The sequence below is a fragment of the Thiohalobacter sp. genome, from assembly GCF_027000115.1.
In the GTDB taxonomy this organism is placed as follows: domain Bacteria; phylum Pseudomonadota; class Gammaproteobacteria; order Thiohalobacterales; family Thiohalobacteraceae; genus JALTON01.
In genome coordinates this window covers 51,231-106,223 of sequence record NZ_JALTON010000049.1, presented here as the reverse complement: position 1 = coordinate 106,223, position 54,993 = coordinate 51,231, and the positions used below count along the sequence as shown (strand labels likewise).

At 64.2% G+C, this 54,993-nt stretch carries 61 protein-coding genes and 3 tRNA genes (1 of these 64 cut by a window edge); 2 read left to right on the top strand and 62 right to left on the bottom strand.

The features are described 5' to 3' along the window. The 14 genes from MVF76_RS09430 to mraZ all read right to left on the bottom strand — a co-directional run. Positions 1-82, bottom strand: the 5' end (the start) of a protein-coding gene (locus MVF76_RS09430) for a D-alanine--D-alanine ligase (protein ID WP_297528555.1). It extends 857 nt beyond the left edge of the window; 82 of the gene's 939 nt are visible here — the first part of the coding sequence; its start codon is at positions 80-82; its stop codon lies off the left edge, out of view. Next, complete coding sequence (gene murB / locus MVF76_RS09425; protein WP_317622956.1) at positions 79-978, bottom strand: UDP-N-acetylmuramate dehydrogenase; 900 nt, start codon at positions 976-978, stop codon at positions 79-81. Before murB ends, MVF76_RS09430 begins: the two co-directional genes overlap by 4 nt. After that, entirely contained in the window at positions 975-1,136 is a 162-nt protein-coding gene (locus MVF76_RS09420) for a hypothetical protein (RefSeq protein ID WP_297528554.1), read from the bottom strand. The genes murB and MVF76_RS09420 overlap by 4 nt, the downstream gene beginning before the upstream one ends. 2 nt (positions 1,137-1,138) lie before the next feature. Further along, positions 1,139-2,584 (bottom strand): UDP-N-acetylmuramate--L-alanine ligase, encoded by a 1,446-nt coding sequence (gene murC, locus MVF76_RS09415; protein ID WP_297528553.1) that lies wholly within the window; start codon positions 2,582-2,584, stop codon positions 1,139-1,141. Continuing rightward, positions 2,581-3,669, bottom strand: a complete 1,089-nt coding sequence (gene murG, locus MVF76_RS09410; protein ID WP_297528552.1) for an undecaprenyldiphospho-muramoylpentapeptide beta-N-acetylglucosaminyltransferase — start codon at positions 3,667-3,669, stop codon at positions 2,581-2,583. Before murG ends, murC begins: the two co-directional genes overlap by 4 nt. Further along, on the bottom strand, positions 3,666-4,883 hold the full coding sequence (gene ftsW, locus MVF76_RS09405; RefSeq protein WP_297528551.1) for a putative lipid II flippase FtsW: 1,218 nt from the start codon (positions 4,881-4,883) through the stop codon (positions 3,666-3,668). The genes murG and ftsW overlap by 4 nt, the downstream gene beginning before the upstream one ends. Beyond that, positions 4,880-6,235 carry a UDP-N-acetylmuramoyl-L-alanine--D-glutamate ligase gene (murD, locus tag MVF76_RS09400; RefSeq protein ID WP_297528550.1) on the bottom strand — a complete coding sequence of 452 codons (1,356 nt, stop codon included), beginning with the start codon at positions 6,233-6,235 and terminating at the stop codon, positions 4,880-4,882. The genes ftsW and murD overlap by 4 nt, the downstream gene beginning before the upstream one ends. 109 nt (positions 6,236-6,344) lie before the next feature. Beyond that, positions 6,345-7,427 carry a phospho-N-acetylmuramoyl-pentapeptide-transferase gene (gene mraY, locus MVF76_RS09395; RefSeq protein WP_297528549.1) on the bottom strand — a complete coding sequence of 361 codons (1,083 nt, stop codon included), beginning with the start codon at positions 7,425-7,427 and terminating at the stop codon, positions 6,345-6,347. Continuing rightward, positions 7,427-8,773: a UDP-N-acetylmuramoyl-tripeptide--D-alanyl-D-alanine ligase gene (locus MVF76_RS09390; protein WP_297528548.1), complete on the bottom strand. Its 1,347-nt coding sequence runs from the start codon at positions 8,771-8,773 to the stop codon at positions 7,427-7,429. Before MVF76_RS09390 ends, mraY begins: the two co-directional genes overlap by 1 nt. Next, the gene (locus MVF76_RS09385) at positions 8,760-10,295 is read right to left on the bottom strand and encodes a UDP-N-acetylmuramoyl-L-alanyl-D-glutamate--2,6-diaminopimelate ligase (RefSeq protein ID WP_297528547.1); all 1,536 of its coding nucleotides are present in this window, start codon (positions 10,293-10,295) and stop codon (positions 8,760-8,762) included. Before MVF76_RS09385 ends, MVF76_RS09390 begins: the two co-directional genes overlap by 14 nt. Then, positions 10,292-12,010, bottom strand: coding sequence for a peptidoglycan D,D-transpeptidase FtsI family protein (locus MVF76_RS09380; protein WP_297528546.1), 1,719 nt, complete (start codon positions 12,008-12,010; stop codon positions 10,292-10,294). Before MVF76_RS09380 ends, MVF76_RS09385 begins: the two co-directional genes overlap by 4 nt. Next, positions 12,007-12,267 carry a cell division protein FtsL gene (gene ftsL, locus MVF76_RS09375; protein ID WP_297528545.1) on the bottom strand — a complete coding sequence of 87 codons (261 nt, stop codon included), beginning with the start codon at positions 12,265-12,267 and terminating at the stop codon, positions 12,007-12,009. Before ftsL ends, MVF76_RS09380 begins: the two co-directional genes overlap by 4 nt. Further along, a complete protein-coding gene (rsmH, locus tag MVF76_RS09370; RefSeq protein WP_297528544.1) occupies positions 12,264-13,199 on the bottom strand; it encodes a 16S rRNA (cytosine(1402)-N(4))-methyltransferase RsmH in 936 nt (311 codons plus the stop codon). The genes ftsL and rsmH overlap by 4 nt, the downstream gene beginning before the upstream one ends. A gap of 3 nt (positions 13,200-13,202) precedes the next feature. After that, positions 13,203-13,655, bottom strand: a complete 453-nt coding sequence (mraZ, locus tag MVF76_RS09365; RefSeq protein ID WP_297528543.1) for a division/cell wall cluster transcriptional repressor MraZ — start codon at positions 13,653-13,655, stop codon at positions 13,203-13,205. Positions 13,656-14,004: 349 nt separating this feature from the next. Here mraZ and MVF76_RS09360 point away from each other — a divergent pair, with 349 nt between their 5' ends. Beyond that, on the top strand, positions 14,005-14,214 hold the full coding sequence (locus MVF76_RS09360) for a hypothetical protein (protein ID WP_297528542.1): 210 nt from the start codon (positions 14,005-14,007) through the stop codon (positions 14,212-14,214). 5 nt (positions 14,215-14,219) lie between these two features. Here the strand turns inward: MVF76_RS09360 and ssb are convergent, their stop codons facing one another. Both ssb and MVF76_RS09350 read right to left on the bottom strand, forming a co-directional pair. Beyond that, a complete protein-coding gene (gene ssb, locus MVF76_RS09355) occupies positions 14,220-14,675 on the bottom strand; it encodes a single-stranded DNA-binding protein (RefSeq protein ID WP_297528541.1) in 456 nt (151 codons plus the stop codon). Positions 14,676-14,761: 86 nt separating this feature from the next. Continuing rightward, a complete protein-coding gene (locus tag MVF76_RS09350) occupies positions 14,762-16,156 on the bottom strand; it encodes an MFS transporter (RefSeq protein ID WP_297528540.1) in 1,395 nt (464 codons plus the stop codon). 75 nt (positions 16,157-16,231) lie between these two features. On the opposite strand from MVF76_RS09350, the gene uvrA reads away from it, so the two are divergent. Beyond that, positions 16,232-19,078, top strand: coding sequence for an excinuclease ABC subunit UvrA (gene uvrA / locus MVF76_RS09345; RefSeq protein WP_297528539.1), 2,847 nt, complete (start codon positions 16,232-16,234; stop codon positions 19,076-19,078). 42 nt (positions 19,079-19,120) lie between these two features. Here uvrA and MVF76_RS09340 read toward each other — a convergent pair whose 3' ends face one another. From MVF76_RS09340 to MVF76_RS09115, 46 genes are all read right to left on the bottom strand, one after another. Further along, positions 19,121-19,900, bottom strand: coding sequence for an SAM hydrolase/SAM-dependent halogenase family protein (locus tag MVF76_RS09340; protein ID WP_297528538.1), 780 nt, complete (start codon positions 19,898-19,900; stop codon positions 19,121-19,123). Positions 19,901-19,923: 23 nt separating this feature from the next. After that, the gene (gene rplQ, locus MVF76_RS09335; RefSeq protein ID WP_297528537.1) at positions 19,924-20,310 is read right to left on the bottom strand and encodes a 50S ribosomal protein L17; all 387 of its coding nucleotides are present in this window, start codon (positions 20,308-20,310) and stop codon (positions 19,924-19,926) included. 47 nt (positions 20,311-20,357) lie between these two features. Beyond that, positions 20,358-21,350 (bottom strand): DNA-directed RNA polymerase subunit alpha, encoded by a 993-nt coding sequence (locus MVF76_RS09330; protein ID WP_297528536.1) that lies wholly within the window; start codon positions 21,348-21,350, stop codon positions 20,358-20,360. Positions 21,351-21,374: 24 nt separating this feature from the next. Continuing rightward, positions 21,375-22,001: a 30S ribosomal protein S4 gene (gene rpsD, locus MVF76_RS09325; protein ID WP_297528535.1), complete on the bottom strand. Its 627-nt coding sequence runs from the start codon at positions 21,999-22,001 to the stop codon at positions 21,375-21,377. A gap of 12 nt (positions 22,002-22,013) precedes the next feature. Then, positions 22,014-22,406 carry a 30S ribosomal protein S11 gene (gene rpsK / locus MVF76_RS09320; RefSeq protein ID WP_297528534.1) on the bottom strand — a complete coding sequence of 131 codons (393 nt, stop codon included), beginning with the start codon at positions 22,404-22,406 and terminating at the stop codon, positions 22,014-22,016. Positions 22,407-22,455: 49 nt separating this feature from the next. Beyond that, the gene (gene rpsM / locus MVF76_RS09315) at positions 22,456-22,812 is read right to left on the bottom strand and encodes a 30S ribosomal protein S13 (protein ID WP_297528533.1); all 357 of its coding nucleotides are present in this window, start codon (positions 22,810-22,812) and stop codon (positions 22,456-22,458) included. A gap of 119 nt (positions 22,813-22,931) precedes the next feature. Beyond that, the gene (gene rpmJ / locus MVF76_RS09310) at positions 22,932-23,045 is read right to left on the bottom strand and encodes a 50S ribosomal protein L36 (protein WP_297528532.1); all 114 of its coding nucleotides are present in this window, start codon (positions 23,043-23,045) and stop codon (positions 22,932-22,934) included. Between the two features lie 69 nt (positions 23,046-23,114). Further along, a complete protein-coding gene (secY, locus tag MVF76_RS09305) occupies positions 23,115-24,473 on the bottom strand; it encodes a preprotein translocase subunit SecY (RefSeq protein ID WP_411293554.1) in 1,359 nt (452 codons plus the stop codon). Then, on the bottom strand, positions 24,474-24,908 hold the full coding sequence (gene rplO / locus MVF76_RS09300) for a 50S ribosomal protein L15 (protein ID WP_297528531.1): 435 nt from the start codon (positions 24,906-24,908) through the stop codon (positions 24,474-24,476). Between the two features lie 2 nt (positions 24,909-24,910). Continuing rightward, positions 24,911-25,096, bottom strand: a complete 186-nt coding sequence (gene rpmD, locus MVF76_RS09295) for a 50S ribosomal protein L30 (RefSeq protein WP_297528530.1) — start codon at positions 25,094-25,096, stop codon at positions 24,911-24,913. Between the two features lie 5 nt (positions 25,097-25,101). Next, positions 25,102-25,608 carry a 30S ribosomal protein S5 gene (gene rpsE, locus MVF76_RS09290; protein WP_297528529.1) on the bottom strand — a complete coding sequence of 169 codons (507 nt, stop codon included), beginning with the start codon at positions 25,606-25,608 and terminating at the stop codon, positions 25,102-25,104. A 9-nt stretch (positions 25,609-25,617) separates the two neighbouring features. Continuing rightward, a complete protein-coding gene (gene rplR, locus MVF76_RS09285; protein ID WP_297528573.1) occupies positions 25,618-25,971 on the bottom strand; it encodes a 50S ribosomal protein L18 in 354 nt (117 codons plus the stop codon). 64 nt (positions 25,972-26,035) lie between these two features. Then, positions 26,036-26,569, bottom strand: coding sequence for a 50S ribosomal protein L6 (rplF, locus tag MVF76_RS09280; RefSeq protein WP_297528528.1), 534 nt, complete (start codon positions 26,567-26,569; stop codon positions 26,036-26,038). Between the two features lie 15 nt (positions 26,570-26,584). Next, the gene (gene rpsH / locus MVF76_RS09275; protein ID WP_297528527.1) at positions 26,585-26,980 is read right to left on the bottom strand and encodes a 30S ribosomal protein S8; all 396 of its coding nucleotides are present in this window, start codon (positions 26,978-26,980) and stop codon (positions 26,585-26,587) included. Between the two features lie 63 nt (positions 26,981-27,043). Then, positions 27,044-27,349, bottom strand: coding sequence for a 30S ribosomal protein S14 (gene rpsN, locus MVF76_RS09270; protein WP_297528526.1), 306 nt, complete (start codon positions 27,347-27,349; stop codon positions 27,044-27,046). A gap of 19 nt (positions 27,350-27,368) precedes the next feature. Further along, positions 27,369-27,908 (bottom strand): 50S ribosomal protein L5, encoded by a 540-nt coding sequence (rplE, locus tag MVF76_RS09265; protein WP_297528525.1) that lies wholly within the window; start codon positions 27,906-27,908, stop codon positions 27,369-27,371. A gap of 16 nt (positions 27,909-27,924) precedes the next feature. Next, positions 27,925-28,242, bottom strand: a complete 318-nt coding sequence (gene rplX, locus MVF76_RS09260) for a 50S ribosomal protein L24 (RefSeq protein ID WP_297528524.1) — start codon at positions 28,240-28,242, stop codon at positions 27,925-27,927. A gap of 26 nt (positions 28,243-28,268) precedes the next feature. Next, positions 28,269-28,637, bottom strand: a complete 369-nt coding sequence (rplN, locus tag MVF76_RS09255) for a 50S ribosomal protein L14 (protein ID WP_297528523.1) — start codon at positions 28,635-28,637, stop codon at positions 28,269-28,271. Positions 28,638-28,675: 38 nt separating this feature from the next. Beyond that, positions 28,676-28,939: a 30S ribosomal protein S17 gene (rpsQ, locus tag MVF76_RS09250; protein ID WP_297528522.1), complete on the bottom strand. Its 264-nt coding sequence runs from the start codon at positions 28,937-28,939 to the stop codon at positions 28,676-28,678. Beyond that, entirely contained in the window at positions 28,936-29,139 is a 204-nt protein-coding gene (gene rpmC, locus MVF76_RS09245) for a 50S ribosomal protein L29 (RefSeq protein ID WP_297528521.1), read from the bottom strand. The genes rpsQ and rpmC overlap by 4 nt, the downstream gene beginning before the upstream one ends. Next, entirely contained in the window at positions 29,139-29,552 is a 414-nt protein-coding gene (gene rplP / locus MVF76_RS09240) for a 50S ribosomal protein L16 (protein ID WP_297528520.1), read from the bottom strand. Before rplP ends, rpmC begins: the two co-directional genes overlap by 1 nt. A 17-nt stretch (positions 29,553-29,569) precedes the next feature. Continuing rightward, positions 29,570-30,250, bottom strand: a complete 681-nt coding sequence (gene rpsC / locus MVF76_RS09235; protein WP_297528519.1) for a 30S ribosomal protein S3 — start codon at positions 30,248-30,250, stop codon at positions 29,570-29,572. A gap of 47 nt (positions 30,251-30,297) precedes the next feature. Next, a complete protein-coding gene (rplV, locus tag MVF76_RS09230; protein WP_297528518.1) occupies positions 30,298-30,627 on the bottom strand; it encodes a 50S ribosomal protein L22 in 330 nt (109 codons plus the stop codon). A 14-nt stretch (positions 30,628-30,641) separates the two neighbouring features. Continuing rightward, complete coding sequence (gene rpsS / locus MVF76_RS09225) at positions 30,642-30,914, bottom strand: 30S ribosomal protein S19 (RefSeq protein WP_297528517.1); 273 nt, start codon at positions 30,912-30,914, stop codon at positions 30,642-30,644. A 16-nt stretch (positions 30,915-30,930) separates the two neighbouring features. Then, positions 30,931-31,758 carry a 50S ribosomal protein L2 gene (rplB, locus tag MVF76_RS09220; RefSeq protein ID WP_297528516.1) on the bottom strand — a complete coding sequence of 276 codons (828 nt, stop codon included), beginning with the start codon at positions 31,756-31,758 and terminating at the stop codon, positions 30,931-30,933. A gap of 39 nt (positions 31,759-31,797) precedes the next feature. Next, complete coding sequence (gene rplW, locus MVF76_RS09215) at positions 31,798-32,094, bottom strand: 50S ribosomal protein L23 (RefSeq protein ID WP_297528515.1); 297 nt, start codon at positions 32,092-32,094, stop codon at positions 31,798-31,800. After that, complete coding sequence (gene rplD, locus MVF76_RS09210; protein WP_297528572.1) at positions 32,091-32,693, bottom strand: 50S ribosomal protein L4; 603 nt, start codon at positions 32,691-32,693, stop codon at positions 32,091-32,093. The genes rplW and rplD overlap by 4 nt, the downstream gene beginning before the upstream one ends. A gap of 10 nt (positions 32,694-32,703) precedes the next feature. Next, positions 32,704-33,342 (bottom strand): 50S ribosomal protein L3, encoded by a 639-nt coding sequence (rplC, locus tag MVF76_RS09205; RefSeq protein WP_297528514.1) that lies wholly within the window; start codon positions 33,340-33,342, stop codon positions 32,704-32,706. 68 nt (positions 33,343-33,410) lie between these two features. Continuing rightward, positions 33,411-33,722: a 30S ribosomal protein S10 gene (gene rpsJ, locus MVF76_RS09200; RefSeq protein ID WP_297528513.1), complete on the bottom strand. Its 312-nt coding sequence runs from the start codon at positions 33,720-33,722 to the stop codon at positions 33,411-33,413. A gap of 165 nt (positions 33,723-33,887) precedes the next feature. After that, positions 33,888-35,081 carry an elongation factor Tu gene (gene tuf / locus MVF76_RS09195; protein WP_297528501.1) on the bottom strand — a complete coding sequence of 398 codons (1,194 nt, stop codon included), beginning with the start codon at positions 35,079-35,081 and terminating at the stop codon, positions 33,888-33,890. 39 nt (positions 35,082-35,120) lie between these two features. Then, positions 35,121-37,223, bottom strand: a complete 2,103-nt coding sequence (fusA, locus tag MVF76_RS09190; protein WP_297528512.1) for an elongation factor G — start codon at positions 37,221-37,223, stop codon at positions 35,121-35,123. Between the two features lie 31 nt (positions 37,224-37,254). Next, a complete protein-coding gene (rpsG, locus tag MVF76_RS09185) occupies positions 37,255-37,725 on the bottom strand; it encodes a 30S ribosomal protein S7 (protein WP_297528511.1) in 471 nt (156 codons plus the stop codon). Positions 37,726-37,764: 39 nt separating this feature from the next. Beyond that, positions 37,765-38,139, bottom strand: a complete 375-nt coding sequence (gene rpsL / locus MVF76_RS09180) for a 30S ribosomal protein S12 (protein WP_297528510.1) — start codon at positions 38,137-38,139, stop codon at positions 37,765-37,767. A 164-nt stretch (positions 38,140-38,303) separates the two neighbouring features. Next, entirely contained in the window at positions 38,304-42,527 is a 4,224-nt protein-coding gene (gene rpoC, locus MVF76_RS09175; RefSeq protein WP_297528509.1) for a DNA-directed RNA polymerase subunit beta', read from the bottom strand. 56 nt (positions 42,528-42,583) lie between these two features. Next, positions 42,584-46,738 carry a DNA-directed RNA polymerase subunit beta gene (gene rpoB / locus MVF76_RS09170; RefSeq protein ID WP_297528508.1) on the bottom strand — a complete coding sequence of 1,385 codons (4,155 nt, stop codon included), beginning with the start codon at positions 46,736-46,738 and terminating at the stop codon, positions 42,584-42,586. Between the two features lie 177 nt (positions 46,739-46,915). Then, positions 46,916-47,299, bottom strand: a complete 384-nt coding sequence (rplL, locus tag MVF76_RS09165) for a 50S ribosomal protein L7/L12 (RefSeq protein ID WP_297528507.1) — start codon at positions 47,297-47,299, stop codon at positions 46,916-46,918. Between the two features lie 66 nt (positions 47,300-47,365). Next, the gene (gene rplJ / locus MVF76_RS09160; RefSeq protein ID WP_297528506.1) at positions 47,366-47,896 is read right to left on the bottom strand and encodes a 50S ribosomal protein L10; all 531 of its coding nucleotides are present in this window, start codon (positions 47,894-47,896) and stop codon (positions 47,366-47,368) included. 236 nt (positions 47,897-48,132) lie between these two features. Next, positions 48,133-48,825 (bottom strand): 50S ribosomal protein L1, encoded by a 693-nt coding sequence (gene rplA / locus MVF76_RS09155; RefSeq protein WP_297528505.1) that lies wholly within the window; start codon positions 48,823-48,825, stop codon positions 48,133-48,135. A 3-nt stretch (positions 48,826-48,828) separates the two neighbouring features. Beyond that, complete coding sequence (gene rplK / locus MVF76_RS09150; protein WP_297528504.1) at positions 48,829-49,260, bottom strand: 50S ribosomal protein L11; 432 nt, start codon at positions 49,258-49,260, stop codon at positions 48,829-48,831. Positions 49,261-49,430: 170 nt separating this feature from the next. Further along, positions 49,431-49,964, bottom strand: coding sequence for a transcription termination/antitermination protein NusG (gene nusG, locus MVF76_RS09145; RefSeq protein ID WP_297528503.1), 534 nt, complete (start codon positions 49,962-49,964; stop codon positions 49,431-49,433). 4 nt (positions 49,965-49,968) lie between these two features. Further along, positions 49,969-50,346: a preprotein translocase subunit SecE gene (secE, locus tag MVF76_RS09140; RefSeq protein ID WP_297528502.1), complete on the bottom strand. Its 378-nt coding sequence runs from the start codon at positions 50,344-50,346 to the stop codon at positions 49,969-49,971. A 104-nt stretch (positions 50,347-50,450) separates the two neighbouring features. Beyond that, positions 50,451-50,526 (bottom strand) — tRNA-Trp (locus tag MVF76_RS09135). Between the two features lie 123 nt (positions 50,527-50,649). Further along, positions 50,650-51,843 (bottom strand): elongation factor Tu, encoded by a 1,194-nt coding sequence (tuf, locus tag MVF76_RS09130; RefSeq protein ID WP_297528501.1) that lies wholly within the window; start codon positions 51,841-51,843, stop codon positions 50,650-50,652. 95 nt (positions 51,844-51,938) lie between these two features. Next, a tRNA-Thr gene (locus MVF76_RS09125) sits at positions 51,939-52,014 on the bottom strand. A 220-nt stretch (positions 52,015-52,234) separates the two neighbouring features. Next, positions 52,235-53,902, bottom strand: coding sequence for a group II intron reverse transcriptase/maturase (ltrA, locus tag MVF76_RS09120; RefSeq protein ID WP_297528500.1), 1,668 nt, complete (start codon positions 53,900-53,902; stop codon positions 52,235-52,237). A 14-nt stretch (positions 53,903-53,916) separates the two neighbouring features. Beyond that, positions 53,917-53,990 (bottom strand) — tRNA-Gly (locus MVF76_RS09115). Positions 53,991-54,993 lie beyond the last annotated feature (1,003 nt).

Below are 54,993 nucleotides of genomic sequence, written 5' to 3'. Positions count from 1 at the left end.
GCGAAATGGCGCGCTCGGCGGAACGCCCGCCGGCGAGCACCGCCACCCGCCCGAAGGCCGCGGCATCGGGCCGCGCATTCATGCCGGCTCTCCCACGATCCGCACCTCGGGCTCGAGCTGCACCCCCTGCTCGCGCGCCACCGTTTCCCGCACCCGCGCGATCAGCCGTTCGATGTCCGCGGCCGTCGCGGTGCCGGTGTTGATGATGAAATTGGCATGCTTTTCGGAAACGCAGGCCCCACCCTCGCATGCCCCCTTCAGGCCACAGGCCTCGATCAGCCGCGCGGCGTGATCGCCCGGCGGATTGCGGAACACCGAGCCGCAGCTCGGCTCGCTCGTGGGCTGGGTCGCGCCACGCCGTTCCAGCAGTTCGCGGATGCGCGCCTGGCCTGCGGCCACGTCGCCGGGCTCGAACTCGAGATGCGCGGCCACGAACCACTCGTCCACCGGCCCCTTCACCTGGCGATAACCGATCTCGAAGTCCTCCGGTGCGCGGTTGTGCAGCTCGCCGTGGCGGTCGAGGGTCTCCACCGCCCGCACATGGCTCCAGGTCTCGCCGCCGAAGGCGCCCGCGTTCATGGCCAGCGCGCCGCCAAGGGTGCCCGGGATGCCGGCCAGGAACTCGCCGCCGACCAGGCCATGGCGGGCAGCGAAGCGCGCCACCTTGTTGCAGGCCACACCGGCCTCGGCACGAATGCAGCGGTCATCCAGCAACGACAGTCGGTCGAGCCCCCCGAAGGGCGCGACGACCACGCCGTCGATGCCGCCGTCACGCACCAGCAGGTTGCTGCCCAGCCCCACCCAGTACAGCGGCTCGGCCGGATCCAGGCCGCGCAGGAACTGCGCCAGATCGGCAAGGTCCGCCGGGCGGTACCAGAGACGCGCCGGCCCGCCGACCCGCCAGCTGGTGTGGCGCGCCATGGACTCGTTGCGGCGCAGTTCGCCGCGCAGCCGGCTGTCGTCCTGCATGGCCATCATGCCCTGGGCTTCCCCCCGCTTCGGCGCAGGCCGCGCACGCATACCTGATGCGCCCACTTGCCACCGCGCCCCGGCTTGCTGCGCAGCCGCAGCCAGCGGCCGCACAGCGACTCGCCACAACCCATGTGCAGACGCAGTCTGGAACGTACCTGGTCCATGCTCACACCTCCCGGGCACCGGCCGCCGACGGCCAGGCCTCTTCCAGCCGGCCCGGCACGGTGCCGATGTCACCGGCACCCAGGGTCAGCAGCAGATCACCCCCTGCCAGCACGCCCTCGAGCACGCCCGGCAGTTCCGAAACCGTTTCCACGAAAACCGGATCGACCTGTCCGCGCGCGCGGATGGCACGACAGAGTGCGCGGCCGTCGGCACCGGCAATGGGCGCCTCGCCGGCCGGATAGACCTCGCACAACAGCAGCACGTCGACCTCGGACAGCACTTGCACGAAGTCCTCGAACAGGTCGCGGGTCCGGGTATAGCGATGGGGCTGGAAGGCCACCACCAGACGCCGGTTCGGCCAGCCCTTGCGGATGGCATCCAGGGTCGCGGCGATCTCGCGCGGATGGTGTCCGTAGTCGTCGACCAGCAGCACGGGACCGGCCGGGGCGCGCCGTTCACCATGCGACTGGAAGCGGCGACCGATGCCGGCGAAGCCCTCCAGCGCACGCTGGATGGCCGCGACCTCGACACCCAGTTCCAGCGCGATGGCGATGGCCGCAAGGGCGTTGAGGACGTTGTGGCGGCCGGGCATGTTGAGCGTGACGGGGAACCGGGTCTCGCCGGTCGCCACCGTGAAGTGCACTTGCGCCCCGCGCTGTTCCAGATCGAGGCCACGCACGTCGGCATCGGCGGCCTCGATGCCATAGGTACGCACCGGACGGGTGACCTCGGGCAGAATCTCGCGCACCCCCGGATCGTCCAGGCACAGCACGGCCAGGCCGTAGAAGGGCAGGTGATGGAGGAACTCGACGAAGGTCCGGCGCAACCGGCCGTAGTCGCCTTCGTAGGTTTCGAGATGATCGGCATCGATGTTGGTCACCACGGCGACCATGGGCTGCAGGTAGAGGAAGGAGGCATCACTCTCGTCGGCCTCGGCAACCAGGAAGCGACCGCTGCCGAGCCGGGCATGGCTGGCCGAGCTGTTGAGCCGGCCGCCGATGACATAGGTGGGATCGAGCCCGCCTTCGGCCAGCAGGCTGGCCACCAGGCTGGTGGTGGTGGTCTTGCCGTGGGTTCCGGCGACGGCGATGCCGAAGCGGAAGCGCATGAGTTCGGCCAGCATCTCGGCGCGCGGTACCACCGGGATGCGTGCCGCGCGGGCAGCGACCCGTTCCGGATTGTCGGCCGGCACGGCGGTGGAGATCACCACCACGTCGGCACCTTCGACATGCGCAGCGTCATGGCCCCGGAACACCTGCACGCCCAGGCCGGCCAGCCGGCGGGTCACGGCGTTGTCGCGCAGGTCCGAGCCCTGAACCTGGTAGCCGAGGTTGTGCAACACCTCGGCGATGCCGCCCATGCCGGCGCCGCCGATGCCGACGAAATGCACGCGCCGCACCCGGCCCATGCCCTCGACCGGCGCTGTCCTTCCCGCCTGCGCCATCATGCGGCACCTCCTGCGGCCTGCAGGCAGAGTTCGGCGACTTCCCGCGCCGCATCGGGACGCGCCCGGCCGCGCGCCGCACGCGCCATGTCGAGCAGGCAGGCACGATCCCGTGCGAAACCCTGCAGCCGTTCGGCCAGCGCTTCCGGCGTCAGCCGGGTTTGCGGCATGAGCAGGGCGGCACCGGCCTCGCTGAGATAGCGGGCGTTCGCGGTCTGGTGGTCGTCCACCGCATGCGGATAGGGCACCAGGATGCTGGCGCAGCCGGCCGCGGCCAGTTCGGCCACGGTGAGCGCACCGGCGCGGCACACCACCAGGTCCGCCCAGGCGTAGGCCTCGGCCATGTCCGCGATGAAGGGAATCACCTCGGCATCCACGCCTGCCGCGGCATAGTGCCCGCGCGCCGCCTCGACATGGCGTTCGCCGCACTGGTGGCGCACCTCGGGCCGCAACGCCGCCGGCAGCAAGGCCACGGCCCGCGGCAGAATCTCGTTCAGCGCCTGCGCGCCCAGGCTGCCGCCCACCACCAGCAGGCGCAGCGGGCCCTGGCGGTCGGCCAGGCGCTCTTCCGGCGGGGCAATGGCGGCGATCTCGGCGCGCACCGGATTGCCCGTGTGACGCGGCCGGAAGCGTGCCGGCAGCGCGCCCGGGAAGGCCGCCATCACACAGCGCGCCAGCGGCGCCAGCAGACGGTTGGTCAGGCCGGCGACGGCATTCTGTTCGTGGATGAGCAGCGGGCGACGGGTCAGCCAGGCAGCCACCCCACCCGGTCCGGTGACGAAGCCGCCCATGCCCAGCACCGCGCGCGGCCGCACCCGCAGCATGATCCACAGCGACTGCAGCAGGGCGAGCGCCAGCATGAAGGGTGCCGCCAGCCGCCGCGCCAGGCCCTTGCCGCGCAACCCCGATACCCGCACCCAGGCCACCGGATAGCCGGCCTCGGGCACCACGCGTGCCTCCAGGCCGCGCCGCGTCCCCAGCCAGGTCACGGGCACGCCGGCCCGGCCCAGCTCCGCGGCCACCGCCAGTGCCGGGAACACATGCCCGCCGGTGCCCCCGGCCATGATCAGGATCGGGCGCGGGCTCATGCGCGCCTCCCCGCCCGCCGCCGTACCGCGGGCCGTCGCTCGCGCTGGCCGACGTTGTGCACGGTACAGCGCGTCTCGTAGTCGATGCGCGCCAGCAGCGCCAGCACCAGGCACATGACCACCAGACTGCTGCCGCCGTAGCTGAACAGCGGCAGGGTTAGCCCCTTGGTCGGCAGCAGCCCCATGTTGACGCCGATGTTGATGAAGCTCTGCAGGCCCAGCCAGGTCCCCAGCCCGTAGGCCAGATAGCCGGAGAAGGCCTCGTTGGCGGCCAGGGCCACCCGCGCGATGGCAAAGGCCCGCCACACCACCAGGCCATACAGGGCGACCAGCACCAGCACGCCGGCCAGACCCAGTTCCTCGGCCAGCACCGCGAACACGAAGTCGGTGTGCGCCTCCGGCAGGTAGAACAGCTTCTGCACACTGCCACCCAGGCCGACACCGAACCACTCGCCGCGACCGATCGCGATCAGCGACTGGGTGAGCTGGAAGCCGCTGTCGAAGGGATCGGCCCAGGGATTGAGGAAGGCGGTCAGCCGTGCCATGCGATAGGGCGAGGAGATGGCCAGCAGGGCCATGGCACCGCCGGCCAGCGCCAGCAGGGCCAGGAACTGCCACCAGCGCACCCCGGCCATGAACATCATCACCAGCGCGGTGGCCAGCAGTACCACCGTGGCGCCGAAGTCGGGCTCGGCCAGCAGCAGCACACAGGCCGCGGCGAACACCACCATGGGCTTGATGAAACCGCTCAGTTGCTCGCGCACTTCTTCCGAGCGACGGACCAGATAGCCGGCCAGATAGATCAGCAGCAGCAGCTTGGCGGGCTCGGACACCTGCAGGTTCACCGGGCCGAGACTGATCCAGCGGGTCGCGCCATTGATGGTGCGACCGACGCCCGGCACCAGTACCACCACCAGCAGGCCCAGCGCCAGGAACAACAGCACCATGCCGGCGCGCTGCCAGTGCGCCATGCGCACCTGGAAGGCGGCGACGCCCAGCAGCAGACCCACCAGCAGGAAGCCGCCCTGCCGCAGGACATAGTGGAAGGGATTGCCCAGCTCGCGGTCCGCCATGGGCATGGAGGCAGACGCCACCATCACCAGACCCAGCAGCGCCAGCGCCAGCCCCGCGCCCAGCAGTGCCAGGTCCAGGCGCGGACAACGCAGGTTGCGCAGGCGCTGGCCGGAAGCGGCATTGAGGGCGGCGGCGGTCATGACGGCAAGGCCTCCACCGCCCGCGCAAACTGCTCGCCGCGCTGCTCGAAGTCGCGGAACATGTCCTGGCTGGCACAGGCCGGAGACAGCAGCACCGCGTCACCGGGCCGGGCGCATTCGGCAGCCGCCCGCACCGCTGCGGTCATGTCTCCCGCCCGCGCCACCGGCACGCAGTCGCCGATGGCCGCAGCGAGGGCATCGGCGTCCTGCCCCATCAGGATCAGGGTCCGCACCCGCGAACACACGGGCTCGCGCAGCGGCGAGAAGTCCTGGCCCTTGCCCTGGCCGCCGGCGATCAGTACCAGCGGCCGATCGAAACCTTCCAGCGCCGCGAGCGTGGCACCGACGTTGGTCGCCTTGGAATCGTTGTACCAATCGGCACCGGCGCGCCGACCCACCCACTGCGTACGGTGCGGCAGTCCGGGAAATTCGCGCAGGCTGTCGAGGCAGGCAGGCATGGGCAGGCCGGCGGCCTGTGCCAGCGCCAGCGCCGCAAGCGCGTTGGCGCGGTTGTGGCGACCGGCCAGGCGGATGGCGGAGGCCGGCAGCAGCCAGTCCTCGCCGCGTACCAGCCAGTCCTCGCCCTCGCGCTGGCGGATCCCGAAGTCCTTCCCCGCCGGCACGCCGAGGGTGAAGCCGACACACGGCCGGGCCGGGTCGGCCAGGCCAGCGGCCAAGGGGTCATCACGGTTGACGATCTGCATCGCCGCATGGCGATAGATTCGCGCCTTGGCGGCTGCATATTCCGGCAAGCCGCGGTAGCGATCCAGATGGTCCGGGCTCACGTTCAGGACCACGGCTGCGACCGGGCGCAGGCTCTCGATGGCTTCGAGCTGGAAGCTGGACAGTTCCAGCGCATAGAGGTCGGGTTCACCGCCTTGCAGCAAATCCAGCGCTGGCGTACCCAGGTTGGCACCGGCGCGGACCTCGCGGCCGGCGCGACGCGCCATGTCCGCCACCCAGCGGGTGACCGTGCTCTTGCCGTTGGAACCGGTGACGGCGATCACCGGTCCCTGTGCAACGCGCGCGAACAGCTCCACGTCCCCGATCACTTCCACGCCGCGGCAGCGTGCCTCGGCGATCAGCGGATGACCCAGCGGCACTCCGGGACTGACCACGATCTGCTCGGCACTGGCAAAGGCGTCGGCATCGTAGCCGCCCAGGAACAGGGCGACGTCGGGCAGGCTGCGCCGGATCTCGTCCAGGCCCGGCGGTTCGGGGCGGGTGTCGGTCACCGCCACCTGATGGCCACGGGCGGCGAGAAAGCGCGCAACGGACAGACCGGTGCGCCCAAGCCCCACCACCAGCACCTTGCGTTGCGTCTCGCCCGTCCTGGACTCCCGCGCTGTCATGATTGCATGCATCTCCGTCCCGGCTCAGGCCACCAGCAACACCAGCGCAATGGCCACGAAGGTAATGCCGACGATCTTCATCTGCTGCTGCACATCCATCTTCCCCTCCTCAGCGAATCTTCAACGTGGCCAGCCCGATCAGCACCAGGATCACGGTCACGATCCAGAAGCGCACGATGACCCTGGGCTCCGGCCAGCCCTTGAGTTCGAAATGATGATGCAGGGGCGCCATGCGGAAGATGCGCCGCCCCGTGAGCCGATAGGAGGCCACCTGCAGGATCACCGACACCGTCTCCATGACGAACACGCCGGCCATCAGGAAGAACACCAGTTCCTGCCGCACCAGTACCGCCACCATGCCCAGCGCCGCACCCAGCGCCAGGGCACCGATGTCGCCCATGAACACCTGAGCCGGATAGGCGTTGAACCACAGGAAGCCCAGCCCGGCGCCCACCATGGCACCGGCAAACACGATCAGCTCCGCGGCGTCGCGCACATAGGGAATGGCCAGATACTCCGCAAAGCGGGCGTTGCCGGTGGCATAGGCGAACACCGCCAGGGCACCGGCCACCATCACCGTGGGCAGGATGGCCAGGCCGTCGAGGCCATCGGTGAGATTGACTGCATTGGAAGATCCGACGACGACGAAATACACCAGTGGCACGTACCACCAGTGCAGATCGACGGCCACGTCCTTGAAGAAGGGCACGATGAGCTGGGTCTCTACGGGCGACTGTGCAGTGAAATAGAGGAACAGGGCCACTCCCAGCGCCACCACCGACTGCCAGAAGTATTTCCAGCGTGCCGGCAGGCCCTTCGAATTGCCCAGCACCAGCTTCTTGTAGTCGTCCACCCAGCCAATGACACCGAAGGCGAGGGTGGTGAACAGCACCACCCAGATGTAGCGGTTGGACAGGTCTGCCCATAACAGGGTAGCCAGGGTGATGGCCACCAGGATGAGCGCGCCACCCATGGTCGGGGTACCGGCCTTGGACAGGTGACTCCGGGGGCCGTCGTCGCGTACCTGCTGGCCGATCTGGTAGTGCCCCAGCCAGCGGATCATGCGCGGCCCGACCAGGAAAGAGATCAGCAGGGCAGTGAGCACGCCGAGGATGCCGCGCAGCGTCAGGTACTGGAAGACATTGAAGCCACTGTGGTACTGGGTCAGGTATTCGGCAAGCCAGAGCAGCATCAGCGTTCCCCTCCGGCCAGTGCGGCCACGATCTCTTCCAGCCGCATGAAACGCGAACCCTTCACCAGCAGCCAGACATCCTCGGCCAGCTCCTCGCGCAGCCGTTCGACCAGCACATCCCGGTCGGCCTGCCAGACGGCACCGGGACCGAAGGCCTCGACCGCGGCCGCTGCCTGTTCGCCCAGGCCGTAGAGACGCTCGACGCCGGACTCGCGCGCACGGCGACCCATGGCCGCATGCAGGGCCAGGCCCTCCTCGCCCAGCTCGCCCATGTCGCCCAACAGCAGCCAGTGCCGCCCGGGCCGGGTGGCGAGCCAGTCCAGGGCCGCGTCCAGCGAGGCCGGATTGGCGTTGTAGCTGTCATCGACCAGCCGGCAGCCCCGCACGCCGCTGCGCGGCTGGAGCCGACCCTGCACACCCTGCACCCGGGCCAGCCCCTCCGCAGCCATCTCCGGGGTGGCACCGGCGGCCAGCGCGCAGGCCGTGGCGGCTGCGGCATTGAGCGCGTTGTGCGCGCCCGGCAGGGGCAGCAGGGTCTCGAAGGCACCCCAGGGCGTTCTCAGGTGCAGGCGCGAACCCTCCCCCTCTGCCTGGCGCCGCACCTGCACGTCCGCGTCGGGACCGGTACCGAAGTGGATCCGGGTACGACCGGCGGCCAGCGCCTGCCACAGACCGGCCCAGGCATCGTCGGCATTGATCACCGCCGTACCCTGCGGGCCGAGACCGGAAAAGATTTCGCCCTTGGCATGGGCCACGCCCTCGATGCTGCCAAAGCCTTCCAGATGCGCCGGCCCCGCGTTGGTGATGACCGCCACCGTCGGTCGCGCAATGTCGGTCAGCCGGGCGATCTCGCCAGCGTGATTGGCGCCCATCTCGATCACCGCCGCCTGGTGCTCGGCACCGAGCTCGAACAGGGTAAGGGGCACACCGATGTCGTTGTTGAGGTTGCCGCGCGTCGCATGCACCGGCCCCTGCAGGGCGAGTATGGCGGCGGTCATTTCCTTGACCGTGGTCTTGCCATTGGAGCCGGTCACGCCAACCAGCGGGATGTCGAAGCGCTGCCGCCAGGCACGCGCCAGCTCGCCCAGCGCAAGACGGGTGTCGGCCACCCGCAGCATGGGCAGGGGCGCCTCCACCTCGCGCATCACCGCGGCCGCCGACGCACCGCGCTCGGCGGCCGCGGTCACAAAGGCATGACCGTCGAAGCGGTCGCCGACCAGGGCCACGAACAGGTTCTGCGGCCGGACGGCGCGCGTATCCGTGGACACGCCCTCCACCACCAGGTTCTCGCCGATCAGTTCGGCATCCAGCACCGCGGCCGCCTCGGACAGATCAAGACGCAGCATGATCGCCCTCCTGCAGGCAGCGCAGCACCTGCTCACGGTCGCTGAAGTGCAGCCGCCGGTCGCCGACGAGCTGGTAGTCCTCGTGCCCCTTGCCGGCCACCAGCACCAGGTCGCCGGCATGTGCGGCGCCGATGGCGCGGGCAATCGCCCGGGACCGATCGCGTTCGATATAGGCGGCATCCGGATGGCGCATGCCATCGAGAATGTCCATGACGATGGCCGTGGCATCCTCGTGACGCGGATTGTCGTCGGTAATGACCAGGTGATCGGCCAGGCGCTCGGCGATCTCGCCCATCAACGGGCGCTTGCCGCGGTCGCGCTCCCCGCCCGCGCCGAACAGGCACCAGAGCTTGCCCTGCGCATGGGGGCGCAGGGCAAGCAGGGCCTGTTCCAGTGCGCGCGGCGTATGGGCGTAGTCGACCACCACCAGCGGCTTGTCACCGCCGCCGAAGGGCTCCATGCGGCCGGGCACCGTCTGCAGCCGGCCGAGGCGCGCCAGCACTTCATCGAACGGCAGCCCGCGAACCAGCAGTACGGACGCGGCGGCCAGCAGGTTACTGGCGTTGAAGCGGCCAAGCAGGCGTGTCTCGACCCGGCCAGGACCCCAGCTGCCATCGATCTCCAGCCGCAGGCCGTCGGTCGAGGCGTGAACGCCGGTCGCCCACAACTGTTTCACCGAATCGGGCAACATCCGGGGCTCCAGCCCGTAGACGAATGGCTCGGCGGTCAGATGCGCGGCCTCGAACAGGCGCCGGCCCAGGTCGTCGTCCAGGTTCAGCACAGCGTGGCGCAGGCCCGGCATGCGGAACAGGCGCTGCTTGGCCGCGGCATAGCCATCGAGGGAACCGTGATAGTCGAGATGATCGCGGCTGAGGTTGGTCAGCACCGCCACATCGAAGGCCACCGCATCGGCCCGGTGCTGGGCCAGCGCATGCGAGGACACCTCCATGGCCACAGCCGTGGCGCCCGCCGCCTTCAGTGCCGCCAGCTCCTGCTGCAGGCGCACGGCGTCGGGCGTGGTGTGTGCACCGGCGGCAAGCCGGCCGTACAGGCCGTAACCGAGCGTGCCGAGCAGGCCACAAGGCGCATCGTTGGTGTGCAGTGCCTGGGCGATGAAACTGGCCACGCTGGTCTTGCCGTCGGTGCCGGTGACGCCGGCCACGAACAGTTCACGCGAGGGGTGCGCGTGGAAACGGGCTGCAATCTCGCTGACGAAACGGCCGAGCTGCGGCACGGACACCGCGGGCAGATCCAGCGCGCGCAGGGCCGGATGCGCCTCGTCGATGTCGTCCACCGGCTCCCAGGCGACCGCGGCGGCGCCGCGGGCCTCGGCCTCCGCGGCATGTTCGATACCATGCTGTCGGGTGCCGGCAACCGCCAAAAAGAGCGCACCCGGCGCCACCTGGCGGCTGTCGATGGCGAGGCTGCGCACGGGCAGGTTCTGCGCCGTCCCGACCCGGGCGAGTCCGGCCAGCAGATCGGCCAGCAGCACACCTTCCCCCTGTACCGGTGCCGTCATCATGCCGGGCCCTCCAGCGCCGCCTGCAGCAACACGCCGTCATCGGGATCGAGATCGTCGGGCGGGATATTCAGCAGCCGAAGCGCCCCGGCCATGACCCGCGAGAACACCGGGCCGGCCACCTTGCCGCCGAAGTGTTCACCGGCCTGCGGTTCGCTGATCATCACCACCGCGACCAGACGGGGCCGCGAGGCCGGTGCCAGGCCCGCAAATACGGCGTTGTAGCGATCTTCGGCATAACCGCCGGCGACTGACTTGTGCACCGTGCCCGTCTTGCCCGCGACCCGATAGCCGGCCACCCGCGCCGCTGGCGCCGTGCCGCCCGGCTGCACCACCGTCTCCATCATGGTACGAACCGCCCGCGCGACGCGGGCGGAGATCACAGACTCACCCCTCGGAGCCTCGTCGATGCGCAACAGGGAAACGGGCCGCAAGCGGCCGTCCGCGGCAAACAGGGTGTAGGCCCTGGCAAGCTGCAGCGGCGTAACCGAAATGCCGTAACCGAAGGCCAGGGTCGCCTGTTCTATGGGGTGCCAGCGGCGCCAGTCCATCAACAGCCCGGAGGCCTCGCCGGGAAAGCCGCTGGCCGTCACCTGGCCGAAGCCGGCGCGCGCCAGTACCGACCACAGATCCTCGGCGGGCAGTGACAGGGCGATCTTGGCGGCCCCCACATTGCTGGACTTGCGGATCACGCCGGTGACGTCGAGGCGCCCGTAGTCGTGCATGTCACGCACAGTATTGACGCCCACCTGGAACAGGCCCGGAGAGGTTTCGACGGGTGTCTCGGGCCCGTAGCGGCCACTCTCCAGCGCACAGGCGATGGTCAGCGGCTTCATGGTGGAACCCGGTTCGAAGACATCGGTCAAGGCGCGATTGCGCAGGCGCGCGGGGCGAATGCGGGCGCGGTTGTTGGGGTTGTAGGAGGGCTGGTTGACCATGGCCAGCACCTCGCCGCTACGGGCATCGAGCACCACCACCGAGCCGGAGCGCGCCTTGTGTTTCTGTACCGCGGCCTTGAGTTCGCGATAGGCCAGATACTGGATGCGACGGTCGATGGACAGTGTCAGGTCGCGCCCCGGGCGTGCCGCGCGGATGCGCTCGACGTTCTCGATGACATGGTGCCGGCCGTCCTTGAGCACCCGCTTGGCGCCGGGCTCGCCGCGCAGCCAGTCGTCGTAGGCCAGCTCGATGCCTTCCTGACCACGGTCGTCGATGTCGGTGAAGCCGACCACATGGGCGGTGACCTCCCCGTCCGGGTAGTAGCGGCGATACTCCCTTTGCAGATAGACACCGGGGGCATCCATGGCGCGCAGCTGCGCGGCCACGGTGGGATTGACCTGGCGCCGCAGATAGACGAACTCGCGGTCGGCGCGCCTGGCCAGTTTCCCCTGGAGCTCGTCGACCTCCATGCCCAGCAGGCGCGCCAGCGCCGGCAGGAACTGGCGCGCGCCGGCCAGTTCCTGGGGATTGGCCCACACCGACTCCACCGGCGTGCTGACCGCCAGCGGCTCGCCGTTGCGATCGAGGATCATGCCGCGGTGGGCGGGAATGGACACGGTACGCAGATGGCGCGCATCGGCCTGGCCCTGCAGAAATCCGCGCTTGAGCACCTGCAGGTCGACCGCACGCAGCACCAGTGCCGCAAACGCGAGCCCGAACAGGCTCAACAGCAGCACATGCCGCTGGCGCCCTGAGATGATCTGTCGATGCTCGCTCATGGCCGGATGATCACCACGTTCTCGGGGGCCGGAATCCTCATGCCCAGGCGCTCGCGCGCCAGCGCCTCGATGCGGCCGTGCGTGGCCCAGGTGCTCTGCTCGAGCTGGAGCTGGCCCCACTCGGTGTTGAGCCGGTCGCGCGCTTCGTGCAGCGACTGCAGCTCGACGAACAGGGTGCGGCTGCGATGCTTGGCATAGACCACTCCCAGCGCGGAACCGACCACCAGCGCCAGCAGCAGGATGCCCAGCGCCTTCATGCCAGCCGCTCCGCGACCCGCAGCACCGCGCTGCGCGCGCGGGGATTGGCCGCGACTTCCGCTTCACCCGGCCGGCGCGCCTTGCCCAGCAGGCGCAGGCGACCCGCGGCCTGCCCGCCACGCACCGGCAGACCCGGCGGCAGCTCGGGACCCTTTGCCTCCCGGCGCAGGAAACGCTTCACCAGCCGGTCCTCGAGGGAATGGAAGCTGATCACCGCCAGCCGTCCGCCCGGCGCCAGCGCGTCCACGGCCGCGGCCAGCCCTTGCTCGAGATCCTCGAGTTCGCGGTTGACATGGATACGCAGCGCCTGGAAGGTGCGGGTGGCCGGATGCTTGTTGCGCTCGCGGGTCGGCACCGCGGCCGCCACCACCTCGGCCAGTACCCTGGTGGTGCGGATCGGCGCCTCGGCGCGCGCGGCGACGATGGCCCGCGCGATGCGCCGGGCGAAGCGCTCTTCTCCGTAACGCTTGATCACGTCCGCGATCTCTTCCTCGTCGGCCACTGCCAGCCAGTCGGCAGCGGACACACCCTGTTCGGGGTCCATGCGCATGTCCAGGGGGCCGTCGCGCAGAAAACTGAAACCCCGCCCGGCATCATCGAGCTGCGGCGAGGACACCCCCAGATCGAGGAGAATGCCGTCGATGCGCCCCGCGATGCCTTCGGCCTCGGCCCAGCGACCGAGGCCGGAAAAACTGTCCTGCACGATTTGCAGCCGGGCATCTCCCGCGAACCGTTCACGCGCCGCAGCCACGGCCTGCGGATCCTTGTCCATGGCATACAGCCGGCCCCGCGGACCCGCCGCGGCGAGAATGGCCGCCGCATGGCCACCACGGCCGAAGGTGCCATCGAGATAGATGCCACCGGGCCGCACGGCCAGTGCGTCCAGGACCTCGTCGAGCATCACTGGACGATGGGACCATTCCCGCTCCATCTTCTAGAGTGAAAGACTGTCGAGTTCCGGCGGCAGCTCGCCGGCATCCAGGTCGCTCGACACGTATTCCTGTTGGCTCCTGTCCCAGGCCTCTGCGTTCCAGATCTCGAATTTCTTGCTCAGGGCCACCAACACCACGCGCTTTTCCAGCCCCGCGAACTCGCGCAGCCGGGGCGGGATGAGAATGCGGCCGTTGCCGTCCATCTCCACCTCGGTCGCGTGACCGAGCAGCATGCGTTGCAACAGGCGGGTGTGGCGTTTCTGGTTGGGCAGGCGCACCAGGGTGCGTTCGATCTCTTCCCATTCGGGGCGGGGATAGAGCAGCAGACAACCATCGTAGTGTACCGTGAGCACCAGCTGGCCCTCACAGGCCTCCTGAAGCGGCCCACGGAAGCGTGTGGGCAGCGCAAGGCGGCCCTTCGCATCGAGGTTGACGGTGTTACCACCCAGGAACAAGATCGCCCCCCGAACCTACCCAGGAACCCATTTTTTTCCACCTTCTCCCACTTTTCGACACTATAGGTAGGGAACTCCCACCCGTCAAGCAAACAAGGGGATAAAATGGAAAAAAAACTCCCGGATTAACATCGGGTTAGCAATCCCCACCGGGCGCCGGAGCAATCCCGGGGGAAATCATTCGGTTAACGGGTTCAGCTTGAATGCAACATTACAAAACAAGATATACCATAATGATATTAAAGGTATTTTCGTGGCAGCGGGTTGCCAGCCTGAAGGCAGCCGACTGTCATCAGGCGGTCACAGGGAAGTGGCAGGCTGGACCTGCCGAAACCGCGGAGACCCCGAAATGGACAGAGATAGGCACGGCGAAAGCGCCCCGCATCGGGCAGGCGATACCCGGCTGCTGGAAGAGGAAATCAGGCTGTTCGAATGGCGCCTGGCACGGCTGGGGCTGGATGGGGACTGCGCCTACGAGCGGGCCCTGAGCCGGGCCTACGGCAGCCTCCTGGAAGAGCGGCGCAGCCGGCTGGCAGCGATGCGGGCGGCCGGCTTCTGAGCGATTCAGAAGGGAATGTCGTCGTCGAAGGATTCATCGAAGCCGCCGCCACCGGCCGCCGGCGCCGCCTGGCGGGCGGGTTCGGAGGCCGCCGCGGACTCGCGGGAGGGCGCCCCGGCGCCGCCACGACCGCCCAGCATCTGCATCTCGTTGGCCACGATCTCCGTGGTCCAGCGGTCCCGGCCTTCCTTGTCCTGCCACTTGCGGGTACGCAGGCTGCCTTCCACATAGACCTGCGAGCCTTTCCTGAGATATTCGCCGACGATCTCGGCGAGGCGCTGATAGAAGACCACGTTGTGCCACTCGGTGCGCTCCTTCTGCTCGCCGGTCTGCTTGTCCTTCCACTGCTCGCTGGTGGCGATGGTCACATTGGCCACCGCGCCGCCGCTGGGCATGTAACGGACTTCCGGGTCCTTGCCCAGGTTGCCGACCAGGATCACCTTGTTGACTCCGCGCGCCATAGCATTTCACTCCAACTGGTTGCTGCCGCCCGTCCGCTGCGGACGGCCTCGGGATGCCGCCATCATAGGGGCTTGGCGGCCCGGCTTCAAACCGCCCCGGCGCAGGCCGCCGCGGCCGCCTCCAACGCCACCTCGTCCAGCGCATGGCGGTCGACTTTCAGGTAGGCGACGCCCTCTTCCACCACCACCACGACCTCTGCAACACCTTGAACGGCGGTGAGTTTGCGGATCAGAGCGGGCACATCCGCGCGACTCACGCCCGGCACTGCCAGCAGCCGCGTCTCCAGGTAGCGCGGACTGCGCATGGAAACCGCCACCAGCAGCCACAGCACCCCGGCCAGGGCGCAGGCGGCGAAGACCGCCGTGGTGCTGAAGTGCTGGTGGATGAGGCCGCCCAGGAGGCCGCCGAGAAAGGCACCCAGAAACTGGGCACTGGAATAGAAGCCCATGGCCGTACCCTTGGAGTCGGGCGGCGCGGTCTTCGAGATCAATGACGGCAACGTGGCCTCGAGGATGTTGAAGCCAACATAGAAGACGAACAGGAACAACACCACCCCCACCAGCGACTGGTGAAACTCCGCCAGGCCCAGTTCGGCGACCAGCAGGGCGACAATCGCACCAAGAAAAACCGGCTTCACCCGCCGCTTGCGCTCGGCATGGATGATGAAGGGCACCATCACCAGCACAGAGGCCAGCAGCACCGGCAGATACAGCCACCAGTGACGATCACTGGCCAGTCCCAGCTCGTCGCGCAGGACCAGGGGCAACACCACGAAACTGGCGGTGAGGATCATGTGCAGGGTGAGAATGCCGAGATCCAGCCGCAGGAGCTGCGGATCACGCAGCACGCGCAGGAACTGGGCCGGCACCGGTTCTGCGTCGCGGTGTACCCGGCTGGTCACCGGATCGGGCACCAGCACGGCCAGCACCCCCAAACCGCCCAGCGCCAGCAGGGCGGTGAGCCAGAATATCCCGGCAATGCCGAGCCAGGCATCCAGTACCGGCCCGAGAACCAGCGACAGGGAAAAGGACAGGCCGATGCTCATGCCGATGATGGCCATGGCCTTGGTCCGGTGTTCCTCGCGGGTGAGATCGGCCGCCAGGGCCATCACCGCCGCCGCGATGGCCCCCGCCCCCTGCAGCGCCCGGCCGGCGATCACCATCCAGATGGAATCGGCCAGCGCCGCCAGCACGCTGCCGGCAACGAACAGCAGCAGGCCCGCGGCGATCACGCGCTTGCGACCGAAACGGTCGGAGAGCAGCCCGAACGGGATCTGCAGCAGGGCCTGGGTCATGCCATAGGCGCCGATGGCCAGCCCCATCAGGCTGGGCGTGGCGCCGCGGTAGTCATCGGCGTGCAGGGCGAATACAGGAAGGATCATGAACAACCCCAACATGCGCAGGGAAAAGATGGTGGCCAGCGAAACCGCGGCGCGGCGCTCCAGCGGGGTCATGGCCAGGGGCGCCGAACGGGTCGTCATGAAGCGGGATTCACCTTTGCGGGAGACGGATCAGGCCACGTATAGTAGCAGGTTCGATTCGGAGCAGAAAACACGATGGATAGGATCCTGATCCGCGGCGCACGGACCCACAACCTCGCCAACATCGACCTCGAACTGCCGCGCGACCGCCTGATCGTGATCACCGGCCTGTCCGGCTCTGGCAAGTCCTCGCTGGCCTTCGACACCATCTACGCCGAGGGCCAGCGCCGCTACGTGGAGTCCCTCTCCGCCTACGCGCGCCAGTTCCTGGCCATGATGGAAAAACCGGACGTGGACCATATCGAGGGACTGTCACCGGCCATCTCCATCGAGCAGAAGGCCACCTCCCACAACCCGCGCTCCACGGTCGGCACCATCACCGAGATCCACGACTACCTGCGCCTGCTGTTCGCGCGCGCCGGCCAGCCGCGGTGCCCCGATCACGACATCGTGCTTGAGGCACAGACCGTCAGCCAGATGGTGGACCAGGTGCTGACGCTGCCCGAAGGGACCCGGCTGATGCTGCTGGCCCCCATCGTGCAGGAACGCAAGGGCGAGCATGTGCAGGTGCTGGAGGAACTCCGCGCCCAGGGCTTCGTGCGCGCCCGCATCGACGGCAAGGTGGTGGAACTCGACGAGATCCCGGAGCTGGACCTACGGCGCAAGCACAGCATCGAGGCCGTCGTGGACCGATTCAGGGTCCGGCCCGACCTGAAGCTGCGGCTGGCCGAATCCTTCGAGACCGCGCTGCGCCTTGCCGACGGCATCGCGCGCGTCGCGCCACTGGACGAGGATGGCCCGGAGGAGCTGGTGTTCTCCGCCCGCTTCGCCTGCCCCGTCTGCGGCTACGCCCTGAGCGAACTCGAACCGCGATTGTTTTCCTTCAACAACCCGGTCGGCGCCTGTCCCTCCTGCGACGGCCTGGGCGTCAGGCAGTTCTTCGACCCCGAGCGTGTCGTCGCCCATCCGCACCTCAGCCTCGCCGGCGGCGCGGTACGCGGCTGGGACCGCCGCAACGCCTACTACTTCCAGCTCATCAGCTCGCTGGCCGATCACTACGGCTTCGACATCGAGACCCCCTGGGAGGAACTGCCGGAGCGCATCCGCGACATCATTCTGTATGGCAGCGGCAAGGAGAAGATCGAGTTCCAGTACGTCACCGAGCGCCGCGGCTTCACCACCCGGCGGCATGCCTTCGAGGGTATCATCCCCAACATGGAGCGGCGCTACCGCGAAACCGAATCGCATGTGGTCCGGGAGGAACTCGCCAAGTACCTCAGCACCCGACCTTGCCCCGAATGCGAGGGTACGCGACTGAATCGCGCCGCACGGCACGTCTATATCGCGGATACGACGCTGCCGGAAATCTCGCGTATGCCCATCGATCAGGCGCAGGCCTTTTTCGGCAATCTCGATCTGCCGGGCAAGCGCGGCGAAATCGCGAAAAAGATCCTCAAGGAGATCAACGACCGGCTCGACTTTCTGGTCAACGTCGGCCTGGACTACCTGTCACTGGACCGCAGTGCCGACACCCTGTCCGGTGGCGAGGCCCAGCGCATTCGGCTGGCCAGCCAGATCGGCGCCGGCCTGGTGGGCGTCATGTACGTGCTGGACGAACCCTCCATCGGCCTGCACCAGCGCGACAACCAGCGCCTGCTGAACACCCTGACCTTCCTGCGCGACCTCGGCAACACCGTGATCGTGGTAGAACACGACGAGGACGCCATCCGTGCCGCCGACCACGTGGTCGACATGGGCCCCGGCGCCGGTGTGCATGGCGGCCGGGTGGTGGCCCAGGGCACGCCGGCGCAGATCATGAAGCACCCCGACTCGCTGACCGGCCAGTACCTCTCCGGTCGCCGCCGCATCGCCGTGCCGGAGCGGCGCGTGCCCGCGGACCCGGCGCGCGAGCTGGTGTTGCGCGGTGCCCGCGGCAACAACCTGAAAAACGTCGAGCTGCGCATTCCGCTGGGCCTGATGAGCTGCATCACGGGCGTCTCCGGCTCCGGCAAGTCCACGCTGATCAACGACACCCTGTACCGCATTGCCGCGCGTGAACTCAATGGGGCCGCCACCACCCCCGCCCCCTTCGACGACATCGAGGGCCTCGACCAGCTCGACAAGGTGGTGGACATCGACCAGAGTCCCATCGGGCGCACGCCGCGTTCCAATCCCGCAACCTACACCGGTCTGTTCACGCCCATCCGCGAGCTGTTCGCCGGCACCCAGGAGGCGCGTTCGCGCGGCTACAAGCCGGGTCGCTTCAGTTTCAACGTCAAGGGCGGCCGCTGCGAAGCCTGCCAGGGCGACGGCGTCATCAAGGTAGAGATGCATTTCCTGCCCGACATCTACGTGCCCTGCGACGTCTGCCACGGGCAGCGCTACAACCGCGAAACCCTGGAGATCCGCTACAAGGGCCGCAACATCCACGAGGTGCTGGAGATGACGGTGGAGGATGCACTGGACTTCTTCAGCGCCGTGCCGGTCATTCACCGCAAGCTGCAGACGCTGATGGATGTCGGCCTGTCCTATATCCGGCTGGGCCAGAACGCCACCACCCTGTCCGGCGGCGAGGCCCAACGGGTGAAGCTGGCGCGCGAGCTGTCCAAGCGCGACACGGGGCGCACCCTGTACATACTGGACGAGCCCACCACCGGCCTGCACTTCCACGACATCGAGCAGCTGCTCGCGGTGCTGCACCGCCTGCGCGATCACGGCAACACCATCGTGGTTATCGAGCACAACCTGGATGTCATCAAGACGGCCGACTGGATCGTCGACCTGGGGCCGGAGGGCGGCGGCGGCGGCGGCCGCATCCTGGTCAGCGGCACCCCGGAAACGGTTGCCGATACGCCCGGATCCTATACCGGCCAGTTCCTTGCTCCGATACTGGCGCATGGCCGCCGTACCGTGAGCGCCTGACCTCCACGGCACCGCCGCTTTTTACACGGGGCCGAGCCGCATTCAGAGTGCACCGCTGAAGTGGACGCGATCGCCTATGGAAAGCCCCAGTACCCGGGCGGCATGACCGCGGTTGACCGAGATCTCCACCAGGCCGTTGGCATTCTCGTACCAGAAGCCCTCGCCCTCAGCGACATCGGAGAAGGTGCGGGCCCACCGCAGCCGGTGACGCCCGACCACCAGCGTCGGTCTGCCGGATATGCTGGCGGCCCGGATACCGGTGATGGCATTGCCGTAGTGGTCGATGTAGATGATCTGCGCCAGCTCCGGTGGCCAGCCGGGCTCGATGCGATCGGCGGGATCTACCGCTTCCCCGGGCACGGAATCGCCGCGGGCAATGCGCGCCGCGACCGGCGCAAACAGGTCACGGCCATGAAAACTGGCCGAAAGCCGCACCGGCCGCCAGCTGATGTCCCACCAGCGGACCTGTTCCGCGCGGCTGGCAACGACATTGAACAGCCCGTTGTCGGGTCCGACGAAGCGGCGGCCGTCGGCCTCGACCACACAGGGCCGGCGCCGGCCACCGACGCCCGGATCGACCACGCACAGGAATACCGAGTCCCCGGGAAACTCGGGCGCATAGGCCGCCAGCAGATAGGCTGCCGCATGAGGATCGAAGCTGGGCGCATCGGCAAACAGGTTGATTACCGGCACTGACGGGGCTTCTCGCAACAGAACACCCTGCATCTGGCCGATGTAGGGCCCCTCGAGTCCGAAGTCGGTGAACAGCAGGATCACGCACACCCCCGAAAGAAAAAAGCCGGGCGGCTGCCCGGCTTTCATCCTATCACTTCCCGCAGCAGGGCTTATTCGGCTGCGGCCTCCTCGGCAGGTTCGGGACGGTCCACCAGCTCGACCAGCGCCATGGGCGCATTGTCGCCGGCGCGGAAACCCATCTTGAGGATACGCAGATAACCACCCGGGCGATCCTTGTAGCGCGGCCCCAGTTCATTGAACAGCTTGGTCACCACCTCACGATCCCGCAGGCGGGCAAAGGCCAGGCGGCGCTTGTGGACGCTGTCGGTCTTGGCCATGGTGATCAGCGGCTCGGCAACGCGACGCAGCTCCTTGGCCTTGGGCAACGTGGTCTTGATGACCTCATGGCGCATCAGCGAAGCTGCCATGTTGCGAAACATCGCCTTGCGATGGGCACTGTTGCGATTCAGTTGACGTCCACTTTTGCGATGACGCATCGTTCAAACCCTTCACAGTCTAGCGCCGGCAGGCCCGGCTTGATTAATCAGGCAGACTTGTCCTTGAGACCGGCAGGCGGCCAGTTCTCCAGACGCATGCCCAGCGACAGGCCATGCGACGCCAGGACATCCTTGATCTCGGTGAGCGACTTCTTGCCAAGGTTCGGCGCCTTGAGCAGCTCGACCTCGGTCTTCTGAATCAGATCACCGATGTAGTAGATGCTCTCGGCCTTGAGACAGTTGGCGGAACGCACCGTGAGTTCCAGATCATCCACCGGGCGCAGCAGGATGGGGTCGATGTCCTGCGCAGCGGCCTCGGCCTGCTCCTCTTCCTTGCCCTGCAGGTCCACGAACACCGAGAGCTGATCCTGAAGAATGGTCGCCGCGCGGCGGATGGCCTCCTCGGGATCGATGGTACCGTTGGTCTCGATGTCGATCACCAGCTTGTCCAGGTCGGTGCGCTGTTCGACACGGGCCGCCTCCACACCGTAGGTCACGCGGCGCACGGGCGAAAAACTGGCGTCGAGCTGGAGGCTGCCGATGGGACGATCCTCGCCCTCGGCACTCTCGCGCTGGGTGGCTGGCACATAGCCCCGCCCCTTGGCGACCTTCAGGGTCATGTTCAGCTCACCGTCCTTGGTCAGGTGGGCAATGACATGATCCGGATTGACGATCTCGACATCGTGATCGAGGGTGATGTCGGCCGCAGTGACCACGCCCGGACCCTTCTTCTTCAGGGTCAGGTTCGCCTCGTCGCGGGCATGCAGCCTGATGGCGATACCCTTGAGGTTGAGCAGAATGTCGATGACATCCTCCTGCACGCCCTCGATGGTCGAGTACTCATGCAGGACGCCCTCGATCTCGGCATTGACCACTGCGGCACCGGGCATGGACGAGAGCAGGATGCGCCGCAATGCGTTGCCCAGCGTGTGGCCGAAACCGCGCTCCAGCGGCTCGATGGTGACCTTGGCAGTCAGATCGTTGACCTGGTTGATGTCAACGATTCGCGGTTTCAGAAATTCAGTCACACTGCCCTGCATGGAAGTTCCTCTCTCAACAGTGGATTACTTGGAGTACAGTTCGACCACCAACTGTTCCTGGATGTCCGACGGGAGATCGGAGCGCTCGGGAACGCTCTTGAACACGCCTTCCATCTTCTTGGGATCGACCTGCACCCAGTCGGCAATGCCACGCTGCTGCGCCAGCTCCATGGCGGCCTGCACGCGGGACTGGTTCCGTGCCTTTTCGGACAGCGAAATGACATCGTTGGGCCGCACCTGGGCAGCCGGAATGTTGAGCTTGCGGCCATTCACCAAAATGGCGTTGTGCCGCACCAGCTGACGCGCCTCGCTACGCGAGGCGGAAAAGCCCATGCGGTAGACCACGTTGTCGAGACGGCTCTCCAGCAACTGCAACAGATTCTCGCCCGTTGAACCCTTCCGGCGCGCGGCTTCCTTGTAGTAGCTGCGGAACTGCCGCTCGAGCACACCGTAGATGCGGCGCAGCTTCTGCTTCTCGCGTAGCTGCAGCGCATAGTCGGACAAGCGGGTACGTCGCTGGCCGTGCTGGCCCGGCGGGAAGGGGCGGTTTTCCACGGGGCACTTGCTCGTGTAGCACTTCTCTCCCTTCAGGAAGAGCTTGGTGCCTTCACGACGGCACTGACGACACTTGGGACCGGTATACTTTGCCATGTCGACTCCAGCTTAAACGCGGCGTTTCTTGGGCGGACGGCAGCCATTGTGGGGGATCGGCGTCACGTCCTGAATGTTGGTGATGCGGAAGCCCACGGCGTTCAGGGCGCGCACGGCGGAATCGCGGCCCGGACCGGGCCCTTTCACCATGACCTCGAGATTCTTCATTCCGAATTCCAGCGCCGCCTTGCCGGCACGCTCCGCCGCCACCTGGGCAGCGAAGGGCGTGCTCTTGCGCGAACCGCGGAAACCGGAACCACCGGCGGTCGCCCAGCACAGGGCGTTGCCCTGGCGGTCGGTGATGGTCACGATGGTGTTGTTGAAGGAAGCGTGGATGTGGGCGACGCCGTCCACCACATTCTTCTTCACCTTCTTGCGAGTGCGACTCGCGGCTGCCTTTGCCATGATGCCTGAACCCTGCCTGAACTGAAATGGTTGTCCGTATGCGGATGGATCACTTGCGGATCGGGCGACGCGGCCCCTTGCGGGTGCGCGCGTTGGTACGGGTACGCTGACCGCGCAGCGGCAGGCCGCGGCGGTGACGCAGGCCCCGATAGCAGCCCAGATCCATCAAGCGCTTGATATTCATCGAAACCTCGCGGCGCAGGTCACCCTCCACCGTGTACTTGGCGACCTCGTTGCGCAGCGCCTCGATCTCGTTTTCGGCCAGATCGCGAATCTTGCGGTCCGGCGCCACGCCGGTGGCCTCGCAGATCTGGCGGGCGCGCGTGCGGCCAATGCCGTAAATTGCGGTCAATGCGATAACCGCATGTTTATTCACGGGAATGTTGATACCTGCAATACGGGCCATTTACCCTCTCCTGGAACCACGCGCGTCGCCCGACGCCGGGAAACGCGTAAGACTATCCTGCCGTACGAAAAAAATCAATGCGGGGCGGCCGCAACCGCCCGCGCACGCCTTGATGCCGCTCAGCCCTGCCGCTGCTTGTGGCGGGCGTCCTTGCAGATCACCCGGACCACGCCCTTGCGGCGGATGATCTTGCAGTTGCGGCAGATCTTCTTGACCGATGCACGAACCTTCATGACGCTACCTCTGTGTTGCCTGGTGCACGTCGGGATCCCCGCCGCACCGTTCCGAATTCCCCACAGCGCTCAGCGCAACAGGCCGGTATTGCGGCCGTGACTGCGCAGATTCGCCTTCTTCATCAGGCCCTCATACTGATGCGACATCAGGTGGGCCTGAACCTGGGCCATGAAGTCCATGACCACGACCACGATGATCAGCAGTGACGTACCACCGAAGTAGAAGGGCACGTTCCAGTACAGGATCAGGAACTCCGGCAGCAGACAGACCGCGGTGATGTAGATGGCACCGGCGGCCGTCAGCCGGGTCATCACGGCATCGATATAACGTGCCGTCTGCTCGCCGGGGCGGATCCCGGGGATAAACGCGCCGGACTTCTTGAGGTTGTCCGCCGTTTCCCGCGCATTGAACACCAGCGCGGTATAGAAGAAACAGAAAAACACGATCGCAAGGGCATACAACAGCACATACAACGGCTGCCCGGGCGACAGCGTCGAGGCGATGTCCTTGAGCCAGGCCATGCCCTCGTTGGCACCAAACCAGCTCCCCAGCGTCGCCGGGAACAGAATGATGCTCGACGCAAAAATCGGCGGAATGACGCCCGCCATGTTCAGCTTCAGCGGCAGGTGGGTGCTCTGCGCCGCATACACCTTCCGCCCCTGCTGGCGCTTGGCGTAATTCACTGTAATCCGGCGCTGGCCACGTTCCACGAAAACCACGAAGGCGGTCACCGCCAGCGCCAGCGCGAACAGGAACAGCACGCTGAGCACGTTCATCTCACCGGTGCGCACCAGCTCCAGGGTGCCGCCGATCGCGGACGGCAACCCAGCCACGATGCCCGCGAAGATGATGATCGATATGCCGTTGCCGATGCCGCGCTCGGTAATCTGCTCACCCAGCCACATCAGGAACATGGTGCCGGTCACCAGCGTCACCACCGAGCTCAGCACGAACCCGGGGCCTTCGACGATCACCAGCGGGCTGCCGCCCATCTGCTGCCCCTGGAGGCCGACGGAAATACCGATGGCCTGCAGCGTCGCCAGTGCCACCGTACCGTAGCGGGTGTACTGGGTGATCTTCCTGCGCCCGGCCTCGCCTTCCTTCTTCAACTGCTCCAGGGAAGGCACGGTGTGGCTGAGCAACTGGATGATGATCGATGCCGAGATATAGGGCATGATGCCCAGCGCAAAAATCGACAACCGTTCCAGTGCACCACCCGAGAACATGTTGAACATATCCAGGATGGTGCCCTTCTGCTGCTCGGCCAGCTGGCGCAGCACGTCGGGGTCGATGCCCGGAATCGGAATATGGGTCCCGAGCCGGAACACGATCAGGGCGCCGATGACGAACATCAGGCGCTGGCGCAGCTCCTTGAGCTTGCCGAGATCGCCCAGCGACCCGACCGCGGTTGCGCCCGGCGTGGCCACTCAGTCCTCGACCTTGCCGCCGGCAGCCTCGATGGCGGCACGCGCACCCTTGGTAACGGCCACGCCCTTGAGGGTCACCGCCCGATCGATTTCACCGGAAAGGATGATCTTCGCCTTCAGGGTCTGCTGAGGCACCAGATTGGCCTGCTTGAGCGCCAGCAGGTCGATGACATCGCCCGCGACCTTCGCCAGTTCGCCCAGGCGCACCTCGGCGCGGGTCCGTCCGACCCGCGAGCTGAATCCTACCTTGGGCAGGCGACGCTGCAGCGGCATCTGGCCGCCCTCGAAGCCAACCTTGTGGAAGCCGCCCGAGCGCGACTTCTGCCCCTTGTGGCCACGACCACAAGTCTTGCCCAGCCCGGACCCGATGCCACGACCGACCCGCTTGCGCGCAGCCTTGCTGCCTTCGCCCGGCTTGAGTGTATTGAGACGCATCTTTACGCTTCCTCTACCCGCAAGAGGTAAGACACCTTGTTGATCATGCCACGGTTCTCGGGGGTATCGATCACCTCGACAGTGTGGTGCATGCGCCGCAGACCCAGACCGGCCACGCAGGCCTTGTGGTTCTTCAGCCGGCCATTCACGCTCTTGACCAACGTCACCTTGAGTTTCTTGTCAGCCATGGCCCTTACCCCAGGATCTCTTCGACCGTCTTGCCGCGCTTGGCTGCCACGGCTTCCGGCGAGTTCATGCCAGTGAGACCGTTCATGGTGGCGCGGACCACGTTGATCGGGTTGTTGGAGCCGATGCACTTGGCCAGCACGTCGCGCACTCCCAGAACTTCGAACACGGCACGCATCGCGCCACCCGCAATAATACCCGTACCTTCCGAGGCCGGCTGCATGTACACCTTGGCTGCGCCATGACGCCCGACCAGGGCATACTGCAGGGTGCCATCCTTCAGTGCCACCGACTTCATGTTGCGGCGCGCATTCTCCATGGCCTTCTGGATAGCGACCGGCACCTCGCGTGCCTTGCCGGTGCCGAAACCCACTCGGCCATTGCCATCGCCCACTACGGTCAGGGCTGCAAAGCCGAACACGCGGCCGCCCTTGACCACCTTGGCCACACGATTCACCGCAACCAGTTTTTCCTGCAGCCCATCGCCCTGGGCCTGTGCGTCAACACTCGCCATGATTCACCCTTAGAATTCCAGACCTGCTTCACGGGCGGCATCGGCCAATGCCTTGACCCGACCGTGATACTTGAACCCGGCGCGATCAAACGCCACCTTGGTCACGCCGGCAGCACGGGCCTTTTCGGCAATCGCCTTGCCCACCGCGGCCGCGGCCGCGGCATTGCCGGTCTTGCCCAGCTGCTCGCGCAAGCTCTTGTCCAGGGTAGAGGCCGCCGCGACCACTCGATCGCCGGCTGGCGAAAACACCTGGGCATAGATGTGACGCGGGGTCCGGAACACCGTCAGACGATGCGCACCCAGCTCACGAATCTTCGCACGCGCCTTGCGGGCGCGCCGCAGACGTGCTGCCTTCTTGTCCAATGCCATATTGCGTCTACCTCATTGGGGGGCGCGATCCCGACCGCGACCCCAAGGTTGTCAGGAATTACTTCTTCTTCGCTTCCTTGCGGACGATCACCTCATCCGCATATTTCACGCCCTTGCCCTTGTAGGGTTCCGGCGGACGGAAGGCACGAATCTCGGCAGCAACCTGGCCGACCCGCTGCTTGTCGGCGCCCTTGACCACGACCTCGGTCTGGCTGGGCGTCTCAATGGTAATGCCCTCCGGGACCGGGTAGTTGATGGGGTGCGAAAAACCCAGCGTCAGGTTCAGCGTGTTGCCCTGGGCCTGGGCGCGATATCCGACGCCCACCAGCTCCAGCTTGCGTTCGAAACCCTGGCTGACACCTATCACCATGTTGTTCAGCAAGGCACGGGTGGTCCCGGCCATCGCCCAGGCCTGTTTCGATTCCTTCGCCGGCACGATGGTCAGCACATTGCCGTCCTGCTTCACCTCGACAAGGGGATTCAGGGTCAGCTCCAGGCTACCCTTGGGACCCTTGGCCGTGACCTTGCCACTGGCGATGGTGATCTCGACGCCCGATGGCATCTCAACCGGTTGTTTAGCAACTCGCGACATGATCCTGCCCCTGTCCTAGCTCACCGTGCAGAGCACTTCGCCACCCTCGCCGACCGCACGTGCCTGGCGGTCGGTCATCACCCCCTTGGAGGTGGATACGATGGCGATACCCAGGCCACCGTCGACCTTGGGAAGCTCATGCTTGTTCTTGTAGATACGCAGGCCCGGGCGACTCACCCGACGCACCTTCTCGATGACCGGACGGCCCTCGAAGTACTTCAGGGTGATGGTCAGGGTCGGCTTGCCGTCTTCGTCGGACACGGAATAGTCGAGGATATAACCCTCGTCCTTCAGCACCTTGGCGATGGCCGCCTTCTGCTTGGAGGCAGGCATGCTCACCTGCGCCTTTTCCGCGTGCTGCCCGTTGCGAATCCGGGTCAGCATGTCCGCGATGGGGTCCGACATACTCATTGCGTATCTACCTCGATTCCTGTGGGCCCCCTGGGCCCGCAATTCCTGTCCTGCCCTGCGATTCTACCAGCTGGCCTTGACCAGACCGGGGACATCGCCCTTCATGGCATGCTCGCGCAGCTTGTTGCGGCACAGACCGAACTTGCGATACACGGCATGCGGCCGACCGGTAAGCCGGCAACGACGCTGAAGCCGCGCCGGGCTGGCATCACGCGGCAGCTTTTGCAGGCGCGCAACGGCATCGGCCACTTCCTCGTAGCTGCTGTTCGGGTTCTTGATGATGGCCTTCAGCTCGGCGCGCTTCGCCGCATACTTCTGGACCGTCTTCATGCGCTTCACTTCGCGCGCGATCATCGATTTCTTTGCCATGCGCCAGATTCCTGCCTTGTCAGTTGCGGAATGGGAAGTTGAAGGCGGCGAGCAGCGCCTTGGCTTCCTCATCGGTCTTGGCGGAGGTGGTAATGGTGATATCCATGCCACGCAGCGCATCGACCTTGTCGTAATCGATTTCCGGGAAAATGATCTGCTCCCGGACGCCCATGCTGTAGTTACCCCGGCCATCGAAGGACTTGCCGCTCAGCCCGCGGAAGTCACGAATGCGGGGGATCGCAATACTGATAAGCCGATCCAGGAATTCGTACATGCGTTCCCGGCGCAGCGTCACCTTGCAGCCGATGGGCCAGCCCTCCCGAACCTTGAACCCCGCCACGGACTTGCGTGCCTTGGTCACGATGGGTTTCTGGCCGGCGATCTTTGCCATGTCGGCAACAGCGTTGTCCATGACCTTGCGATCGGCAATGGCCTCGCCGACACCCATGTTCAGGGTGATCTTCTCGATCTTCGGAACCTCCATGACATTGGCGTAGCCGAACTGCTCCTGCAGCTGCCTGATCACGTTGTTCCGGTAGTGTTCCTGCAATCTAGCCATTGATCCAATCCGCCTTTCAGACATCCACGACTTCGCCCGTGGACTTGAAGAATCGCACCTTGCGCCCGTCTTCCAGCATGCGGAAACCGACCCGATCGCCCTTGCTGGTCTGCGGGTTGAACAGCATCACGTTGGAGACGTGAATGGGGGCCTCCATGTCGATGATGCCGCCAGCCACGCCACGCGTCGGATTCGGCTTCTGGTGCTTCTTGACGACATTGATGTTCTCGACGATCAGACGATCGTCATCGAGCACCCGCAGCACGCTGCCGCGCTTGCCCTTGTCCTTGCCCGCGATCACGACGACCTGGTCGCCTTTTCGAATCCTGCGCATGACTGTAAACCCTGTAAATGTTCGCGTCAGAGCACTTCCGGAGCCAGCGACACGATCTTCATGAACCGGTCGCCACGGAGCTCGCGAGTCACCGGCCCGAAGATGCGGGTACCGATGGGCTCAAGCTTGTTGTTCAGGAGCACGGCGGCGTTGCTGTCGAACCGGATCAGCGAACCATCCGGGCGACGCACACCCTTGCGCGTACGCACGACAACGGCGTTGTATACCTCGCCCTTCTTGACCTTGCCGCGCGGAATCGCTTCCTTCACGCTGACCTTGATGACATCACCGATGTTCGCGTAGCGACGGTGCGAGCCGCCCAGCACCTTGATGCACTGGACCTGGCGTGCGCCGCTGTTGTCCGCGGCCATCAGCATGGTTTGCATCTGAATCATGACTGCTTCCCGAAAGTATGTGTGTCGCCGCTAGCGGATCACTCGGCCCGTTCCACCACCGAAACCAGTCGCCAGGACTTGGTCTTGGAGATCGGGCGACACTGCTCGATCGAAACCAGATCGCCCTCGCGGCACTCATTGTTCTCGTCGTGCACATGGTATTTCGTGGACCGACGAATGTACTTTCCGTACAGCGGATGCTTGACACGACGCTCGATCAGCACGGTGGCCGACTTGTCCATCTTGTCACTCACGACGCGGCCGGTCAGGACACGCTGTACCTTTTCAGCATTCTCGCTCATGCCATTTCACCTGCAGCTGCCTTTTCACCCAGAATCGTCTTGATCCGGGCAATATCCTTGCGGACCCGCTGGAACTCGTGGGGGCGCGGCGCCTGGCCGCTGCCACGCTGCATGCGCAGGTTGAACTGCTCTCGACGCAGGCTGATCAGCTCCTCACGAAGCTCCGCCTCGGTCTTGTTCCTGAGTTCGCTCGCCTTCATCACATCACCGTCCGGGTCACAAACGTGGTCTTCACGGGGAGCTTGGCCGCGGCACGACGAAACGCCTCGCGCGCAACTTCCTCCGACACCCCCTCGATTTCATAGAGCACACGACCAGGCTGGATCTTGGCGACCCAGTACTCTACGTTGCCCTTGCCCTTGCCCATACGCACCTCGATGGGCTTCTTGGTAATCGGCACATCGGGAAACACCCGAATCCAGAGCTTGCCACCGCGCTTGACGTGACGCGTGATGGCACGGCGCGCGGCCTCGATCTGGCGCGCGGTGACCTGGCCACGATCCATGGCCTTGAGCGCAAACTCGCCGAAGCTCACGCGATTTCCGGTCGTGGCGAGACCGCGGTTGCGCCCCTTCTGCTGCTTGCGGAACTTGGTTCTCTTCGGCTGCAACATGATTCAGTCACTCCAGCTCAGTTGGCCGCGGCCTTCTTGCCGCCCTCGGGCTCCGCAGGCTGCTCGGCATCGCCAAACACTTCGCCCTTGAATATCCAGACCTTGACGCCGATCACTCCATAGGTGGTACGCGCCTCGGCAAATCCGTAATCGATGTCGGCACGCAGGGTATGCAGCGGCACACGCCCCTCGCGATACCATTCGGTACGGGCGATTTCGGCCCCGTTCAACCGCCCCGCCACGTTGATCCGCACACCCTGGGCACCGAGCCGCATGGTGTTGGACACCGCGCGCTTCATCGCGCGGCGGAACATGATGCGGCGTTCCAGCTGCTGGGCCACACTCTCGGCGACCAGCTGCGCATCCAGCTCCGGCTTGCGCACCTCCTCGATATTGATGTGCACCGGGATACCCATCAGCTGGGAGACTTCCTTGCGCAACTTTTCGATATCCTCACCCTTCTTGCCGATCACGATACCGGGACGCGCGGTATGGATGGTAATCAGCGCATTGCGTGCCGGCCGTTCGATCTGGATCCGGCTCACCGAGGCGTGGGCCAGGCGCTTCTTCAGGAAGTCGCGTACCTGAAGATCGTTGTACAGATAGTCGGCGAAGTTCCTGGAATCCGCGTACCACTTGGACGTCCAGTCCTTCACGATACCGAGGCGGATGCCTGTTGGATGTACTTTCTGGCCCATATTGATCTCTCTGTTAAGTCTCTCGCGTCTCGCAGCGTTCTGTTGCCTCAGTCGCCCACGGTGACCGTAATGTGGCTGGTCCGCTTCAGGATGCGGTTGGCACGCCCCTTGGCCCGGGCACGCCAGCGCTTGTAGGTCGGCCCCTCGTCCACGCAGATGGCAGCAACCTTCAACTCGTCGATATCCGCACCCTCGTTGTGCTCGGCGTTGGCGATCGCCGACTCCAGCACCTTGCGCACCAGATGGGCGCCCTTCTTGGGGCTGAACATGAGCGTCTGCAATGCGCGTTCGACCGGCATGCCGCGCACCTGATCGGCCACCAGCCGACACTTCTGGGCGGAGATCCGGGCGTTACGCAGTTTGGCTTGTACCTGCATCTCGATGGACTCCCTTACCTGGATTTCTTGTCCGCAGCGTGCCCCTTGAAGGTCCGGGTCACGGCGAACTCGCCAAGCTTGTGGCCGATCATGTTCTCGTTGATAAGCACCGGAACATGCTGGCGACCGTTGTGCACCGCAATGGTGAGCCCAACCATTTCGGGCAGAATCATGGAACGGCGCGACCAGGTCTTGATCGGGCGACGATTGTTGGTCTCGACTGCCTCACGGACCTTCTTCATCAGATGGTCGTCGACAAACGGACCCTTGCGAACTGAACGTGGCACGTTATCGTCCTCTCACTTACTTGCGGTTACGGCGCCGCACAATCATGCTGTCCGTACGCTTGTTCTTGCGGGTCTTGTAACCCTTGGTCGGCATGCCCCAGGGCGATACCGGATGACGGCCACCGGAGGTACGGCCCTCGCCACCACCGTGCGGATGGTCGACCGGGTTCATGGCGACACCACGAACGGTCGGGCGCACGCCGCGCCAGCGCTTGGCGCCGGCCTTGCCCAGCTTGCGCAGATTGTGTTCGGCATTTCCGACCTCGCCCACCGTGGCCCGGCAGTCGGCGTGCACCTTGCGCATTTCGCCGGAACGCAGACGCAGAGTGGCATGATCGCCCTCACGGGCCACGAGCTGGACGCCGGCACCGGCACTGCGCGCGATCTGCCCACCCTTGCCGGGGCGCAGTTCCACGTTGTGCACCGTGGTACCCACCGGGATGCTGCGCAGCGACAGCGCGCAGCCCGGCTTGATGGGCGCCTCCAGCCCGGACTCGACCGTATCGCCGGTACTCAGTCCGCGCGGCGCCAGGATATAGCGGCGCTCGCCGTCCGCGTACAGCAGCAGCGCAATGTTTGCGCTCCGGTTCGGGTCATACTCGATCCGCTCGACACGCGCCGGAATGCCGTCCTTGTTACGCTTGAAGTCGATGATGCGATAGCGCTGCTTGTGACCACCGCCACGATGACGCGTGGTGATGCGGCCGTTGTTGTTCCGACCACCGGTCCTGGACTTCTTCTCCAGCAGCGGCTCATAGGGCGCCCCCTTGTGGAGCTCCTCGTTGCGCACCCGGACGACGAAACGGCGCCCCGGAGAAGTCGGCTTGGTCTTGACGATTGCCATCTTGAAAAACCTTGTTCAGATGAATCCGTGTAGCTCCGATTACTCGGCGCCGCTGAAGTCGATGTCCTGACCCTCGGCCAGCGTCACGTAGGCCTTCTTCCAGTTCGAGCGCTTGCCGACAGACTGACCGAAACGCTTCACCTTGCCACGCATGTTGGCAACCTGCACATTGGTCACCTTGACGTCGAACAGCATCTCGACAGCACGCGAGATTTCCGGCTTGGTCGCGTCCGGGAGCACCTTGAAGGCAAACTGCCGATTGCTGTCGGCCAGCCGCGCGCTCTTTTCCGAAACCAGCGGCGCAAGCAGGACCTGCATCAGACGCTCCTGGTTCATGCCAGTCTCTCCTCGAACTTCTTCAGGGTGTCGACCGTCATCAACACCTTGCCGAACCCGATCAGGCTCACCGGATCGACGGTTTCCGAATCGCACACCCCCACCGAATAGAGGTTGCGTGCAGCCAGGTACAGGTTCTCGTCCGCGCTGTCGGTGACGATCAGCACGTCATCGAGACCCAACTCCTTCAACTTGCCCAGCAGCTCCCGGGTCTTTGGCGCCTCGACCTTGAAGTCGTCGACGACAACGAGGCGATCCTGGCGCAACAGTTCCGACAGGATGGAGGCCAGCGCGCCGCGATACATCTTCTTGTTGACCTTCTGGGAGTAGTCGCGAGGCCGGGCCGCGAACACCTTGCCGCCCCCACGCCAGATGGGGCTGCGGATTGTACCAGAACGCGCACGCCCTGTCCCCTTCTGTCGCCAGGGCTTGGCGCCGCCGCCACGAACAGCGGAACGGTTCTTCTGGGCCTTGGTCCCCGCGCGCGCGCCTGCCATCACGGCGGTCACGACCTGGTGCACCAGCGCCTCGTTGAATTCACGGCCGAACGCCTTGTCGGAGACGTCGACGGAAGTACCACCCTTGACCTGAATTTCCATCATCGCCTCCTTACGCCTTCACCGCGGGCTTGACGATGACATCGCCGCCCTTGGCACCCGGCACCGAGCCCTTCACGAAGATCAGATTGCGGTCGGCGTCGACGCGGACCACCTGCAGATTCTGCTGGGTGCGGCGCACGTTGCCCATGTGACCAGCCATCTTCTTGCCCTTGAACACGCGACCCGGGGTCTGGTTCTGACCGATGGAACCCGGTGCGCGATGTGACAGCGAGTTGCCGTGGGTGGCGTCCTGGGTGCGGAAATTGTGACGCTTCACACCGCCCTGGAAGCCCTTGCCGATGGTGGTCCCGGCGACGTCGACCATCTGGCCGGCCTCGAAGATGTCGACACGGATCTCGCTGCCAACCTCGATGCCCTCGCCTTCACCCTCTCCGAGACGGAACTCCCAGACGCCCCGACCCGGCTCGACGCCGGCCTTGGCAAAATGACCCGCCATGGGCTTGCTCACGCGCGAGGCACGCCGGGTACCGGTGGTCACCTGCAGTGCCCGGTAGCCGTCGGTCTCCTCGGTGCGCAGCTGCGTCACCCGATTCGGTTCCACTTCGATGACGGTCACGGGGATGGAAGCACCCTCATCGGTGAAGATGCGCGTCATCCCGACCTTTCGACCCACTAACCCGATTGCCATGGTTTGTTTCCTCTTCAGGGTTGCCCCGACGCTGGGGAAGCGACAGCAGAGCCCTGGGTTTTACTGCTTCAGTTCAGCTTGATCTGCACGTCCACGCCGGCAGCCAGATCGAGCTTCATCAACGCGTCCACCGTCTTGTCGGTAGGGTCGACGATATCCATCAGGCGCTTGTGGGTGCGGATCTCGTACTGGTCGCGAGCATCCTTGTTGACGTGCGGCGAGATCAGAACGGTGTAACGTTCCTTCTTGGTCGGCAGCGGGATGGGACCCCGGACCTGCGCGCCCGTGCGCCGGGCGGTCTCGACGATCTCGCGGGCAGACTGGTCGATCAGGCGATGATCGAAAGCCTTCAGCCGAATGCGAATTCTCTGGTTTGTCATGTCAACCTCTAAAGAACAGGGACGGCGTGCGATCCGTCCCGTCAGAAGTCAGATACAAGCTGCAAGATACAAGTTACAAGCGAATGGATCGGCACCTGGCCCATGCACTCGGGAGTCCGGGCCGCCATGCTTGCATCCTGTCTCTTGCTTCTTGCAGCTATCCAATCACTCGATGATCTTCGACACCACGCCGGCGCCCACGGTGCGGCCACCCTCGCGAATCGCGAAGCGCAGACCCTCTTCCATGGCAATCGGCGCAATCAGCGACACCGTCATCTTCACGTTGTCTCCCGGCATCACCATCTCCACACCCTCCGGCAGGTCACAGGCCCCCGTGACGTCCGTGGTACGGAAATAAAACTGCGGACGATAACCGTTGAAGAAAGGCGTGTGACGACCACCCTCTTCCTTCGACAGCACGTATACCTCGGCCTCGAACTTGGTATGCGGGGTGATCGAGCCCGGCACGCACAGCACCTGACCACGCTCCACCTCGTCACGCTTGGTGCCGCGCAGCAGCACACCCACGTTGTCGCCCGCCACACCTTCGTCCAGCAGCTTGCGGAACATCTCCACGCCGGTCACCGTGGTCTTCTGCGTCTCGCGAATACCCACAATCTCGACCTCGTCGCCCACGTGAACCTTGCCGCGCTCGATACGGCCCGTCACCACCGTGCCACGACCCGAAATCGAGAACACGTCCTCGATCGGCATCAGGAACGGCTGGTCGATCGGACGCTCCGGCACCGGAATGTACTCGTCCATCGCCGCCAGCAGCTTCTCGATCGAGGGCACACCAATATCCGAGGTGTCGCCTTCCAGCGCCTTCAGCGCCGATCCAATCACAATCGGGGTGTCGTCGCCCGGAAACTCGTAGGAACTCAGCAGGTCGCGAACCTCCATCTCCACCAGCTCCAGCAGCTCCGGATCGTCCACCTGGTCGGCCTTGTTCATGTACACCACGATGTAGGGCACACCCACCTGGCGCGCCAGCAGAATGTGCTCGCGGGTCTGCGGCATCGGACCGTCCGCCGCACTCACCACCAGAATGGCACCATCCATCTGCGCCGCACCCGTGATCATGTTCTTCACGTAGTCGGCGTGACCAGGACAGTCCACGTGCGCGTAGTGACGATTCTCCGTCTCGTACTCCACGTGCGCCGTCGCAATCGTGATACCTCGCGCACGCTCTTCCGGCGCATTGTCAATCTGATCGTACGCCTTGAACTCGCCTCCGCCCATCTTCTCCGCAGATACCTTCGTCAGCGCCGCCGTCAGCGTCGTCTTGCCATGGTCAACATGACCAATCGTACCCACGTTTACATGCGGCTTCGTACGTTCAAATTTTTCCTTGGACACGACTGTTACCTCGTTACAGTTCTGTTGGGTGCCAAACGATCAGGATGCCTTCTTGATCACTGCCTCGGCGACATTCGAGGGCGCTTCGGCGTACTTCTCGAATTCCATGCTGTAGCTGGCGCGGCCCTGGGTGGCGCTGCGCAGGTCGGTGGCATAACCGAACATCTCGGCCAGCGGCACCTCGGCGCGAATGATCTTGCCGGCGGGACCGTCTTCCATTTCCTTGATCATGCCGCGACGGCGGTTCAGGTCGCCGACCACATCGCCCATGTACTCCTCGGGCGTGCTGACCTCGACCTTCATGATGGGCTCCAGCAGCACCGGAGAACCCTGGGGCACGCCTTCCTTGATGGCCATGGAACCGGCGATCTTGAAGGCCATTTCCGAGGAGTCGACATCGTGATACGAGCCGTCGTAGAGGGTCGCCTTGATGTCGACCATGGGATAGCCGGCCAGCACGCCGTTTTCCAGCTGCTCCTGGATACCCTTGTCCACCGCAGGAATGTACTCGCGAGGCACCACGCCGCCGACAATGGCATTCTCGAATTCGTAACCGGAACCGGGCTCCAGCGGCTCCAGCTTGAGCACCACGTGACCATACTGACCGCGGCCACCGGACTGGCGCACGAACTTGCCCTCGGCCTTTTCCACCGGCTTGCGGATGGTTTCGCGATAGGCCACCTGCGGCGCGCCCACGTTGGCCTCGACCTTGAACTCGCGCTTCATGCGGTCGACGATGATGTCCAGGTGCAGCTCGCCCATGCCGGAGATAATGGTCTGCCCGGATTCCTCGTCGGTATGCACGCGGAAGGAGGGATCCTCCTGGGCCAGCTTCTGCAGGGCAATGCCCATCTTCTCCTGATCGGCCTTGGTCTTGGGCTCGACGGCAACGGAGATCACCGGCTCGGGGAACTCCATGCGCTCGAGGATGATGGGGTTGTTGACATCGCACAGGGTGTCACCGGTGGTGACGTCCTTCAGGCCAACCGCCGCAGCGATGTCGCCGGCGCGCACTTCCTTGATCTCCTCGCGGGAGTTGGCGTGCATCTGCAGAATACGACCGATGCGCTCCTTCTTGCCCTTGACCGAATTGAGCACGGTGTCGCCCGAACTCAGCACGCCCGAATAGACGCGGAAGAAGGTCAGGGTACCGACGAACGGGTCGGTGGCGATCTTGAACGCCAGCGCGGCGAAGGGTTCGTCGTCGGAGGAATGACGCTCGGCCTCGGTACCCTCGGCGTCGTCCAGGTGGCCCTTGATGGAAGGCACGTCGACCGGCGAAGGCATGTAATAGATGATGGCGTCGAGCATGGCCTGCACGCCCTTGTTCTTGAACGCCGAACCGCACAGCATGGGGATGATCTCGACGTCCAGGGTGCGGCGGCGCAGGCCTTCGCGAATCTCATCCTCGCTCAGCTCACCGCCCTCGAGGTACTTCTCCATCAGTTCCTCGGATGCCTCGGCGGCCGCCTCGATCATCTTCTCCCGCCACTCGTTGCAGGCGTCGACCATGTCCTCGGGAATATCCTTGGCCTCATAGGTGGTGCCCATGTCGGCCTCGTTCCAGTAGATGGCCTTCATGCGAATGAGGTCGACCACGCCCTTGAAGTTGTCCTCGGCACCGATCGGCAGCTGGATGGGTACCGGGTTGGCACCCAGGCGGGTCTTCACCTGCTCGACCACGCGCAGGAAGTTGGCGCCGGCCCGGTCCATCTTGTTGACGAAGCCCATGCGCGGCACGTTGTACTTGTTGGCCTGGCGCCATACCGTCTCGGACTGGGGCTCCACGCCGCCCACGGCGCAGAACACGGCGCAGGCGCCGTCGAGCACACGCAGGGAACGCTCCACCTCAATGGTGAAGTCGACGTGTCCGGGCGTGTCGATGATGTTGATCCGGTGCTCGGGGAACTGCTGATCCATGCCCTTCCAGAAGCAGGTGGTCGCCGCCGAGGTAATGGTGATACCGCGCTCCTGTTCCTGCTCCATCCAGTCCATGGTCGCAGCGCCGTCATGCACCTCACCGATCTTGTGAGACACACCGGTATAAAAGAGAACGCGCTCGGTCGTCGTCGTCTTGCCGGCGTCGATGTGCGCCATGATACCGACGTTGCGATAGCGCTCGATGGGAGTTTTGCGTGCCACGGACTGAATCCTTCTTCAATAAGCTTCTGACTTACCAGCGATAATGCGCGAAGGCCTTGTTGGCCTCGGCCATGCGGTGCGTATCCTCGCGTTTCTTCACCGCGGTACCCCGGTTCTCGGCGGCATCCATGATCTCGCCCGCCAGACGCTGGGCCATGGACTTCTCGGAGCGGGCGCGCGCGGCCTCGATCATCCAGCGCATCGCCAGTGTCTGACGGCGGGTCGGGCGCACCTCGACCGGCACCTGGTAGGTGGCACCACCCACACGCCGGGACTTGACCTCGACCACCGGGCTGACGTTCTCCAGGGCGCGCTCCAGCACGTCCATCGCGTCGCCACCGGCCTTGCTGCCGATCTGGTCCAGCGCACCATAGACGATCTTCTCGGCCACCGACTTCTTGCCGCTGGACATCACCATGTTGACGAACTTGGCCAGCCGCTCGCTGCCGAACTTGGGATCCGGGAGAATCTCGCGACGCTCTGCTGCTTTTCTTCTAGACATGCTTCAAACCTGTAGCCGTTGGAACGGTTGATACCCTGATCAGGACTTGGGCCGCTTGGCACCATACTTGGAACGGCCCTGCCGGCGCGCCTCGACACCCGAGGCATCCAGGCTGCCACGCACCGTGTGGTAGCGCACGCCCGGCAGATCCTTCACACGGCCGCCGCGAATCAGCACCACCGAGTGCTCCTGCAGGTTGTGTCCCTCGCCACCGATATAGGTGGTGACTTCATAGCCGTTGGTCAGACGCACGCGGGCCACCTTGCGCAGCGCCGAGTTCGGCTTCTTGGGCGTGGTGGTGTACACGCGGGTGCACACGCCACGCTTCTGCGGGCAGGCTTCCAGCGCAGGCACCGTGCTCTTGGCCGGCTTGCGCTTTCTGGGTTTGCGCACTAACTGATTGATTGTAGCCATGAAAAAATCGCTCTCTGCAGAATTCCTGGGTTGATTACGGCGACCCGAAAACAAACGACAGGCCGGAGATCGGTCCGGCCTGTCGGAAAGGTGCGCAATTGTAGAGAGGCACCAACTCCCTGTCAAGCATCCGGTTTCGGATGCCTGGCCCTGCCCCCGTGGGGTCAGGATTCCGTCACTTCACCCGCCTCGCCCGGCGCTTCTCCAGCCTCCGCCTGGACCTCGGCATTGACCATCTCGTCCAGGGCCAGGCTGGGATCCAACGCGCGCCGGCGCTGGCGCCGCCGCTCCTCGTGATAGGCCAGGCCGGTCCCGGCCGGGATCAGGCGACCCACGATGACGTTCTCCTTGAGGCCACGCAGATCGTCCCGGGCACCGCGGACGGCAGCCTCGGTGAGCACGCGGGTGGTCTCCTGGAAGGAGGCGGCCGAAATGAAGGACTCGGTGGCCAGCGAGGCCTTGGTGATGCCCAGCAGCAGGGGCTCCCAGGTGGCCGGTACCCCGCCCTCCTTCTCCACCCGCTCGTTTTCCTCGAGGACACGGGCCTTCTCGACCTGCTCGCCCTTGAGGAAGCGGGTATCCCCGGGACCGACGATCTCGACCTTGCGCAACATCTGGCGAATGATCACCTCGATGTGCTTGTCGTTGATCTTCACGCCCTGCAGGCGGTAGACATCCTGAATTTCCTTGACCAGGTAATCGGCCATGACGGTGACGCCGAGCAGGCGCAGGATGTCGTGCGGGTTCGGTTCGCCATCGACGACGGTTTCACCCTTCTCGACATGCTCGCCTTCGAACACGTTCACATGGCGCCACTTCGGAATCAACTCCTCGTACTGGTCACCATTGGCATCGGTGATCACCAGGCGCTGCTTGCCCTTGGTTTCCTTGCCGAAGGTCACGGTACCGGTACGCTCCGCCAGCACCGCAGGTTCCTTGGGCTTGCGGGCCTCGAACAGATCGGCCACGCGCGGCAGACCGCCGGTAATGTCGCGGGTCTTGGAAGACTCCTGCGGAATGCGGGCCACCACGTCGCCGACCTCCACCCGGGCACCGTCCTCCAGGGCCACGATCGCACCATGAGGCAGGAAGTAGTGGGCCGCCATCTCGGTACCGGCGATCTTGAGTTCGTCGCCGTTCTCGTCGACGAGCTTGACCATCGGCCGCAGATCCTTGCCGGCCGAACCACGCTGCTTGGGATCGGTGACCTCCAGACTGGAAAGTCCGGTGATCTCGTCGGTCTTGCGCTGCACAGTCACGCCCTCGACGAAGTCCACGAACTTGATGGTACCGGCCACCTCGGTAACGATCGGATGGGTGTGCGGATCCCAGTTGGCCACTACCTGACCTGCCTCGACGGCATCGCCATCAGCCACTGACAACACGGCACCATAGGGCACCTTGTAGCGCTCACGCTCTCGGCCGTTGGCATCGATAACGCCGATCTCGCCCGAACGCGACACGGCCACCAGGTTGCCTTCCTTGTTCTGCACCGTCTTGATGTTGTGCAGTCGAATGATGCCAGCACTCTTCACCTGGACGCTGTTCACGGTGGCGGCGCGGCTGGCGGCACCACCGATGTGGAAGGTACGCATGGTCAACTGGGTGCCGGGCTCGCCGATGGACTGCGCCGCGATCACGCCCACCGATTCGCCGACGTTCACGCGGTGACCACGGGCCAGGTCGCGGCCGTAGCACTGGGCGCAGACGCCGTAGCGGGTTTCGCAGGAAATGGCGGAGCGGACCTTGATCTCGTCCACACCCAGCGACTCCAGCTTCTCGACCCACTTCTCGTCGAGCAGCGTGCCGGCCTCGACCGCAATCTCGTCGGTGCCGGGCACATAGGTATCCTCGGCCACGACGCGGCCCAGCACCCGCTCGGCCAGCGATTCGACGACATCACCGCCCTCGACGATCGGCGTCATCAGGATTCCGTTGCTGGTACCGCAATCCTCCTCGGTCACCACCAGGTCCTGGGCCACATCGACCAGGCGACGGGTCAGGTAACCGGAGTTCGCGGTCTTGAGCGCGGTATCGGCCAGACCCTTGCGTGCACCGTGGGTGGAGATGAAGTACTGAATAACGTTCAGACCCTCGCGGAAATTCGCCGTGATCGGTGTCTCGATGATGGAGCCGTCCGGCTTGGCCATCAGTCCGCGCATGCCCGCGAGCTGACGAATCTGGGCGGCGCTGCCTCGGGCTCCCGAATCGGCCATCATGAAAATGGAGTTGAAGGACTTCTGCACGACCTCCTTGCCTTCACGATCGACCACCACTTCCTTGCCGAGCTTCTCCATCATGGCCTTGGCAACCTGGTCGTTGGTACGCGACCAGATGTCCACCACCTTGTTGTAACGCTCGCCGTTGGTCACCAGGCCGGAGGTGTACTGGTATTCGATCTCCTTCACCTCTTCCTCGGCCTTGGCCAGTATTTCGGCCTTCTCCTCCGGGATGACCATGTCGTCGGCACAGAAGGACACACCTGCGCGGGCCGCATAGGCAAAGCCGGTATACATGAGCTGGTCCGCGAAGATGACCGTGGCCTTGAGCCCAACACGACGATAGCAGGCGTTGATCAGTCGCGAGATAGCCTTCTTGGTCATGTCCTGATCGACCAGTTCGAAGGGCAGCCCCTCGGGAACGATCTCGTACAACAACGCACGGCCGGCGACAGTCTCGACTCGACGCGGATTGCGGACGATCTCGCCGTTTTCATCCAGCGTGGTGTCAGTCAGACGCACCTTGATGCGCGCATGCAGATCGACCGCACCGGTGTCATAGGCGCGATGCAGCTCGGCGACGTTCTCGAAGGCCATGCCCTCGCCCCGGGCGTTTACCCGCTCACGGGTCATGTAGTAGAGACCCAGCACCACGTCCTGAGAAGGCACGATGATGGGCTCGCCGTTGGCCGGCGACAGGATGTTGTTGGTAGACATCATCAAGGCGCGAGCCTCGAGCTGCGCCTCCAGCGACAACGGCACATGCACCGCCATCTGGTCGCCGTCGAAGTCGGCGTTGAAGGCGGCGCAGACCAGCGGGTGAAGCTGGATGGCCTTGCCCTCGATCAGCACCGGCTCGAAGGCCTGGATGCCGAGCCTGTGCAGGGTCGGCGCCCGGTTGAGCATCACCGGATGCTCGCGAATGACTTCTTCCAGGATATCCCAGACCTCGGCGCCCTCGCGCTCGACCATCTTCTTGGCCGCCTTGATGGTGGTGGCCAGGCCGCGCAACTGCAGCTTGGAAAAGATGAAGGGCTTGAACAGCTCCAGCGCCATGCGCTTGGGCAGGCCACACTGGTGCAGCTTCAGGGTCGGGCCGACCACGATGACCGAACGCCCCGAGTAGTCGACACGCTTGCCCAGCAGGTTCTGACGGAAACGGCCCTGCTTGCCCTTGATCATGTCGGCCAGGGACTTGAGCGGCCGCTTGTTGGTGCCGGTGATGGCGCGGCCTCGGCGACCGTTGTCCAGCAGGGCGTCGACCGACTCCTGTAGCATGCGTTTCTCGTTGCGCACGATGATGTCGGGCGCGTTCAGCTCCAGCAGCCGCTTGAGACGATTGTTGCGGTTGATGACGCGACGGTAGAGATCGTTCAGGTCGGAAGTGGCAAAGCGGCCGCCATCCAGGGGCACCAGCGGGCGCAGCTCCGGCGGCAGCACCGGCAGCACGGTCATCACCATCCATTCCGGCTTGTTGCCGGACTCGATGAAGGACTCGATCAGCTTGAGGCGCTTGCCCAGGCGCTTGAGCTTGGACTCGGAATTGGTACCGGCGATTTCCTCGCGCAGGCGCAGCGCCTCCGCCTGCAGGTCGATGCTCTTGAGCAGCTCGAAGATGGCCTCCGCACCCATGCGGGCATCGAACTCGTCACCGTTCTCCTCGATGGCGTCGAGATAGGCTTCGTCCGAAAGCAGCTGCCCACGCTCCAGGGTGGTCATGCCCGGGTCGATGACCACGAAGGCCTCGAAATAGAGCACACGCTCGATGTCCCGCAGGGTCATGTCCAGCAGCAGGCCGATACGCGAGGGCAATGACTTCAGGAACCAGATGTGGGCGACCGGGCTGGCCAGCTCGATATGCCCCATGCGCTCGCGACGCACCTTGGCCAGGGTGACCTCCACACCACACTTCTCGCACACCACGCCGCGGTGCTTGAGGCGCTTGTACTTGCCGCAAAGGCACTCGTAATCCTTCACCGGGCCGAAGATCTTCGCACAGAACAGGCCATCGCGTTCCGGCTTGAAGGTCCGGTAGTTGATGGTTTCCGGCTTCTTGACCTCGCCATAGGACCAGGAGCGGATCATGTCGGGCGACGCAAGGCCGATGCGGATGGCGTCAAAATCATCCGTCTGACCCTGCGGCTTAACGAGATTGAGTAGGTCTTTCATCGTGACTCCCGTTGTATCGATTGACCGTGACCGAGATGCTTCGTTCTCGAAGCCGCTCAGTTGCGGTCCTGCTCCAGTTCCAGATTGATGGCCAGAGAGCGGATTTCCTTGACCAGCACGTTGAACGATTCGGGCATGCCGGCCTCCATGTGATGGTCCCCGTCCACGATGTTCTTGTACATCTTGGTGCGGCCATTCACGTCGTCCGACTTCACGGTCAGCATTTCCTGCAGCGTGTAGGCGGCGCCATAGGCCTCCAGCGCCCAGACCTCCATTTCGCCGAAGCGCTGGCCGCCGAACTGGGCCTTGCCGCCCAGGGGCTGCTGGGTCACGAGGCTGTACGGTCCCGTGGAACGCGCGTGCATCTTGTCATCCACCAGGTGGTTGAGCTTGAGCATGTGCATGTAACCCACCGTGACCGGCCGATCGAAGGCGTCCCCGGTGCGGCCGTCATAAAGCGTGGTCTGACCGCTTTCAGGCAGATCCGCCAGCCTCAGCATCGCCTTGATCTCCTCCTCATGGGCACCGTCGAACACCGGCGTCGCCATGGGCACGCCCGAGCGCAGATTGGAGGCAAGCTCGATGATCTCCTCGTCGCTCAGCGAGTCGAGGTCCTCCTGCTTGCCACTGCTGTTGTAGACCTGATCCAGGAAGTTGCGGATCTCGGCCACCTTGGCGTGGGCATCGAGCATCTTGCCGATCTTGATACCCAGACCCTTGGCCGCCCAGCCGAGGTGGGTCTCCAGCACCTGTCCGACGTTCATGCGCGAGGGCACACCCAGCGGATTCAGCACCACGTCAACCGGTGTCCCGTCGGCGGAGAAGGGCATGTCTTCCACCGGAACGATGGTGGAAATGACACCCTTGTTGCCGTGACGACCGGCCATCTTGTCGCCAGGCTGGATGCGGCGTTTGACGGCCAGATAGACCTTCACCATCTTCAGCACGCCAGGCGCTAGATCGTCTCCGGCAGTGATCTTGTTGCGTTTCTCTTCCAGCTTCCGATCGAAGTCGGCACGGATCTGGCGCAACTGCTCGGCCGCCTTTTCCAACTGCTCGTTGGCGCCCTCGTTCTTGAGCCGAATCTCGAACCACTTGTCGGTAGGCAGCTCTTCCAGATAGGACTTGGTGATCTTGCTGCCAGGCTTGAGCTTGTTGGGACCGCCCTCGGCCTGCTTGCCCACCAACAACTGCTCGACACGGCGGAACAGGTCGCCTTCCATGATGCGCATCTGGTCGGCCAGGTCCTTCTTGATGCTGGCCAGCTGCTCTTCCTCGATCTGCAGCGCACGCTTGTCCTTCTCGACACCGTCGCGGGTGAACACCTGCACGTCGATCACTGTGCCGTCCATGCCCGAGGGCACCCGCAGCGAGGTATCCTTAACATCGGAGGCCTTCTCGCCGAAGATGGCTCGCAGCAGCTTTTCTTCCGGCGTGAGCTGGGTCTCGCCCTTGGGCGTGACCTTGCCCACAAGTATATCCCCCGGCTTGACCTCCGCACCGATGTAGACGATGCCGGACTCATCCAGCTTCGCCAGCGCACCTTCGCCCACGTTGGGGATGTCCCCTGTGATCTCCTCGGCACCCAGCTTGGTGTCGCGGGCCACGCAGGTCAGCTCCTCGATGTGGATGGTCGTAAAGCGGTCCTCTTCGACCACGCGCTCGGAGATCAGGATCGAGTCCTCGAAGTTGTAGCCGTTCCAGGGCATGAAGGCGACCAGCAGATTCTGCCCGAGGGCCAGTTCGCCCATGTCCGTGCTCGGACCGTCGGCCAGTACGTCACCGCTGGCGATCACGTCACCGACATTCACCAGCGGACGCTGGTTGATGCAGGTGTTCTGGTTGGACCGCGTGTACTTGGTCAGGTTGTAGATGTCCACGCCCGGTTCGCCGGCCACAGTCTCGTCGTCGTTGACACGGACCACGATACGGCTGGCATCCACGGAGTCGACGATTCCGCCACGGCGGGCAACCACGGTCACACCGGAATCCACGGCCACGGCTCGCTCCATGCCGGTACCCACCAGCGGCTTTTCGGAACGCAGGGTGGGCACGGCCTGGCGCTGCATGTTCGAGCCCATGAGCGCGCGGTTGGCGTCGTCGTGCTCCAGGAACGGAATCAGCGAGGCCGCCACCGACACGATCTGGCGCGGGGAGACGTCGATGTAATCGACACGATCCGGTGTCGCCATGGTGAACTCGTTCTGGTGACGGCAGGACACCAGGTCGTCGGTCAGCCTGCCCTTGCCGTCTACCGCCGCGTTGGCCTGGGCGATGACGTACTGCCCCTCCTCGATGGCCGACAGGTACTCGACCTCATCGGTGACCCGGCCATCGACAACCTTGCGGTAGGGCGTTTCGAGGAAACCGTAACGGTTGGTTCGCGCATACACGGCCAGCGAGTTGATCAGGCCGATGTTCGGGCCTTCCGGTGTCTCGATAGGACACACGCGCCCGTAGTGGGTGGGATGCACGTCACGGACCTCGAATCCGGCACGCTCGCGCGTCAGGCCGCCCGGACCCAGGGCGGAGACACGGCGCTTGTGAGTGACTTCGGACAGCGGATTGTTCTGGTCCATGAACTGGGAAAGCTGAGAGGACCCGAAAAATTCCTTGATCGCAGCAGCCACCGGCTTGGCGTTGATCAGTTCCTGGGGCATCAGCCCTTCGCTCTCCGCCAGACTCAGACGCTCCTTGACAGCGCGCTCGACCCGCACCAGACCGATCCGGAACACGTTCTCGGCCATCTCCCCCACGCAGCGGATACGGCGGTTGCCGAGATGGTCGATGTCGTCCACGAAACCGTTGCCGTTGCGGATCTCGACCAGCGTCTTCAGGACATCGAGAATGTCCGACCAGTCGCCCAGCGCCTCGTAACGCTTGCGCGCATCCTCGTCGCCCTGTTCGGCACGGGACTTGAAGTAGACACTGTCATACAGAATACCGGGACCCTCGACCTGGTCGCGACCGACGCGGCGGTTGAACTTCATGCGACCGACCGCCGACAGGTCGTAACGATCTTCGGTGAAAAACAGGTTGTGAAACAGGTTCTGCGCGGCCTCCTTGGTCGGCGGCTCGCCCGGACGCATCATCCGGTAGATCTCGACCTGCGCTTCCAGAGCGGTCTGGGTCGGATCGATCCGCAGGGTATCGGAGATGAAGGGTCCCCGATCGAGATCGTTGGTATACAGGGTGTCGATCGTCTTGATACCCGCCTCGCGCAGCTTCGCGATCAACTCCTCGGTCAGCTCATCGTTGGCGTTGGCGATGATCTCGCCGGTCCCGGTGTCGATCACGTTGCGGGCCAGCACCTTGCCAACCAGGTAGTCGTCGGGCACTTCCAGCGACTTGACCCCGGCCTCCTCGAGCTGGCGGATGTGGCGCGCAGTGATGCGGCGACCTTCCTCCACGATGACCTTGTCCTTGATCTTGATGGGGAAGATCGCGGTTTCGCCACGCAGGCGCTCCGGCACCAGATCGAGCTTGATCATGTCCTTCTCGAAATGGAAGGTATTGGTGTCGAAGAAGAGATCGAGGATCTGCTCGTTGTCGTAACCGAGCGCGCGCAGCAGGATGGTCGCCGGCAGCTTGCGACGTCGATCGATGCGCACAAACACACAGTCCTTGGGATCGAACTCGAAGTCCAGCCAGGAGCCACGGTAGGGAATCACCCGGGCGGAATAGAGCAGCTTGCCGGAGGAATGAGTCTTGCCGCGGTCGTGATCGAAGAACACGCCCGGTGACCGATGCAACTGCGAGACGATGACGCGTTCGGTGCCGTTGACCACGAAGGTACCGGTATCCGTCATCAGGGGCAGCTCGCCCATGTAGACTTCCTGCTCCTTGATGTCCTTGATGGCGCGGGCATCCCCGCTGTCCTTGTCGTAGATAACCAGACGCACCAGGGCACGCAGCGGCGCGGCATAGGTCAGCCCGCGCATCTGGCACTCCTTCACATCGAAGGTCGGCTCGCCCAGACGATAGCTGACATACTCCAGGGCCGCAGTCCCCGAGTAGGACTCGATCGGGAACACCGACGAAAAGGCGGCATGCAGCCCCTTGTCCTCGCGATCTTCCGGCTTGCGATCTGTCTGCAGGAAGTTGCGGTAGGACTCGATCTGGGTCTCCAGCAGGAAGGGGACCTCGAGAATGCTGGGGCGCTTGCCGAAATCCTTGCGAATGCGTTTCTTCTCGGTGAAGCTGTAGCCCATCGGTGTTCCTCTCAATACAGTGGCCAGGAGGCGGGAGTATCCGGGCGGGTAAGCCCCGGAAAACTACCGTTTCCAGAAACGGCAACAGGCCGGCGGCATTTCACTGCCGCCAGCCGGAAAATCGAACAGGGCCGGGCGCCCGGCGCCCGACCCGATTTCGCTGGCTTTGCCAGTATCTTACTTGACCTCGACAGTGGCACCTGCCTCTTCGAGCTGCTTCTTGATGTCCTCGGCCTCTTCCTTGGACACACCCTCCTTGACGGGAGAAGGTGCACCTTCGACCAAGTCCTTGGCCTCCTTCAGGCCCAGACCGGTGATGCCGCGGACGACCTTGATGACAGCAACCTTGTTGGAGCCGAAACCGGTCAGCACGACGTCGAACTCGGTCTTTTCCTCGGCAGCACCACCGGCGTCACCACCGGCACCCGCCATCGGGACAGCGGCGACGGCAGCTGCGGCGCTCACGCCGAACTTCTCTTCCATCGCCTCGATCAGCTCGACGACTTCCATCACGCTCATGTTGGCGATGGTTTCGAGGATATCTTCTTTGCTAACAGCCATGATGCATTACTCCTGAGTTTCCGTACCCGCGGACTCGACACGGGCAGTACAAGTTGTGAAACGCGCTTAAGCCGCCTGCTGCTTCTGGTCGCGGATTGCAGCCACCGTGCGAACCAGCTTGCCAGGAACCTCGTTGAGGGTCCGGGCCAGCTTCTCGATCGGGGCCTTCATCACGCCCATCAGCATCGCCAGGGCCTGGTCGCGGGTCGGCAGGCTTGCCAGTCGCTCGATGTCATTGGCGGGCAACAGCTCGCCGCCTACTGACACGAACCTGACCTGGAGCAGCTCGTGCTCCTTGGCAAAGTCCTTGATGACCCGAGCGGCAGCTCCGGGATCTTCCTGGGAAAAGGCCAGCACCAGTGGCCCCACCAGGCTCTCGGAAATGCACTCGAACTCGGTACCCTGCACGGCGCGCCGTGCCAAAGTGTTTTTGATGACCCGCAGATAGACGCCGCCCTCGCGCGCCTTCTTGCGCAGTTCGGTCATCTCGTCCACGGTCAGTCCGCGGTATTCCGCGGCCACAGCGGAAAACGCACTGGATGCGACCTCCGCCACCTCGGCAACGACGGACTTCTTCTGTTCAAGCGTCAACGCCATCGTTTACCTCCAGTTCAGGTCGGGCCGATCCGACAACAACCGGCACCTCCCTTCCATCAACATGGGGCGAAAGACTGTTTCACCCCGCGTTACGGTGGCCGCGGACAGGAAAGTCCGCATTGGCATCACCGTCTGCGCAGGCCGGCCGGAAGCCGATTAAGCCCCGCCTCGCGGAGGGGCGCCTGCGGTCTTTGACGGCCCCGGCCGGCAGGCCGGTGCCACAAAGTCCGATTCGATCAGCCCACGCTCGCCTGATCGATCTGCAGCCCCGGCCCCATGGTGGTGGAGACCGTGACCTTCTTCATGTACACGCCCTTGGCCGCCGCCGGCTTGGCCTTGTTCAGGTCCGCCAGCAGGGCCGCCAGGTTTTCCTTCAGCTTGTCGGCATCAAAATCCGCCTTGCCAATGGTGGCATGGATGATGCCCGCCTTGTCTGTCCGGTAGCGCACCTGACCGGCCTTGGCATTGCGCACGGCAGTCGCAACGTCAGGCGTCACGGTACCCACCTTGGGGTTGGGCATCAGGCCACGCGGGCCAAGGATCTGGCCCAGCTGGCCGACGACACGCATGGCGTCCGGCGTGGCGATGACCACGTCGAAATCCATGTTGCCGGCCTTGATGCTTTCGGCGAGATCCTCGAAGCCAACGATGTCGGCACCTGCCTCGCGGGCGGCATCCGCGTTGGCGCCCTGAGCGAACACCGCCACGCGCACTTCCTTGCCGGTGCCGTTGGGCAGCACGGTGGAGCCGCGCACGACCTGATCGGACTTGCGCGGATCGACGCCCAGATTCACCGCCACGTCGACCGATTCCTTGAATTTCACGCCACTCAGTTCCTTGAGCAGATTGAAGGCCTCATCGGCACTGTAGAGCTTGCCGGGTTCGACCTTCTCCCGGATTGCGCGCATGCGCTTGGAAAGCTTGGCCATGACTCAAACCCCCTCCACTTCGAGACCCATGCTGCGGGCGCTGCCGGCAATGGTGCGCACCGCCGCATCCAGATCGGCCGCCGTCAGATCGGGCTCCTTGGTCTTGGCGATCTCCTCGAGCTGCTCACGGGTGACCTTGCCCACCTTCTTGGTGTTGGGTTCGCCACTGCCCTTCTGGATGCCGGCTGCCTTCTTGAGCAAGATCGACGCCGGAGGGGTCTTCATGATGAAGGTGAAACTGCGATCGTTGTAGACCGTGATCACCACGGGAATCGGCAGGCCCTTTTCGATGCTCTGGGTCTGGGCATTGAACGCCTTGCAGAACTCCATGATATTCACGCCGTGCTGACCCAGGGCGGGGCCAACCGGCGGACTGGGATTGGCTTCCTGCGCCGGCACCTGCAGCTTGATGTAAGCCTCTACTTTCTTGGCCATGACTCTTTGCTCCTGTCGGGTACAAACGCCTTTCGGCTCCCCGGGTTAAAAACAGATACAAGTTGCAAGATACAAGCAACTCCGGCAGGAACCCCCGCGCCACGCGGACGTCCGGGACTTCGACGACGCACTCCCGACTTGTATCTTTGGACTTGCCTCTTTCTGTTCAGCTACGCCTTTTCGACCTGACTGAAATCGAGTTCCACGGGGGTCGAGCGGCCGAAGATCAGCACCGCCACCCGCAGCTTGCTCTTGTCGTAGTTGACCTCTTCCACCACACCGTTGAAATCGTTGAACGGCCCATCGGTCACCCGTACCACTTCGCCCACCTCGAACAGCACCTTGGGGCGCGGCTTCTCCACACCTTCCTGAATGCGGTTGAGAATGGCTTCGGCCTCCTTGTCGCTGATCGGCGCCGGCTTGTCGCTGGAACCGCCGATAAAACCCATGACCTTGGGCACATCCTTGACCAGATGCCAGGTATCGTCGTCCATTTCCATCTGGACCAGCACGTAGCCGGGAAAGAACTTGCGCTCGCTCTTTCGCTTCTGACCCTCGCGCATCTCCACCACTTCCTCGGTGGGAACCAGGATCTCTCCGAACTTGTCCTCCATGCCTGCGCGCCGGATGCGCTCCTCCAGGGAACGCTTCACCTGGTTTTCGAAACCGGAATAGGCATGGACCACGTACCAACGTTTTGCCATCGAGCTAGCCTCCCTGGCCGGTAATCAGTCTGACCGCCCAGAGCAAGAACATATCCAGAAGCCAGAGCATGAGGCCGACGATGATCACGACCACGAACACGATCAGCGCGGTCTGGATGGTCTCCTGGCGCGACGGCCAGACAACCTTGCGCACCTCGGTCCGCGTCTCGCCAACGAAGCCAAGCAGGCGCTGGCCCACCGCCGTGCGCGAGGCCACGAAGATGGCCACCCCGACCACGGCCAACAGACCGAGCACGCGGAACAACAGGGACTGGTCGGCAAAATAGTAAAAGCCGCCAATCGCGCCAATCAGCAACGCGATTGCCACGAGCAGCTTGAACGAATCCGCCCGACTACCCTCGACCTCGACCTTTGTGTTCATACAAATGAAAGCTGCAAGATACAAGATTCAAGATACAAGAAGGAAGCGGCAGCCACCCTGATTACTTGTCTCTTGCATCTTGTCTCTTGCATCTCCTTGCGTAATGGCAGGCCAGGAGGGAATCGAACCCCCAACCTGCGGTTTTGGAGACCGCCGCTCTGCCAATTGAGCTACTGGCCTGAATTTTCATATGCAAGCTGCAAGATACAAGTTACAAGCGAATGGATCGGCACCTGGCCCATGCACTCGGGAGTCCGGGCCGCCATGCTTGCATCCTGTCTCTTGCTTCTTGCAGCTATCCAATCACTCGATGATCTTCGACACCACGCCGGCGCCCACGGTGCGGCCACCCTCGCGAATCGCGAAGCGCAGACCCTCTTCCATGGCAATCGGCGCAATCAGCGACACCGTCATCTTCACGTTGTCTCCCGGCATCACCATCTCCACACCCTCCGGCAGGTCACAGGCCCCCGTGACGTCCGTGGTACGGAAATAAAACTGCGGACGATAACCGTTGAAGAAAGGCGTGTGACGACCACCCTCTTCCTTCGACAGCACGTATACCTCGGCCTCGAACTTGGTATGCGGGGTGATCGAGCCCGGCACGCACAGCACCTGACCACGCTCCACCTCGTCACGCTTGGTGCCGCGCAGCAGCACACCCACGTTGTCGCCCGCCACACCTTCGTCCAGCAGCTTGCGGAACATCTCCACGCCGGTCACCGTGGTCTTCTGCGTCTCGCGAATACCCACAATCTCGACCTCGTCGCCCACGTGAACCTTGCCGCGCTCGATACGGCCCGTCACCACCGTGCCACGACCCGAAATCGAGAACACGTCCTCGATCGGCATCAGGAACGGCTGGTCGATCGGACGCTCCGGCACCGGAATGTACTCGTCCATCGCCGCCAGCAGCTTCTCGATCGAGGGCACACCAATATCCGAGGTGTCGCCTTCCAGCGCCTTCAGCGCCGATCCAATCACAATCGGGGTGTCGTCGCCCGGAAACTCGTAGGAACTCAGCAGGTCGCGAACCTCCATCTCCACCAGCTCCAGCAGCTCCGGATCGTCCACCTGGTCGGCCTTGTTCATGTACACCACGATGTAGGGCACACCCACCTGGCGCGCCAGCAGAATGTGCTCGCGGGTCTGCGGCATCGGACCGTCCGCCGCACTCACCACCAGAATGGCACCATCCATCTGCGCCGCACCCGTGATCATGTTCTTCACGTAGTCGGCGTGACCAGGACAGTCCACGTGCGCGTAGTGACGATTCTCCGTCTCGTACTCCACGTGCGCCGTCGCAATCGTGATACCTCGCGCACGCTCTTCCGGCGCATTGTCAATCTGATCGTACGCCTTGAACTCGCCTCCGCCCATCTTCTCCGCAGATACCTTCGTCAGCGCCGCCGTCAGCGTCGTCTTGCCATGGTCAACATGACCAATCGTACCCACGTTTACATGCGGCTTCGTACGTTCAAATTTTTCCTTGGACATGGATGCTCTCCCGGTCGTTTGGATTCACAAGGAATCTGCGGTAACTGCAATAGTCACGGGCAGGCGACCCTTCCACAGGATCGCCTGCCCCAAGCTGGAGCCCATAACCGGATTTGAACCGGTGACCTCTTCCTTACCAAGGAAGTGCTCTACCGACTGAGCTATATGGGCCTGAAACCAGATTCATGTTGCGAGATTCAAGATACAAAGGCGCTCGACGCCAAAGCCGCAGAGCAGAACAACCGGTATCTTGCCTCTCTCTTATATCTTGCCTCTCAATCGTTGGAGCGGGTGATGGGAATCGAACCCACATCATCAGTCGGGTAAGGAGGTGGCCTCGCGGCCACCCCCTCCCCTAAGAACCCGGCGTGCGAGTTTCCCCGCACCGGGCTCAAGCAGTCTGCAAGCCCTCCGCTGTTGTTGGAGGACCGGCTACCCGCATTGCTCTACTGTGCAGTTGCCGATGGCAATTCGGATGCATCAGAACGAGATTGGACGCGTTATCATCACCTCCCCTGGTTCGCCAGTGGATGTGGTGAACATGCCATCCAGTGCCTTTGGTGATCAGCCCATCGCACCAAGGGCACTTTTCGTCCTGTTGCTTCCAGACCCAGTACAATTTGCGTCTCCCCATCAGGGTTGAACGCATTTTCCGTTTGAGTACTTCTTCGAAGTATTCCTCCCAAACGGGGTCGTATGGGTTTGCCTCGGCCCTGATCTTCACGTGTCTGCGGATCTTAGTGTCCGACAGCCGCGCGAGGATCAACTCACCGGATGCGAACACCCAATCGCGACCGCCGATTTTACAGAAGTATTTGTTCCGTATCCATCGGCGATTTTTGTTTGGGTGTCGCCTCTTGGCCCAGCGCCAAAGAGCACCGAAAATCTTGTGATCCATCTTGGAAAATGTCCGCTTGGCCATCTGACTCCGGTGGTACTCGGCCCACCCCCGAATTATGGGATTGAGCCTTCTGATCACCTCGTCTTGCGGTGCCGCGGACAATTTCCGCAATGTTTCCCTGATTTTCTGATAGAACGCCTTCCGGTTTTTCTTGGATGGTGTAATCAGAAGTATCTTCTTGAATCTCCTGACATTCCAGCCAAGAAAATCGAAACCTTCCTCTATATGTACAACGCGAGTTTTCTCTTTCGAAAGAGCCAACCCCCGTTCTTCGAGGAAAGCCTCAATCAGCGGTTTGACCTGTGTCTCCAGCAACTCCTTCGAGCTTCCTGTGACAATAAAGTCATCCGCGTACCGGACGAAATTGACCTTGTCCCTCCTTTTGAAGCGGCTCTTGAGCAGCCTCTCAAGTCCGTCCAAGGTCATGTTCGCCAACACCGGGGAAATGATCCCACCCTGTGGGGTACCCGCTTGTGTTGGGAACAGGCGTCCTTGCTCCATGTAACCGGCCTTGAGCCATCGCCTCAGCACTACCTTGTCAATAGGTATGTGCTTTTCGAGCCAATCGTGGCTGATGTTGTCAAAGCAGCCTTTGATGTCTGCATCCAACACCCACTGCGGTGAGTGCTTTCGTCCCAATGCGTTTTGGCATTGCACGATCGCATCCGCAGTGCATCGGCCTACCCGAAAGCCATACGAGTTTGGGTCCGCCTTGGTTTCCGCGACAGGTTCGAGAGCCAGCAGGAACAGCGCCTGCATCGCTCTGTCCCGCATCGTCGGGATGCCTAGGGGCCTTTTCTTACCGTTGGCCTTCGGTATGTATACCCGTCGTAGCGGGCGGGTGCGGTAACCCACGACCTTAAGGTTTAGGGTTGCCTCCCATTTCTCGCTGGGCGTCGACCACGTTTCACGATCTACACCCGGCGTCCTCCTGCCCAGGTTTTCGGTGACTCGTCGTACCGCCAAGGCCTTGGCGCTGGTCGATCGCACCAGCAGCCGCTGAAGCCTCCTGACCGCACGCCAATCACCGTTGCGGGCAGCCTTCGCTATCCGGACTTGTAGCCTCCCTACCGTCTTGCGTACCCGCCGCCATGAAATATCATGCCAGCCGGTCCAGACGTCGGAGACGACATCGCCCTTTTTTCCAAGAACGTCCATATCTGCCTCCAGTTTGGAGCGGGTGATGGGAATCGAACCCACATCGCCAGGTTGGAAGCCTGGAGCTCTGCCATTGAGCTACACCCGCCTTGCCCGGAGGACAGGACGTTCTTCACCCCCGGCGGGGATGCGAACATCCCCCTCCGGGGTTAGGTTGCCATCAAGCCTGTCTAGCGACAGACCACCTCGCGGAAGTCAGCACCCTTTCGGGTCAGGGCGATCGTTTCATCCCCTATCCCGGTCATTACAACCGGGCCTTCGCTTCCTCCGCGATCCTCTACCCACTGAGGCATCGGTCACCCTTGCGGGTTTCCTAGTCCGTCTGGACACCCCATTGGGCTTACCACGTTCCGCATGAGCAACACGGGTTGGGAGGGTTCCGCCTTTCCGCCGGTGGTTCACTGCCAGCGTGCCCCGACCAAGCAACGGAGCAACCAACCACACCCCATTTTGGGCAGGGCCTGTCAGACGCTTTGGCCCATCCAGCCTTACGGCGTTTATCAGCGGTTCGCTTTCGCTAACCCTTCAACCCAGCCTAGCTCCTCACCGGTTGCGTCTACCGGTTCGCGACCTCTCCTCACGGAGACGACGCGCCCCTTTCGGGGTGGCTACATTGTCAGGGCGCTTGGCACCCAACCGTTACCAGTCGAGCACTGCCCCTAGGCTACGGGTGGCTGGACACCCGGTCCACTACAGCTCGCGCTGCCGGACAATTGCTCATGCGGCCTTCGCCGCCTCGCCTCGGTCCGACTAAGTCATGATCGAGGCTCTCGATAGCTGATTTCTGTCACTCTTTGTAAGCGTGGTGACGGGGTCAGCTACCCTCGCGACTCGTGTCGCACGCTTGGAAGGCTGAGGTTCTACCATTGAACTACACCCGCACTGTCGTCTTCGGCCAGGGAGCCGGCCACGGAGACGCCGCCTCTTGCACACGATGGCTGCGGGCGTGTCCCGGCGAGCGCTCGCCCCGCCCATCGGGATACCGTTTTGCCGCACCCCGAAACACATAACATATATATGGTGGAGGGAGGAGGATTACTCCAGGCCTTCGGCCTTCCGCCCTCCGGGCCGCCGCGCTGCGCGCGTCGTTC

Excerpts from the sequence above, each read along its gene's own strand:
- murB (WP_317622956.1), bottom strand. The coding sequence starts at position 978 with ATGATGGCCATGCAGGACGACAGCCGGCTGCGCGGCGAACTGCGCCGC.
- MVF76_RS09420 (WP_297528554.1), bottom strand. The coding sequence starts at position 1,136 with ATGGACCAGGTACGTTCCAGACTGCGTCTGCACATGGGTTGTGGCGAG.
- murC (WP_297528553.1), bottom strand. The coding sequence starts at position 2,584 with ATGATGGCGCAGGCGGGAAGGACAGCGCCGGTCGAGGGCATGGGCCGG.
- murG (WP_297528552.1), bottom strand. The coding sequence starts at position 3,669 with ATGAGCCCGCGCCCGATCCTGATCATGGCCGGGGGCACCGGCGGGCAT.
- ftsW (WP_297528551.1), bottom strand. The coding sequence starts at position 4,883 with ATGACCGCCGCCGCCCTCAATGCCGCTTCCGGCCAGCGCCTGCGCAAC.
- murD (WP_297528550.1), bottom strand. The coding sequence starts at position 6,235 with ATGACAGCGCGGGAGTCCAGGACGGGCGAGACGCAACGCAAGGTGCTG.
- mraY (WP_297528549.1), bottom strand. The coding sequence starts at position 7,427 with ATGCTGCTCTGGCTTGCCGAATACCTGACCCAGTACCACAGTGGCTTC.
- MVF76_RS09390 (WP_297528548.1), bottom strand. The coding sequence starts at position 8,773 with ATGCTGCGTCTTGATCTGTCCGAGGCGGCCGCGGTGCTGGATGCCGAA.
- MVF76_RS09385 (WP_297528547.1), bottom strand. The coding sequence starts at position 10,295 with ATGATGACGGCACCGGTACAGGGGGAAGGTGTGCTGCTGGCCGATCTG.
- MVF76_RS09380 (WP_297528546.1), bottom strand. The coding sequence starts at position 12,010 with ATGAGCGAGCATCGACAGATCATCTCAGGGCGCCAGCGGCATGTGCTG.
- ftsL (WP_297528545.1), bottom strand. The coding sequence starts at position 12,267 with ATGAAGGCGCTGGGCATCCTGCTGCTGGCGCTGGTGGTCGGTTCCGCG.
- rsmH (WP_297528544.1), bottom strand. The coding sequence starts at position 13,199 with ATGGAGCGGGAATGGTCCCATCGTCCAGTGATGCTCGACGAGGTCCTG.
- MVF76_RS09360 (WP_297528542.1), top strand. The coding sequence starts at position 14,005 with ATGGACAGAGATAGGCACGGCGAAAGCGCCCCGCATCGGGCAGGCGAT.
- ssb (WP_297528541.1), bottom strand. The coding sequence starts at position 14,675 with ATGGCGCGCGGAGTCAACAAGGTGATCCTGGTCGGCAACCTGGGCAAG.
- MVF76_RS09350 (WP_297528540.1), bottom strand. The coding sequence starts at position 16,156 with ATGACGACCCGTTCGGCGCCCCTGGCCATGACCCCGCTGGAGCGCCGC.
- uvrA (WP_297528539.1), top strand. The coding sequence starts at position 16,232 with ATGGATAGGATCCTGATCCGCGGCGCACGGACCCACAACCTCGCCAAC.
- MVF76_RS09340 (WP_297528538.1), bottom strand. The coding sequence starts at position 19,900 with ATGAAAGCCGGGCAGCCGCCCGGCTTTTTTCTTTCGGGGGTGTGCGTG.
- rplQ (WP_297528537.1), bottom strand. The coding sequence starts at position 20,310 with ATGCGTCATCGCAAAAGTGGACGTCAACTGAATCGCAACAGTGCCCAT.
- MVF76_RS09330 (WP_297528536.1), bottom strand. The coding sequence starts at position 21,350 with ATGCAGGGCAGTGTGACTGAATTTCTGAAACCGCGAATCGTTGACATC.
- rpsD (WP_297528535.1), bottom strand. The coding sequence starts at position 22,001 with ATGGCAAAGTATACCGGTCCCAAGTGTCGTCAGTGCCGTCGTGAAGGC.
- rpsK (WP_297528534.1), bottom strand. The coding sequence starts at position 22,406 with ATGGCAAAGGCAGCCGCGAGTCGCACTCGCAAGAAGGTGAAGAAGAAT.
- rpsM (WP_297528533.1), bottom strand. The coding sequence starts at position 22,812 with ATGGCCCGTATTGCAGGTATCAACATTCCCGTGAATAAACATGCGGTT.
- rpmJ (WP_297528532.1), bottom strand. The coding sequence starts at position 23,045 with ATGAAGGTTCGTGCATCGGTCAAGAAGATCTGCCGCAACTGCAAGATC.
- rplO (WP_297528531.1), bottom strand. The coding sequence starts at position 24,908 with ATGCGTCTCAATACACTCAAGCCGGGCGAAGGCAGCAAGGCTGCGCGC.
- rpmD (WP_297528530.1), bottom strand. The coding sequence starts at position 25,096 with ATGGCTGACAAGAAACTCAAGGTGACGTTGGTCAAGAGCGTGAATGGC.
- rpsE (WP_297528529.1), bottom strand. The coding sequence starts at position 25,608 with ATGGCGAGTGTTGACGCACAGGCCCAGGGCGATGGGCTGCAGGAAAAA.
- rplF (WP_297528528.1), bottom strand. The coding sequence starts at position 26,569 with ATGTCGCGAGTTGCTAAACAACCGGTTGAGATGCCATCGGGCGTCGAG.
- rpsH (WP_297528527.1), bottom strand. The coding sequence starts at position 26,980 with ATGAGTATGTCGGACCCCATCGCGGACATGCTGACCCGGATTCGCAAC.
- rpsN (WP_297528526.1), bottom strand. The coding sequence starts at position 27,349 with ATGGCAAAGAAATCGATGATCGCGCGCGAAGTGAAGCGCATGAAGACG.
- rplE (WP_297528525.1), bottom strand. The coding sequence starts at position 27,908 with ATGGCTAGATTGCAGGAACACTACCGGAACAACGTGATCAGGCAGCTG.
- rplX (WP_297528524.1), bottom strand. The coding sequence starts at position 28,242 with ATGCGCAGGATTCGAAAAGGCGACCAGGTCGTCGTGATCGCGGGCAAG.
- rplN (WP_297528523.1), bottom strand. The coding sequence starts at position 28,637 with ATGATTCAGATGCAAACCATGCTGATGGCCGCGGACAACAGCGGCGCA.
- rpsQ (WP_297528522.1), bottom strand. The coding sequence starts at position 28,939 with ATGAGCGAGAATGCTGAAAAGGTACAGCGTGTCCTGACCGGCCGCGTC.
- rpmC (WP_297528521.1), bottom strand. The coding sequence starts at position 29,139 with ATGAAGGCGAGCGAACTCAGGAACAAGACCGAGGCGGAGCTTCGTGAG.
- rplP (WP_297528520.1), bottom strand. The coding sequence starts at position 29,552 with ATGTTGCAGCCGAAGAGAACCAAGTTCCGCAAGCAGCAGAAGGGGCGC.
- rpsC (WP_297528519.1), bottom strand. The coding sequence starts at position 30,250 with ATGGGCCAGAAAGTACATCCAACAGGCATCCGCCTCGGTATCGTGAAG.
- rplV (WP_297528518.1), bottom strand. The coding sequence starts at position 30,627 with ATGCAGGTACAAGCCAAACTGCGTAACGCCCGGATCTCCGCCCAGAAG.
- rplB (WP_297528516.1), bottom strand. The coding sequence starts at position 31,758 with ATGGCAATCGTCAAGACCAAGCCGACTTCTCCGGGGCGCCGTTTCGTC.
- rplW (WP_297528515.1), bottom strand. The coding sequence starts at position 32,094 with ATGAACCAGGAGCGTCTGATGCAGGTCCTGCTTGCGCCGCTGGTTTCG.
- rplD (WP_297528572.1), bottom strand. The coding sequence starts at position 32,693 with ATGGAAATTCAGGTCAAGGGTGGTACTTCCGTCGACGTCTCCGACAAG.
- rplC (WP_297528514.1), bottom strand. The coding sequence starts at position 33,342 with ATGGCAATCGGGTTAGTGGGTCGAAAGGTCGGGATGACGCGCATCTTC.
- rpsJ (WP_297528513.1), bottom strand. The coding sequence starts at position 33,722 with ATGACAAACCAGAGAATTCGCATTCGGCTGAAGGCTTTCGATCATCGC.
- rpsG (WP_297528511.1), bottom strand. The coding sequence starts at position 37,725 with ATGTCTAGAAGAAAAGCAGCAGAGCGTCGCGAGATTCTCCCGGATCCC.
- rpsL (WP_297528510.1), bottom strand. The coding sequence starts at position 38,139 with ATGGCTACAATCAATCAGTTAGTGCGCAAACCCAGAAAGCGCAAGCCG.
- rpoC (WP_297528509.1), bottom strand. The coding sequence starts at position 42,527 with ATGAAAGACCTACTCAATCTCGTTAAGCCGCAGGGTCAGACGGATGAT.
- rpoB (WP_297528508.1), bottom strand. The coding sequence starts at position 46,738 with ATGGGCTACAGCTTCACCGAGAAGAAACGCATTCGCAAGGATTTCGGC.
- rplL (WP_297528507.1), bottom strand. The coding sequence starts at position 47,299 with ATGGCTGTTAGCAAAGAAGATATCCTCGAAACCATCGCCAACATGAGC.
- rplJ (WP_297528506.1), bottom strand. The coding sequence starts at position 47,896 with ATGGCGTTGACGCTTGAACAGAAGAAGTCCGTCGTTGCCGAGGTGGCG.
- rplA (WP_297528505.1), bottom strand. The coding sequence starts at position 48,825 with ATGGCCAAGCTTTCCAAGCGCATGCGCGCAATCCGGGAGAAGGTCGAA.
- rplK (WP_297528504.1), bottom strand. The coding sequence starts at position 49,260 with ATGGCCAAGAAAGTAGAGGCTTACATCAAGCTGCAGGTGCCGGCGCAG.
- nusG (WP_297528503.1), bottom strand. The coding sequence starts at position 49,964 with ATGGCAAAACGTTGGTACGTGGTCCATGCCTATTCCGGTTTCGAAAAC.
- secE (WP_297528502.1), bottom strand. The coding sequence starts at position 50,346 with ATGAACACAAAGGTCGAGGTCGAGGGTAGTCGGGCGGATTCGTTCAAG.
- tuf (WP_297528501.1), bottom strand. The coding sequence starts at position 51,843 with ATGTCCAAGGAAAAATTTGAACGTACGAAGCCGCATGTAAACGTGGGT.
- ltrA (WP_297528500.1), bottom strand. The coding sequence starts at position 53,902 with ATGGACGTTCTTGGAAAAAAGGGCGATGTCGTCTCCGACGTCTGGACC.